Below are 54,626 nucleotides of genomic sequence, written 5' to 3'. Positions count from 1 at the left end.
GTCGCCGTGACGTCGCTGCTGTTCTCGCTGACCAGCGCCATCGCCCTGACCGACCCGGACGCCCTCAACCGCTACCGCTTCTGGAACGCGGGCTCCCTCGCCAACCAGAACGAGGAGGTCCTGCTGCGCGTCCTGCCGTTCCTCGCGGTCGGCGCCGTCCTCGCCCTGGCCTGCGCGCCCGCGCTCAACGGCCTGGCGCTCGGCGACGACGTCGCGAAGTCGCTCGGACTCCGGCTCGGCCTGGTGCGCGTGCAGGGCGTCGTCGCCATCACCCTGCTCACCGGGGGAGCGGTCGCCGTCATCGGGCCCGTCGTCTTCGTCGGCCTCGTCGTCCCGCACATCGCCCGCGTCCTCGCCGAACGCGCCGGCATCGGCCCGGACCACCGCTGGCTGCTGCCCCTGTCGGCCGTCCTCGCCCCCTGCCTCCTGCTCACCGCCGACATCGCCGGCCGCCTCGTCGCCCGCCCCGCGGAGGTCCAGGCGGGCATCCTCGTCGCGTTCCTCGGCGGCCCCTTCTTCATCGCCCTCGTCCGCCGCCGACGCCTCGCGGAGCTGTGAGCGGATGACGCCGGGGGAGCGGATGTGTGACGCACGGCGTCCGGTACGGGGAAGCGGGGGGCGCCACCACGAGAGGGACGCGGGGAACCGCGCGAACGACCACGAACGACCCGCCGTCACCGAGGACAGCGACGCGCCCGAGCCGACAGGCGGGGGCCGCCTCGCCTCGGGCCACCGCGCGAGCGCGCGGACCGGCGGAGCGGCGATCCCGCAGGAGCGTGGAGAAGTGATCCCAGGAGCAGTGAGCCGATGACCACCGACCTCGCCCCCGTCCCGGGCCCCGGCGGCACCCCGGCCCCGGCCCCGCCGACCCGAACCGCCCGGCGGATCACCTTCCGGCTCCCCGCGCCGCAGGTGTCCGGCGTCGTCCGGCCCCGTCTGCTCGCCGTCTGCCTGGGCCTCGCCGCCACCGCGTTCCTCGCCTTCGCCGTGGAGACCTCCGTCGGCGACATCCCGCTCCCGCTCACCGACGTGCTGAAGGCGCTGGCCGGCGGCGGAGACCCGGCCACCGCACTCATCGTCCACGAGCTGCGGCTGCCCCGCGCCCTGGCCGGACTCCTCGTCGGGATCGCGTTCGGCGTCGCCGGGGCCCTCCTCCAGACGGTGACCCTCAATCCGCTGGCCAGCCCCGACACGATGGGCATCACCCAGGGTGCCGGCACGGCCGTCGTCGCCGGGATCGTCCTCGGCTGGGACGGGGGCCTCGGCACCCAGGCCCTCGGCCTCCTCGGTGCGCTGACCGCCGGTCTGCTCGTGTACCTCCTCGCCTGGAAACGTGGCACGACCGGCTACCGCATCGTCCTCGTCGGTATCGGCGTCGCCTGGATCTGCACCAGCGCCACCGACTACCTCATGGCCCGCGGCCAGCGCTTCCAGGCCCAGGCCGCCCTCGGCTGGCTCGTCGGCAACCTCAACGGCCGCACCTGGGACCAGATCGGCTCCCTCGCCGCGACGACGGCCGTCCTGGTCCCGGCCGCCCTGCTGCTCGGCCGCCAGATCCGCACCCTGCAACTGGGGGACGACGTCGCCCGCGGCCTCGGCACGCGTGTGCAGGCCGTCCGCGTGGCGGTCCTCCTCGTCGCCGTCGGACTCGTGGCCTTCGGCACGGCGACGGCGGGCCCGGTCGCGTTCGTCGCCCTCGCCGCGCCCCAGGTCGCCCAGCGCCTGGCCGGAACCGCCTTCCCACCGCCCGCGACGGCGGGACTGACGGGCGCCGTGATGGTGCTCGTGTCCGACCTCGCCGCCCGGAAGATCGTCCCGGACACCGAACTTCCCGTCGGGGTCGTCACCGGAGTGCTCGGCGCCCCCGTACTGCTGTGGCTGCTCATCCGCGCCAACCGCGCCGGTTCAGGAGGCTGAAGACGTGACACCGAAGTACGAACGGGCACCGAAGTGCGAACCGGCCTCGAAGAACGAACGGGCACCGAAGAACGAACCGGCAACGCGGAGCGAAGCCGCAAGCCGCCACGAACCCGCAACCTGCCACGAACCGCGAACGCGCCACCAACCGGCAACGCCCCATCAACCGGCAACGCTCCACCACTCCCGCCCCGCCGTCCCCGGCGGCGGCCCCGACCTGCGCGCCCACGGCCTGCGCCTGGCCTACGACGACCGTGTCGTCGTCGAGGACCTCGATCTGGTGATCCCCACCGGCCGGGTCACCGCGATCGTCGGCGCCAACGCCTGCGGCAAGTCCACCCTGCTGCGCGCCCTCGCCCGGCTGCTCACCCCCAGGGCGGGCGCCGTCCACCTCGACGGCCGCTCGGTGCACTCCATTCCGACCCGCACCCTCGCGCAGAAGCTCGGCATCCTGCCGCAGTCACCCGTGGCTCCCGAAGGGCTTACGGTTGTCGACCTGGTGGGGCGCGGCCGGTCTCCGCACCAGACGTGGTGGCGGCAGTGGTCGCAGAGCGACGAGGAGGCCGTGCACGAGGCGCTCCGCGCCACCGCCATGACCGACCTCGCGCACCGGCCCGTCGACGAACTCTCCGGCGGGCAGCGCCAGCGCGCCTGGATCGCCATGGCCGTGGCCCAGGGCACCCCCGTACTGCTGCTGGACGAGCCGACCACGTATCTGGACCTCGCCCACCAGATCGACGTCCTCGACCTCGTCACCGACCTCAACCGGCACCAGGGCCGCACCGTCGTGATGGTGCTGCACGACCTCAACCAGGCCTGCCGCTACGCCGACCACGTCATCGCCATGAAGGCGGGCCGTGTCGCGGGCGAGGGCGCCCCCGCCGACGTCATCACCGCCGTGATGGTCGAGGAGGTCTTCGGGCTGCGCTGCGTCGTCGGCGAGGACCCCGTCAGCGGCACCCCCCTGGTGGTCCCGATGGGCCGCCACCACGAGAACACCCCGGACCCCGCCGCCGTGCCGGTGCCGGGCGCCACCACCGGCTGACGCACGGCACCGGCAGGTGCCGGAGGCCGTCGAGGTGCTCGGGCCCGGCGTGCGCCGGGAGCACCGCGACGGCCCGGTCGATCAGGGGTGCGCCGTCAGGTACCCGCCCATCGTGCGGAAGTACTCCGTCGCCGCGTACTCCGAACCGTCCTCCGTCCGCACCCGCTCGACCACGAGCCCCGGCAGCCGTCCCGAGCGGGCCCCGGCCCCGGCGACGACGACGACACCGTCGCCCTCGCGGATGAAGATCCGGCCGGGCGTGCCGCCGTAGCGGCCCTCGGACACCGCGGCGGAGACGATCCGCAGGCGCTCGCCGCGGTGATGGGTGAACGCGTTCGGATACGGGTCCGACTGGGCCCGCACGAACCGCTCCAACTCCTCGGCGGTCCACGTCCAGTCGATGCGGCTGTCCTCCTCGGACCGCTTGTGGAAGAAACTCGACCGGGAGCGGTCCTGGGGTGTCCACACGGCCTTGCCGGAGGCGATGAGTTCGAGCGAGTCGGCGACGATCGGACCGATCAGATCGACCGTCCGGTGGAACAGGTCCGTCGCCGTGTCGCGGGGCCCGACCGGCACCGCGCGCTGCACCAGCACGTCCCCCATGTCGAGTTCGGCGTCCATGCGGTGCGCGGTGACCCCGACCTCCCGCTCGCCGTTGATGAGGGCCCAGATGAGCGGCGAGAAACCGGCGTACGAGGGCAGCAGCGAGTCATGGATGTTGAGCGTGCCGTGCGTCGGCAGGTCGAAGATCTCCGGCGGCAGCCACGTACGCCAGTTGTTCGCCACGATGAGGTCCGGCTCCGCCTCCTTCAGCCTGCCCAGCAGTTCCTCGTCGCCCGGCCGGTTGCGCAACAGGACCGGGACACCGTGCTGTTCGGCGAGATCGGCGACGGAGTCGTTCCAGATCTTCTCGTACGCGTGGTCGCTCCTGGGGTGGGTGACGGCCAGGACCACCTCGTGCCTGGATTCCAGCAGAGCTTGCAGCGTCCGGTGTCCCCAGGTCTGGTAACCGAACATGACGACCCGCATATGAGCCCTCCTCAGCCGTTGCTAGGTAAGGCTAACCTTATCTAACATGGCTCTGCTTGGGGGAGGTCGATGTTCCCGCCAGGGGAACTCCGTGCCCCACCTATGGGAGGCGATGAAGCGGTGACGACGCTGCAAACCGGGCCCGACCCCATCTACGACGTACTGGGCATCGGATTCGGCCCATCGAACCTCGCACTCGCCATCGCCCTGCACGAACACTCCGTCAGGTCCGGCGGGCGGGACGGGCTCCGGGTAGGATTCCTGGAACGGCAGCCCCGGTTCGGCTGGCACCGCGGCATGCTCATCGACGACGCCACCATGCAGGTGTCCTTCCTGAAGGACCTCGTGACGATGCGGGACCCGACGAGCGACTTCAGCTTCCTGTGCTATCTGCGCGACCGGGGCAGACTCGTCGACTTCCTCAACCTCAAGACCCTCTTCCCGCTGCGCATCGAGTTCCACGACTACTTCGAATGGGCCGCCGCCCGCGTCGCCCACCTCGTCGAGTACTCCGCCGAGGTCGTCGCCGTCCGCCCCGTCACCGAGGACGGCGAGATCCGCTTCTACGACGTCATCACCCGCACCCCCGGCGACCCCGGCCGGCCGACGGTCCGCCGCGCTCGCAGCATCTGCATCGCCACGGGCCTCGAACCCCACCTCCCGCCCGGCGCGGTGTTGTCCGAACGGGTCTGGCACAACAGCCAGTTACTGCCACGGGTCGACGAGGTCCGCCGCTCCGGGACACCCGTGCGCCGAGCCGTCGTCCTCGGCGCCGGCCAGAGCGCGGCGGAAGCAGTCGACTACCTCCACCGCAGTTTCCCCGACGCCGAGATCTGCTCCGTCTTCGCCAAGTACGGCTACACACCGGCCGACGACAGCCCCTTCGCCAACAAGATCTTCGACCCCGAGGCCGTCGACCTGTACTACGGGGCGCCCCGCGAGGTGAAGCGGTCCCTGTTCGACTACCACCGCAGCACCAACTACTCCGTCGTCGACATGGACCTGATCGAATCGCTGTCCCGGTCGATGTACCAGGAGAAGGTCCAGGGGCACGAGCGGCTGCGGATGATGAACGTCTCCCGCATTCGTGACGTCGCGGCCACCGCGGACGACGTACGGGTGACCGTCGAGTTCCTGCCGACGGGGGAGCGCGAGATCCTCGCCTCCGACCTCCTCGTCTACGCCACCGGCTACCAGCCGCAGGGCCTCGCCGACCACCTCGGCGAGGTCGGCAAGCTGTGCCTCCGCGACGACGAGGACGCCCTGCGGGTCGGCCGCGACCACCGCGTGGCCACCGCCCCCAACGTCACCGCCGACATCTACCTCCAGGGCGGCACCGAACACACCCACGGGCTCACCTCCACCCTCCTGTCCACCACCGCGGTCCGCGCCGGAGAGATCTGCGCGTCCCTCCTGGCCCGCCGCTCCCTCGACCCGGCGAACGAGGCGCCGGCCCCCACCGTCGACGCCTGACCTCCGGGGACGTGGCCCCTCCCGGGTGCGGTGTCCCCCCGAGCGACCACCCGCACCCGCCCGTCGACCGACACCCGCCTCCCCACCGACGGCACCCGGCCCTCACCCGACGACACGCCCGCCGAAGCAAACCGGTCATTCGCCTGGCGAGTTGGCACTCTCGCCCGGCGGAACCGGACGATCGGCGTCCGCGACGCGTTAGCATCACGGCGTGATCACGGCCTGGTCCACCCGACGCACGCGTCGGGCCCGCGTCCCAGCGGGCCCGCTGCCACGTGTGCTCGGCCTCGCCGTGCTGCTCTTCGCCGTCGTCCTCCTGCACGGCGCCATCGCCGAAAGCGCAGCCGGACACCTGGTGGCCGGCTCCACCGCGCGGGCCACCCCACCGCCCGCGCACCCGGCCGCAGCCGACGCCCCCACGGCCGCCCCCGGCACGCACCTGGTCGTCCGAGCCACCGCACCCTGCGGTACGCACGAAGGACGCGGCGACCACGGACCGGGCCACCCGGCCGACCACTGCGCCTCCGGCCAGCCGAACCAGGGGCCTGCCCTCGCCCAGCCCCGCTGCGCGGTGTCGATCGGCGAGGCGACGGCTCCGGAACAGGTGCCGAGCGCCCACCGCACAGGGGACGCGTCGCCGACCGCCCTGTCCGGCGGCACCGTGAGATCGCTGGTGGTCCGCCAGATCTAGGCCCCGGGTCGCCTCCGCCCGACCGGCTCACCCCCTACGCGCCCGCGCCCGCATCCACGTCCGCCGCTCGCTCCCACGTGCCCTGAACACAGGCCACACACCGCCGAGCCGACGCGCGCCCGGAGGACCCCCGTGCCCCCACGCACCCGCATGCCCTCGCACGTCCGGCCCCCACGCACCCGCATGCCCTCGCACGTCCGGCCCCCACGCACCCGCATGCCCTCGTACGTCCACCGGGCGTGGGTCCACTCGTCCTGGCTGAGGCTGCTCGCCGCCCTCGTCCGCGGCTGCCTGCTGATCACGATCGTCCTGTGCGCGTTCGTGCACGGGCCGGTCGACCAGTCCCACCGGACGCCGGCGCCGTCCTCCACCGTCCAGACGAAGGTGGAACCGTCCTCCAGCCACGAGACACCGCACGGGCCCCACGACCACCACACGGCCGAGGAGTGCGTGCCCCCCGGCGTCCTGCGCGCCTCCGCCACGCAGTCCGACCTTCCGCCCGCGACCGATCACGCGCCGCAGCTCAGCGCGGTCGCCGTGACCGCGGTGCGTCCGCCGTGGCGGGGGCGCCGTCGCCCGCACGGCCAGCGGCGCGCCCGTACCGGCCGGATCGCCCTCGCCCGCAGCTCCCGGTGGCGCATCTAGACCTCTCGCCCGCAGCCGGACCCGTACCGGCTGCCGCGCCCCGCTCCCGCCGGGCGGACCGGCCGGCCCACCGGCCGCATCCGTCCGTCCGCCCGAGGCCCGGCGCGAGAAGACCGTCCATCCGTCGCATCGTCCAGCGAGAGCGAACGACATGAAGTCGATCACCAAGACGACCACTGGCACGGCCACCACCGGCACGGCCACCACACCCCCCACAGGCGGCCCCGCGCACGGTCCCGCGACCGACGAGGCCACGCACGGCACGGTGGCCCGCGTACCCGCCGGCCTGCCCGACACGCCCGGCTTCCCCGCCGACTCACGCACCGCGTCCGGCGGTTCGGCGCTGCCCGCCCTCGTCGGCAACACGCCCCTCCTGCGCGTGTCCGAACCGCTGACCCCGGCGGGGCGTGGCTTCTGGGCCAAGCTGGAGGGCTTCAACCCCGGCGGCATCAAGGACCGGCCCGGCCTCTACATGGTCGAACGGGCCCGCGCCCGAGGCGAGTTGCTCCCCGGCGCGCGGATCATCGAATCCACCAGTGGCACCCTCGGCCTCGGGCTGGCGCTCGCCGGAATGGTCCACGGCCATCCCGTCACCCTGGTCACCGACCCGGGACTCGAACCGTCCATGACCCGCCTGCTCGGCGTCTACGGCGCAGAGGTCGACATCGTCACCGACTCCCATCCCACGGGCGGCTGGCAGCAGGCACGGCGCGACCGGGTCACCGAACTGCTGCTCCGCCACCCCGGCTCCTGGTGCCCCGACCAGTACAACAACCCCGACAACACCACCGCGTACACCCCGCTCGCCCTCGAACTCGCCACCGCACTCGGGCACATCGACGTCCTCGTGTGCAGCGTCGGCACCGGAGGGCACTCCGCGGGTATCGGCCGGGTGCTGCGCCAGTTGTACCCGGACATCCGGATCGTCGGCGTCGACACCATCGGCTCGACCATCTTCGGCCAGCCCGCCCGCCCCCGGCTGATGCGCGGACTCGGCTCCAGCATCTACCCCCGCAACGTCGCCTACGCCACCTTCGACGAGGTGCACTGGGTCGCCCCGAGCGAGGCGGTGCACACCTGCCGCCGTCTCGCCGCCTCGCACTACGCCACCGGCGGCTGGAGCGTCGGCGCCGTGGCGCTGGTCGCCGGCTGGCTGGCCCGCACCGAGGCCCCCGACACGCGGATCGCGGCGGTCTTCCCCGACGGACCGCAGCGCTACCTCGACACCGTCTACGACGACGCGTACTGCGCCCGGCACGGCCTCCTCGACGGGCCGCCGCCACCGGCCCCCGACGTCATCGGTCGCGCCGACGAGAGGGAGGTCGACCGCTGGACCCGCTGCGCCCACGTCGTCGACCCCCTCACCCTGCCCTCCGCGGTCCGTGAGGAGGCCGCCGAGTGAAGGGCACGCTCGCCCAGGTGCGCTCCCACGACCGCGCCGTCCAGTTGCTGATGGTCAACCAGTTCACCATCAACCTCGGGTTCTACATGCTGATGCCCTATCTGGCCGCCCATCTGTCCGGCTCGCTCGGCCTCGCCGGCTGGGTCGTCGGGCTCGTGCTGGGCGTACGGAACTTCAGCCAGCAGGGCATGTTCGTGGTGGGCGGCACCCTCGCCGACCGCCTCGGCTACAAGCCCCTGATCGTCGCCGGATGCCTACTGCGCACCGTCGGCTTCGCCGCGCTCGGCTTCGTCGACTCGCTGCCCGCGCTGCTGGCCGCTTCGGCGGCCACCGGTCTCGCCGGCGCGCTCTTCAACCCGGCCGTCCGCGCCTACCTCGCGGCGGAGGCGGGGGAGCGCAGGGTCGAGGCGTTCGCCCTGTTCAACGTCTTCTACCAGGCCGGAATCCTGCTCGGCCCGCTCGTCGGCATGGTCCTCACCGGCGTCGACTTCCGCGTCACCTGCCTGACGGCGGCCGGGGTCTTCGCCGTGCTCTCCGTCGTGCAGATCCGGGCCCTGCCGGCGCGCGGCCGGGAGGATGACGGTCGACAGCCCGACGGACACCGGGAGAGCGTGCTCACCCAGTGGCGCGGCATCCTGGCCAACCGGGCCTTCCTGCTGTTCTCCACGGCGATGATCGGCTCGTACGTCCTCACCTTCCAGGTCTATCTGGCCCTGCCCCTGGAGGTACGGCGGATCGGCGGGGACGGTGCGTTCGGCACGGCCGCGGTGGCGGTGCTCTTCGCGGTCTCCGGGCTCAGCACCATCCTCGGGCAGACCCGGGTCACCGCCTGGTGCAGGGCCCGCTACGAGCCGGGCCAGGCCCTGATCCGCGGTCTGGCCGTCATGGGCGTCGCCTTCCTGCCCCTGCTGGTGACCGCCGCTCTGCCGGTGCCAGGGCCCGGCGTCGCCCGGTGGCTCGCGGCAGCCGTCCCGCCCGCGCTGGCCGCGCTGCTCCTCGCCGTCGGCACGATGATCGCGTACCCCTTCGAGATGGACACCATCGTCCGCCTCTCCGGGGACCGGCTCGTCGCCACGCACTACGGTCTCTACAACACGGTCTGCGGGCTCGGCATCACCGTCGGCAACCTCCTCACCGGGGCCGCCCTGGACGCCGCCCAGGAGGCGGGCCTGCCCGCGCTGCCGTGGATCTCGCTGTGCGCGCTCGGCCTCGCCTGCGCGGCCGCCGTGCACGGACTGCACCGCACGGGCCGCCTGGCCGCACCGGCCGCGTCCCGGCCGGTGACGGTCTGACCGGCACCGGCACCGGCACAGTCACCGACGGCTGACGTCAAGGGGCGGGCGCTGCACGGCGCCCGCCCCTTCACCGTCCGCCTCGTGCGACGTCGTCGACCGCACCGCGCCGCCGGACCCGCCTGGCCAGCAGCCCGCCCGCGCAACCCGTCACCAGCCCCCACAGCGCGGCGAACCCCAGCGCCGACCACAGCCGGGGCCGCAGATACAGCTCCCCGCCCAGATCGCCGCCGAGATCGCCGATACCGATGATCGACAGGCCGTAGTGGGCGGAGATCCTGGCGACGAGGCAGATCATCAGCACGGTGAGGACGAGGGCGACCGCCATGTGCACCGCGTGCTGCCACAGCCGCACCCGCGCCGGGGAGCGGGCCGCCATCACGAACGCGGCGGCCAGCAGCAGTACGGCGTCGACCACCACCAGCCACCACACCCGTCCGTCGTACTCGGCCAGGGAGCCGAGATTCAGCTCGGAGACGTCGGGACCGCGCAGCACCTGGTCCAGCAGGTGAGGCATCGGCAGCCCGAAGGGCCCCTCGACCTGCCCGTCCCAGGTGGCGCCCAGCCCGACCGTGAACGTCAGCCACACGACGTTCGGCAGACCCAGCAGCATGACCGCGGCCGTCTCCGCGGCGTGCCCCCGTGTCGCGGCCACCACGATCCCGATGACGACGCCGAGTGCCACGTAGGCCAGCAGCAGCGCCACCATGGCGTACGCCGCCGGACGCACCGACTCCTGGAACCGCAGCAGCCGTGGCGGGAGCGGAGCCGCGCGGGAGACGAGCAGAGCGAGGACGAGGATCCCGGCGAGCCACAGCAGCCCGAACAGGACGGTGGACGCGATGTCCGTCTCGAAGCCCACGTCGGCCGACATGCCGAGGAAGTCCCCCACGTCTCCGAGGGGGATGTCGAACGTCTGCCGCGCGCCGAGCGAGACCCCGATGAGCGCCGCGAGCCACAGCACGGCGATGCGTACGGCCCAGCCCGCGAGCTCGGTCGCCCCCGCCACCGCGCGGTGCCGCAGCGGGCGCAGGAACCCGGCGGCGATCACCAGCGCCCCCGCGAGGGTCACCGACAGCGGGATCACGGTCAGTCCGGCCTGGGTCTCGGCGATGGCCCCGGCGCCGCCGGAGAGCTCGACGGTGCCGCCGACCGCCGTCACGACGGCGGCCGCGACCACCCGCGGGAAGGCGTTGTCCGGCAGGTCCGCCGCACCCGCCGCCCACAGACCGAGCGCGGCCACCACCACCATCACGACCAGCCCGGCGAGGACCGTGCCGAGGGCCTGGAGCCAGCCGTGCCGGGCGGCCTCCCGCTCGGGCGCCGTCCGCGGGGAACGCAGGGTCTGAGGACTCACCCTTGCCACGCTAAGCACGGCGAGGTCACTCCGCGCGCCGGACGGACGGGTGCCGCCCGGCTTGCGGGCGGAGCGGGACCAGGACACACAATGGCCCTGTCGCGTGGCAGAACCGCACCAAGAGTGAGAAAAGCTGCGAAATCCCTACGGTGGGAGACGACCCGTGAGCGCCGACCAACCCTCCTCCGGCCGCCCGACCGGACCCCCCTCCGGCCCCCTGTCCGGGCCGTCGCGGCCCGGCCCGCCGCCCTCCACCGGGCCGACGAGGCCCGGCGACGCCGCCGGTCCCGGAGGCACCGACGGCGGGACCGGCGGTACCGGCGGAGGTCCGGGCTCCGGCGGGACCGGCGGAGGTCCGGGCGACACCGGTGGCGGACCGGGCGGACCGGGTGGTCCCGGTGGTCCGGGCGAGGGCTCCGGCGACTCCGTGCCGGGCCCCGGCTGGCCGGGGCGCCCCTGGTGGCGGTCCGCACCCCGGGTCGCCCTCATCGCCACCGCGGCCGTCGTCGCCGTGGTGCTGGCCGTCGTCCTCACCCGCACCGGCGGGTCCGGCGACAACGGCGGCGGAGAGGTCTTCCTCCAGGCGGCCGGGAAGTCCGGCCCCGACCCGTTCACCAGGTCGACGGCGGTCGACAGCTCCGTCCCGCAGAGCCCCTCCGCCTCACCGACCCCGTCGGAGCCCGCCAACGTCACCCGCGCCGTGGACGGTTCGGCCCCCGGCCTCTACGGCGGCACCCGCAACACCGCCAGCTGCGACGTCGAGAAGCAGATCAGGTACCTTCAGGCGGTGCCCGCCAAGAACGAGGCGTTCGCGGACGTCGTCGGCGTCAGGGCGTCCGGCGTGCCCGGCTATCTGCGCGCGCTCACCCCGGTGCAGCTGCGCATGGACACCCGGGTCACCAACCACGGCTACCGCGACGGCGCCGCCACCGCCTACCAGGCCGTCCTCCAGGCCGGCACCGCCGTCCTCGTCGACGACCGGGGCGTGCCCCGCGTGCGCTGCGCCTGCGGCAACCCGCTGCGCCCGCCGGTCGCGCTGAAGTCCACCCCCCAGCCCAAGGGCGACGCGTGGCCGTCGTACCGGCCGCAGAACGTCGTGGTCGTCGAGCGCTCGACCGTGGTCGTCGACGTCTTCGTCCTGTACGACCCCGCCCGCGACGACTGGTTCAGCCGCCGGGCCGGCGACACCGGTGGCCAGGACAGGAAGACCACCCCGCCGGTCGACCGGCCGTCCCCGTCGGTCTCGACCCCGTCCTCCGAGACACCCCCCACCAAGTCGCCGGAACCGTGCCCGTCCACCTCGAAGGGCGGCGCACGGGACGGGACCGGCAGCCCCTGCCCGTCGTCGTCCCCGGCGAACCCGTCCTCGTCGAACCCGCCGGCACCGGAGAGCTCGACCTCCGCGCCCCCGCAGCCCCAGCCGCAGGCCCCCGAGACGAGCGGCACCCCACAAAACGGCGGTACGACGAGCGAGTCCGCGCCCCTCTCCAGCGCGCCCGCGTCGAACGGCACCTGACCGGAACGGGCCTCCCGCGGCCGTGCGGGAGGCCCACCGGGGGCTGCGGGGCCCCTCCGGCTCACTCGTCGATCGCGGCCATGCCCGGCACCCCGGCGTACGCCGACGGAGCGGCGACGATCGCGGCGCCGGAGACGAGAAGGAATGTCGCCGCCGCGAGAGCGGCGGAACGGTTCTTGCGCATGTACGGCTCCCAAGAGAAAGAGACGGCCGGGCAGCGCGGGGGTGTCCGGAAAAGGGCCCGTTCCTCGTCCGGCGTCCTGTTTGACGGCCCGTGGGGCGCGAGGGTCGTACGGCACCGACGGACGCGTCCGGGACGGGGCGTGGAGGGCCGGGCGTCCGCGCGTCGTGACCCCGTCCGGGTGGGGGACCGGAATTTCCCTGAGGGCGGAACTCCGCGGCCCTCCCGTCCCGTTCAGGACTCCTAGTGCCGCGACAGGCAACGTTCGCCCCGTCGCGACGCCCGGCACGCACTCTCGCCGCACCGGGCACAGGCCCGAGTACATCCAGCACGAGGACGTGCGCCCGGCATGCCGAGAGCACGCACCAAACGCCGCTCCTCGACGGGTAACCGTTGCCTGCTGCGGCACTAGGCTGGACGGGTGAGCCAACCAGCGTCGAACGAAGCCCGCGTCATCCCGCTGCGCCCGGCGACCGCCCGCACGGCCCGCCCGCCCCTGCAGCAGCAGCCCCGCCCGGCACCCGGCCCCGCCACGGGACCGGGCCCCGCCCCCGCCGCCCCGCCCGTGCGGGAACCCCTCTGGCGGGACCTCGTCGGCGACGTGCTCCGGCGTGAGCGGCTCGCCCAGGAACGCACCCTGAAGGACGTGGCCGACGCGGCACGGATCTCCATGCCGTACCTCTCCGAGGTGGAGCGCGGCCGCAAGGAGGCGTCCTCCGAGGTCCTCGCGGCCGCCGCCCGGGCCCTCGGGCTGAACCTCGGCGACCTGCTGGCCCTGGCCGGGGACGAACTGACCCGCCGTACGACCACGTCCCTGACGCGCCGGACGCCCCCGTCGGTGTCGGGCCGCCGCACCGTCCCGTCCGCGGCGCGCCGCGCGACCACCCCCGGCACCCCGCACAACGGCCTCTGCCTGGTGGCCTGAACGGCGTACCCCTGCCGTCCCGCGCCCCCGGTGTTCCCCGGGGGCGCGGGACGGCACGGCGACGGGCCCGTCAGCCCCTCACACCTCCCGTCGACGCAGCACGTCGTCGGCCAGCCCGTACGCCACCGCCTCCGCCGCGGTGAACACCTTGTCGCGGTCCATGTCGGCCCGCAGGACCGCCACGTCGTGGTGGGTGTGCCGGCCCAGCACCTCCTCGACCTGGGCCCGGATCCGCGCCATCTCCTTGGCCTGCAGGGCGAGGTCCGACACCGTCCCGCGGCTGCCCCCGCTGGCCGGCTGTCCCAGCAGCACGCGTGCGTGTTCCAGCACGTACCGCCGCCCCGGGTCCCCGCCCGCGAGCAGCACCGCCGCCGTGGACGCCGCCTGCCCCACGCAGACCGTCGAGATCGGCGCCCGCACGAACGACATCGTGTCGTAGATCGCCATCAGCGAAGTGAACGATCCGCCCGGCGAGTTGATGTAGATCGCGATCTCGCTGTCCGGCGCCGACGACTCCAGGTGCAGCAGCTGCGCGATGACGACGTTCGCCACCCCGTCGTCGATCTCCGTGCCGAGGAAGATGATCCGCTCGGACAGCAGTCGGCTGTACACGTCGTAGGACCGCTCGCCCTGCGGGGTCCGCTCCACCACGTTCGGAATCGTGTACGTTCCCATCACTGCAGTCCCATCCGTCGGCGGGACGTGGCCGGGCGGACGTCGTCGAGCGACTCGACGACCCGGTCGACCATCCCGTACTCCCTGGCCTGCTCGGCGGTGAACCAGCGGTCCCGGTCGCCGTCCCTGGCGATCGTCTCCGGGGCCTGGCCGGTGTGCTCGGCGGTGATCCGCTCGACGGCCCGCTTGGTGAACTCCAGGTTCTCCGCCTGGATCGCGATGTCGGCGGCGGTGCCGCCGATGCCCGCCGACGGCTGGTGCATCATGATCCTCGCGTTGGGCAGCGCGTACCGCTTGCCCCGCGCGCCCACGGTCAGCAGGAACTGGCCCATGCTCGCCGCGAAGCCCATGACGAGGGTCGACACGTCGTTCGGGATCAGCCGCATCGTGTCGTAGATGGCGAGCCCCGCCGTCACCGAACCGCCGGGGCTGTTGATGTACAGGCTGATGTCGGTGCGCGGGTCCTCCGCCGACAACAGCAGCAACTGCGCGCAGACCCGGTTGGCGGAGACCTCGTCTACCTGGGTGCCGAGGAACACGATCCGCTGCCCGAGCAGTTGTGCGGCGAGATGGTCGTCGAAGCGGGAGGTCGGAGTGTCGCCCTCCTCGGCGCGCGGGGCGAGCGACCGGTCCCGGCCGGTGATCAGGGGAGTCATGCATCCTCCAGGTCAGTGACGCGGCCACCGTGGCCGCCTGCCTCCACACTTCCCGGAGATCGCCTCCCACCTGGACTTTCTCTGCCCGCGGCAGATTCGCCGACAGCAGAGCCGCACCGGTTTCGCAGCGGTCCGCGTGATGCGTGAGCCCTTTGCGTGACGCCTGTCCGGGCCGCCGATGAGTTTCCGCGTCGGGACCGGTCCACACAGACGACATCCCATCCCGCCCGAGGAGGCGCACATGTCCAGTGACGGATTCACCACCTGCCTGTGGTTCGACGGCCAGGCCGAGGAAGCGGCCGCCCACTACGTCTCGATCTTCAAGAACTCCCGGCTGGGCCGGGTCACCCACTACCCCGAGGGCGGCCCGGGCCCGGCCGGCACCGTCCTCACCGTGGAGTTCGAGGCCAACGGCCAGCGGTTCGTCGCCCTCAACGGCGGCCCGCAGTTCACGTTCACCGAGGCCATCTCCTTCCAGGTCTTCTGCGCGGACCAGGACGAGGTGGACCACTACTGGAGCAGGCTGACCGAGGGCGGCGGCGAGCCGGGCCCCTGCGGGTGGCTCAAGGACAGGTTCGGCGTGTCCTGGCAGGTCGTCCCCACCCGGCTCATGGAGATGATCAGCGACCCCGACCCACAGCGGGTGTCGCGGGCGAACGCGGCGATGATGTCGATGGGCAAGCTGGACATCGCCGCCCTGGAGAAGGCGTACGCGGGCGAGTAGCGACCGGCGCCAGGCGCTCGCACCCTGGTGGGCGCTTCCCCCGAAAGGGCGCCCACCCAGGCACGCACCGCATCTTCGCCGTTTCTTCACCTGTTTCGGGTGGCGGTGGTCAAGTGGCCGGATGACGCTTTCCCGTGCACCACCCGTCACCGGAGGAACCGTGAACGTCTCCCTCAGCACCTGGCTGCTCACCGTCGTGGCCCTGTGCGTGCTGGTCGCAGTGGACTTCTTCGTCGGCCGCAAACCCCACGACGTGTCGATCAAGGAAGCCGGCATCTGGTCGGGCGTCTGGGTCGCCCTCGCCGTCGCGTTCGGCCTCGGTCTGCTGGCCTTCGGCGGAGGGAAACCCGCAGGGGAGTTCTTCGCGGGGTTCATCACCGAGAAGTCGCTGAGCGTCGACAACCTCTTCGTCTTCGTGCTGATCATGGCGAAGTTCGCGGTGCCCTCGCAGTACCAGCAGCGCGTCCTGATGATCGGCGTCCTCATGGCGCTGGTGCTGCGCGCCGTGTTCATCGCGGCCGGTGCGGCGATCATCTCCAGCTTCTCGTGGGTCTTCTACCTCTTCGGCGCCTTCCTCGTCTGGACCGCCTGGAAGCTCGTCCAGGACGCCCGCAAGGACAGCCAGGACGAGGAGTACGAGGAGAACAAGCTGCTCAAGGCCGTCGAGAAACGTTTCGGCGTGGCCGATCGCTACCACGGCACCAAGCTGTGGATCGAGCAGAACGGCAAGCGCGTCATGACGCCGATGCTGGTCGTCATGCTGGCGATCGGCTCCACCGACGTCCTCTTCGCCCTCGACTCGATCCCCGCGATCTACGGCCTCACCCAGGAGCCGTACATCGTCTTCACGGCCAACGCGTTCGCGCTGATGGGCCTGAGGCAGCTGTACTTCCTCATCGGTGGCCTGCTGAGGAAGCTGGTCCACCTCTCCTACGGCCTGTCGCTCATCCTCGGCTTCATCGGCGTCAAGCTGGTCCTGCACGCGCTGCACGAGTCCGGCGTCCACGTCCTCGAGATCTCCATCCCCTTCTCGCTCGGGTTCATCGTCCTGGTCCTCGGCGTGACGACCGCGACGAGCCTGTGGGCCACGCGCTACCAGCGGCAGGACCCCCCCTCCGACGAGCGCCCGGACCCGGAGGCCGAACCCGCCTCGCAGCGGGTCTGAACAGCGGACCCGGCCGGGCGTCGCGGGGCCGGCGGGCCGGAGTGTGACGACAGCCCTCAGGGGCGCGCTCCGGCGAGGGTCCGGCCACGAGGGCGCCCGGCCCGGCCGGACGCCCCCGCGCGCTCAGCTCACGGCGTCATGCCGCCCGAGCACGCGGCACCCGGCTCCGGCGTCTGCTCGCCCTGGACGTACTTGTCGAGGAACTTCCGCACCCGCGAGTCGGACGCCTCGTCCACCTTCAGCTGGTGCCCCCAGGCGCTCAGCACGATCGGCGACGACTGGTCCTCGTACGGGCTCATGAAGGTGTACGAGGTCTTCTTCACGAGGTCGGACAGCGACTCGACGTCCGCCTTCGCCGCCTTGTCGTTGTACGTCACCCACACCGCGCCGTGCTCCAGCCCGTGCACCGCGTTCTCGTTCGGCACGGCCTTGGTGTACACCTGCTTGTCGCAGTTCACCCACACCTGGTTGTGGTCACCGCCCACCGGCGGGCTCATCTTGTAGTCCACGGTCCCGGTGACGTGGTTCTGGGTGAGCTTCGACCAGCTCTTCACGCCCTCGACCGGCGCGGCCTTCGCCTCCTCCTTGTCCTGTGCGGCGTCCATCAGGAACCAGCCGCCGCCGACGAGTCCGGCGAGGATCACGGTGGTGACGCCGATCGTGAGCAGACGCATCCGCCGCTCACGGGCCTGCTCGGCCTTGCGTATCTCCTCGACGCGGGCGCGCCGCGCGGCCTCCCTGCTCTTCCCGCTCTCCTTGTTGCCCTTGGGGTTCTTGCCGGCCTTCGCCTTGGATGTAGCCACGGGATGTCCCTCTCCCCGCCGTGCCCTCCTCGGGCAGGCGGTGCTGCGAGTCGTCTTCGGTGTCTCGGGTGCGCGGCGGCGGCCTAGACCCGGAGCAACTGCAGAACGTGGAGATCGGGCGGGCGGGCCCGGCCGGGGGCGCGGCCCGGGCCGAGCGCCGACACGGCGGGCACGGCGCCGGGCTGCCAGGGCACGGTGCTGTGGTCGGCGCCCGGCAGCGGCGCGTGGCCGAGAACGGCCTGCGGGTCGGACGCGTGGCAGTCGTGTCCTGGGCCCTCCTCGCACGGGTCGTGGTCCGCGTGCTGGTTCCGCGCCGCCACGACGGACGCCTCCGCCGCCGTGGTGGTGAACACCGGGCCCGTGAACGGGGGACCGGTCCTCCGCGAGCCCTCGCCGGGAGGCGGGCTCACGCAGGAGAGCACGAACGCCGCCAGGGCCAACGAGACGACGACCACGGCGTGCGTCCAGCCGCGGGCGCACGGCATCGCCGTACGTCGGAACGGTCGGCCGGACATGGGGCGCACCTGATGAGTCGAGTGGACAGGAGTGCGAGCATCGCCGAAATTATCAGAAGACCCACAGCCGTGGCTCCGCCCCGGTCCTCTCACTCCACTGCGGGGTGCTTTCCTCCTCTTTGCCCTGTTCGGCGCGCGATCGGAGCGGCCCCTGGCTAGCGTGAGATCCGCGGATACCACCTGTCGAACCGAGGAGAGTGGCAGCCATGGCCGCACGTCCCGACGGAGTCCCCTGCTGGGCCGACGCGATGTTCAGCGACATCGAGGGGGCCAAGAGTTTCTACGGCGACGTACTGGGCTGGACGTTCGGCGAGTCGTCCTCCGAGTACGGCAACTACACCCAGGCGTACGCGGGCGGCAAGGCGGTGGCCGCGGTCGTCCCGCCGATGCCCGGCCAGGAGGGCCAGTCCGCCTGGTGCCTGTACTTCGCCACCTCCGACGTGCACGCCACCGGCGCCAGGATCCGCGAACACGGCGGCGAACTGCTGATGGACCCGATGCAGGTCGGCGACTTCGGCTCCATGCTCCTCGCCCGCTCCCCGGAGGGCGTCGTCTTCGGCGTCTGGCAGGCGGGCCTCCACGAGGGCTTCGAGGCGACGGGCGTGCCCGGCGCCTACGCCTGGGCGGAGATCTTCACCCGCGACGTGGAGAAGTCCGACGCCTTCTTCCCCGCGGTCTTCGGCTACCGGGCCCGGCAGATGGAGACCCCCGACGAACCCGGCATGGACTTCCGGGTCTTCGACCTGGGGGAGGAGTCGCTGATCGGCCGGATGAAGATGACCGACGACTTCCCGCCCGAGGTCCCGCCGTACATCAACGTCTACTTCGCCGTCGCCGACTGCGACGACGCGGTCGCCAAGGCCACCAAGCTGGGCGGCGTCCTCCGCTTCGGCCCGATGGACACGCCCTACGGCCGTTTCGCGGCGCTCAGCGATCCGCAGGGCGCCTCGTTCTCGGTGATCGACGTCACCAGCACCCGGGGCGAGACGCCGAAGCTGCATCCCGTGGACTGAGCGCACCGCCACCGCGCCGCACGGCGGGGGCGGGGAGCCGGGCCCGTGGACGGTACCGCACCCCCGCGCATGGCATGATCGACGCCATGCCGGAACGTGTTGTGGCCGCCTGTGACGGAGCGTCCAAGGGAAACCCCGGACCAGCGGGCTGGGCCTGGGTGGTGGCCGAGGACGACGAGATCCCCTCCCGATGGGAGGCCGGCCCGCTGGGCATGGCCACCAACAACATCGCCGAACTCACGGCGCTGGAGCGGCTGTTGGCCGCCACCGACCCGGACGTCCCGATCGAGATCCGGATGGACTCCCAGTACGCGATGAAGGCGGTCACCACCTGGCTGCCCGGCTGGAAGCGCAACGGCTGGCGAACGGCGGCGGGCAAGCCGGTGGCCAACCAGGAACTGGTCGTCCGGATCGACGAACTGCTCGCCGGCCGCACGGTCGAGTTCCGCTACGTCCCCGCCCACCAGGTCGACGGCGACCGTCTCAACGACTTCGCCGACCGTGCGGCGAGCCAGGCGGCGACCGTCCAGGAGCCCGCGGGCAGCGAACTGGGCTCCCCGGAGCCCCCGGCCGCGCCCGACGCCGTCCCCACCCGCCGGGCCCCGGCGCGGAAGAGGCCCGGCAAGGCGGGCGGCAGGGCGGGGACGTCCGCGTCCTCGTCCCGCACGATCAAGGCGAAGTTCCCCGGCCGTTGCGTGTGCGGCCGCTCCTACGCGGCGGGCGAGTCCATCGCCAAGAACGACCAGGGCTGGGGCCACCCCGAGTGCCGTACGCCGGAGCGGACCGACGCCGGTTAGCCGACCGTGTCGAACGTGTAGTGCGGGGTGTGGTCGAGCAGCGCGGCAGGCGTCGTGTCGTTCCACGGCTTCATGGTCTCGTCGAGATCCACCACGTTCGGGGTGCCGGCCGCCGGCAGGTACGTCGAGCCCGGGTGGCGGCGCTGCCACTGCGCCCACAGCTTGTCGATGTAGGCGTGGTGCAGCCAGAAGACCGGGTCGTTGGGGGAGACCCCGGTGCCCATCTGGCCGCCCACCCAGACGTGCACGCGGTTGTGGAGGTTGACGCCCCGCCAGCCCTCCAGATGGTTGCGGAACCCGTCCGACGCGCTGTTCCAGGGCGCCATGTCGTACGTCGGCATCGCGAGGACGGACTCCACCTCGGCCCGTGTCGGCAGATGCCGCACCGCACCGCCGAGGGCGCGACGCAGATAGGTGCGGCCGTCGACGCGCACGTTGATCGGCCAGTTCCCGGTGGACGCGGCGAACGGCCCGTCCATCACCTGCCCGTCACGGCTGCGTCCGGTGCCGCCGAGGAAGTCCGGCGCCCAGAGCGAGGAGCGGGCCGTCCGGTCGGTCGTCCAGTCCCAGTAGGGCAGGGCGACGGTGGGGTCCACGGACTGCAGGGCCCGTTCGAACTCCAGCAGGAATCTGCGGTGCCAGGGCAGGAAGGACGGCGAACGGTGGCCCGTCCGCTCGCCGTTGTCGGTGTCGCCGAGGATGAACGCGTTGTGCGTCGTGACGAAGGCGTCGTAGCGGCCGGAGCGCTTCAGCTCGATGAAGGCGGCGACGAGGCGTCGCTTCTCGTCGGCGGTCAGGGCGGCCTGGTTCTTGCGCAGGGTCATGGGTGTGCGGCTCCTCGTGGTGCTGGCGGTGCTGGCGGTGCTGGTGTTGCTCGTGGTGGTGCGGGAGCGGTCAGCCGAAGGGGACGAGGCTGGCGCCCTGGAGTTCCTCGACCGCGGCGCGCGCGGCGGCGCGCGGGGTCGGCACGGGGGAGTAGTGGCTGACGACGCTGATCCAGCTGCCGTCGGCGTTCCGCATCACGTGCAGCTCGACCCCGTCGACGAGAACGGCGTAGCCGGCGCCGTGGTGGCCGCCCGCGGTGGCTCTGCCCTGTATACGGCGCCCCCGGTAGACCTCGTCGAAGGACTCGGGCCCGCCATGGTGGTGGTCGTGATCGTCGGCGACCGCGGCCGGGGCGGCTGCGCCGGCCGTCACGGCCACCGCGACGGCGGCACCGGCTCCGGTTCCGAGGACGTGGCGACGGGTGATGTCAGGCATGCGGAGACCTCCTGGGAAGGGGGAGTGCGGTGACCCGTCATGCCTATCGACCGAGTCGATCACCGGGGAAATCCCAGGAGGGGGGTTGGCCGCGATCAGGACAATCAAGCAAATGCCGTACAAGCTTGAACGAAGATGATCTTGTTGTGACTGCTCCCCCGATGGGTGCGGAGGGGGATATTCCGCCCGGCGGGGCGGTCGTCGCCGATGATCTTGCGGCGGCGGTGTGATCGTCGTGGCCGGGGTCACGTACACAAAGTGACGCGAATCCGGACCGTGCCCCCGCGCTGCTACTCTTCGTGGTCAATTGATCGCTTTACGCAGCGAAATGGGAGTGTGCGTGAAGATCGCATGCGTCGGCGGCGGACCCGCAGGCCTGTACTTCTCGATCCTGATGAAGCGTCAGGACCCGTCCCACGACATCACCGTCCACGAACGGAACCCCGCCGGATCCACCTACGGCTGGGGTGTGACCTACTGGTCCGAGCTACTGGAGAAGCTCCGCGAAGGAGACCCCGAGACGGCCCACGCCATCAGCCAGAACTCCGTCAGCTGGACCAGTGGCGTGGCGCACGTCCGCGACCGCACGACGGTCCAGCCCGGCGACGAGGGCTTCGGTATCGGCCGGCACCGGCTGCTCGAACTGCTCGCCGAACGCGCCCGGTCCCTCGGGGTGCGCGTCGAGTACGAGTGCGAGGTCACCGCCGACGCATTGCCCGACGCCGACCTCGTGGTGGCGGGCGACGGCGTGCACAGCGCGGTGCGCGAGCGGTACGCCGACCGGTTCGGCAGCGACATCACCCTCGGCCGCAACGCCTACATCTGGCTCGGCACCACCAAGGTCTTCGACTCGTTCACGTTCTCGTTCCAGGAGACCGACCACGGCTGGATCTGGGCCTACGGCTACCCCTTCAGCGGCGAGCAGAGCACCTGCGTCATCGAGTGCTCCCCCCGGACCCTCGCCGGCCTCGGCCTGGACGGCATGGGGGAGGCGGACGGTCTGGCCCGGCTGGAGAAGATCTTCGCCGACATCCTCGACGGCCACCCGCTGATCGGCCGGGAGAAGGGCGACGGCGCCGCCCAGTGGCTCACCTTCCGCACCCTGACCAACCGCACCTGGCGCCACGGCGACATCGTGCTGCTCGGCGACGCCGCCCACACCACCCACTACTCCATCGGCGCCGGCACCACCCTCGCCCTGGAGGACGCCATCTGCCTGGCGCGGGAGCTCGGGGCGCAACCGGACAAGCAGGCCGCGCTGGCCGCGTACGAACGCCGGCGCAAGGCCGACCTCCTCCGCCTCCAGAGCGCGGCCCGCTACAGCGCCCAGTGGTACGAGAACCTCCCGCGCTACATCCACCTCCCCCCGGAGCAGATGTTCGCGCTGCTCGGCCAGCGGCACTCCCCGTTGCTGCCGTACGTGCCGCCGCAGCTCTACTACCGCCTCGACCGCGCCGCCGGCCGACTGGAGGCACTGCGCCGACTCAAGCGCTGGCTGGGCCCGAAGCTGGCCCGCACCTCCCAGTCCCGCGCGCTCGCGCCCCGCAAAGAGGCCGCCCGCCAGGGGGCCCCGCATCAGGGGGCGTGATCCTCATGCGACCCTGACCGGTCCGTCGCGCGGACCCCTGCCCGTGTGCCCCCGGGCGTGCCTGTCACGGCCGCGCCCGGGGCCCGCCGGACCGGGAGGCGGCGGTCGCCCGGATCCGACGGCGGGGTGGTGTCCGCCACGCCCCGCTCCCTACCGCACACCCCCCGGCCGGAACTGGACGCTGATGCGCGGTCCCACCGCCCGGGTCGACTTGGGGATCGCGTGGTCCCAGGTGCGCTGGCAGGAGCCGCCCATCACGATCAGGTCGCCGTGACCCAGCGGGAACCGCAGGGTCCGCCCACCGCCGTGCGGTCGCAGGGCCAGATCGCGGGGGTCGCCCACGGACAGGATGGCCACCATCGTGTCCTCGCGGGCGCCCCGCCCGATCCGGTCGCCGTGCCAGGCCACGCTGTCGCGACCGTCGCGGTAGTAGCACAGCCCCGCCGTGGCGAACGGCTCGCCCAGCTCCTCGGCGTAGTGCGCGGAGAGCGCGTCCCGGGCCTGCCGGAGGACGGGGTGCGGCAGCGGGTCGTCGGCGCCGTAGAAGGCGAGCAGCCGGGGTACGTCGACGACCTGCTCGTACATCTGCCGCCGCTCGGCCCGCCAGGGCACCTCCTCGGCGAGCCGCGGGAACAGCGCGTCGGCGCCGGTGAGCCAGCCGGGCAGCAGATCGACCCAGGCCCCGGCACCCAGCTCGCGTCGGCCCAGCCCGTCGAGGGGGCCGAGGCGGAGGTCGTCGGACTGGTCGAAGAGGGAGCCCTGGAGGTGCGTGGCCATGGCACCAGCCTACCCCTCACAATAGAAAGTCTGTTCGATCACGGGTGTGCCGCGACCGGACGACCCGGCTCCGGGGGCCCCGGCTCGGGGTGGCCCGGCCCCTCCTCGCCGCCGGTCAGTGCTGCTGGGCCTGCGCCGTCACCTCGCTCGGCCGCACGACCACGAACCCCTCGCCCTCCAGCTTCAGCTGCACCGCCTCCCCGGAGCCGCCGCGGATCATCGAGCCGAACGACTGGGACCGGTGCAGCGACGTGTGCAGGTGGGCCGTCCAGCCGACCACCGCGTCCGTGTCGACGAACACCGGGAGCTGCGGCGAGACCGGGATGACGAGCGGGGTGCCGTCGCAGACGAGCCCGAGCTTGCCCTGGCCGGTGAACACGCTGTTGAACAGACCGCCACCGGTCATGCCGGCACCCTTCACGGTCTTGATCTCGTACGACAGCGTGGCGTCGAAACACAGCACGTTGCGTCCGTTGACGGTGAACACGTCGCCCGGCTCGACGTCGACGATGAAGCAGTTCTGCGCCTCGTGCGCGAACCAGGCCTCACCCTGGCCCCGGACCGCCATCAGCGGCAGGCCCTCCCCGGTGACCGCGCGCTTGAGCATGCCGCCCACGCCCTGGCCCTTGCGTTCGAACTGCAGGTTCCCCCGGAAGGCGATCATCGCGCCCTGCCGCGCGAACATCTCACCGTTGACGGCGTACTTGATGGACTTGGCGTTCTGCACACTCATCCCCGGCGCGTACGCCGGCTGGACCAGGTGCTCGTTGGAGAAAAGATCGCTCTTCATACCGGCATGCTGGCCCGGAGCCCCGGGTTCCGCCAAGCGACGTGCGGAGCAGGGGGTTTGAGGCGCCTGGCACCGTCCGCGGCGGAATGGTACAAGCGGGCATGACCAACATGAACGTCGGCGTCGACATCCCCGACCGGCGGGGCCGCACCGGACTCGACCGCACGGGCCTCGGCCTCACCGGCAACCCGCGGGTCAGGGTGCGGGACGTGAAACTGCTGTCCTGCCACTGGTACGTGGAGCGCACCACCACCTTCGACTTCCAGCACGCCGACGGCACCTGGAGCACCCAGGAGCGCGAGACGCACGACCGGGGCAACGGCGCCACCGTCCTGCTCTACGACACCGCACGTGAAACCGTCCTCCTCACCCGCCAGTTCCGCTATCCCGTGTACGTCAACGGCCACACCGACGGCATGCTCGTCGAGACGCCGGGCGGTCTGCTCGACGACGAGGACGAGCACCCCGAGGTCGCCGTGCGGCGTGAGGTAGTCGAGGAGACGGGCCACACGATCGGCGACATCCAGCACGTCTTCGACGTCTACATGAGCCCCGGCTCCGTCACCGAGCGGATCAGCTTCTTCGCCGCCCCGTACAGCCCCTCGACCCGCACCCACGAAGGCGGCGGCCTGGACGAGGAGGGCGAGGACATCGAACTCGTCGAACTGCCCTTCCGGCGCGCCCTGGAGATGATCCGCAGCGGGGAGATCGCCGACGCCAAGACCATCATGCTGCTGCAATGGGCCGCGCTGGAGGGCCCGTTCAAGCCGTGATCTTCCGACGCCGCGGCCGTCAGGTGCCCTCCAGCGCCTCGGCGGCCTCGGCGGCGACCGCCTCGGCCACCGCGGTCAGCGCCGGGGAGTCCAGCTTCCACTGCTGCCAGAACAGTGGGGCGTCCATGGCCCGCTCCGGAGCCAGACCGACCAGCCGTCCCGCCGCGAGCAGCGGCTCCGCCTGGGTGGCGGGCACCATGCCCCAGCCCATGCCGCCGACCACCGCGTCGACGAAACCCTCCGACGTCGGCACGTAGTGCCGTCGGGCCGAGGCCGGGCGGCCCCCGGTCAGCCGCCGTACGAAGGCGTCCTGGAACTCGTCCCGCCGGTCGAAGAACACCACCGGCGCGTCGACGATCACCTCCTCCAGCGGCACCTCCGGTCCGACGCCGAACCACCGCCGGGCGAAGGCCGGAGCCGCGACCGGCAGATACCGCATCCGTCCGAGGGGACGCACGGAGCAGCTGGCCACGGCGTCCGGTGCCGAGGTGACCGCGGCCATCACCAGCCCCTCGCGCAGCAGCCGGGCCGTGTGCTGCTCGTCCTCGCGCAGCAGCTCGTAACAGGGCCGCAGCTCCTCCGGCACCCGGGTCAGCGCGGGCAGGAACCAGGTGGCCAGCGAGTCCGCGTTCACCGCGATCGACACCCGGGTCGCCTCCCCTGCGCCCGTCATGCCGAGCGCGGCGTGCGCGTCGTGCTCCAGACGGGACAACTGGCGCGCGAACCGCACGATCACCTCGCCCGACTCGGTGGGCCGCACCGGCTTCTCCCGGATCAGCAGAACCCGGCCCACCCGCTGCTCCAGGGCCTTGACCCGCTGGCTGACGGCCGACGGCGTCACATGCAGCGCGCCGGCCGCGGCGTCGAACGTGCCCTCGTCCACCACGGCCAGCAGGGTCCGGACGAGATCAAGGGGAAGCTGGGACATCACGAGAGCTCATGATACGTAAGAATCTTTAGCTGTACGAAAGGTGGCCTGGTTCCTTAGCGTCGACCTTGTGATCAGCCAAGTGACCGCCCTCAGCGCCGGATTCGGCACCGGCCTCTCCCTCATCGTCGCCATCGGCGCCCAGAACGCCTTCGTCCTGCGCCAAGGGCTGCACCGGGCGGCCGTGCTCCCGGTCGTGGCGATCTGCGCCCTGTCCGACGCGGCGCTGATCGCGCTCGGCGTCGCCGGGGCCGGCGCCGTGGTCGTCGCCTGGCCGGCCGTCCTCACCGCGGTCGCCCTCATCGGCGGCGGCTTCCTCGTCGTCTACGGCATCCTGGCCGCGCGGCGCGCGCTCCGGCCCGCAGGCGACGCGCTGCGGGCCGGGAGCGGAACGGCCGGCTCGGTGCGCCGGGCCGTCCTCACCTGCCTGGCGCTGACCTGGCTGAACCCCCACGTCTACCTCGACACCGTCTTCCTGGTCGGCTCCATCGCCGCCGACCGCGGCCCCCTGCGCTGGACCTTCGGCATCGGCGCGGCGCTGGCGAGCCTGTGCTGGTTCGCCGCCCTCGGCTTCGGCGCCCGGCTGCTCAGCCGCTTCCTGGCCCGCCCCGAGGCGTGGCGCGCGCTCGACGGTCTGGTCGCCGTCACCATGCTCTTCCTCGGCGGCATGCTGATCGTCGGGGCGTGATCGGGGGAGCGGCGCCCGGTCGGCAGCAGCGGCAGCGGGGGGCGTGGCGGCGCCGACAGTATGTGAGACGGCGGTGAAACCGACTGTCCCGGCGGTGGTGATCTCCGCGATAGTGGTGCCCGATCGAAAGATGTAACGAGCAACGGGATGTGCGTGGACACCACCAGGAGCATCGACGACGACACCGCCCCGGAGAGCGACCCGGGGACCGTGCCCCGCCGCGGCTGGCGCCGCTTCGCGATGGACACCCGCCCGCTGCGCCGCCCGGCCTACCGGCGTCTGTGGTCCTCCACCATCGTCACGGCGGTCGGCAGCCAGCTGACCGCCGTCGCCGTGCCCAAGCAGATCTACGACCTCACCGGCTCCTCGGCGTGGGTCGGCTACGCGAGCCTCGCCGGACTCCTGCCCATGGTGCTCTTCGCGCTGTGGGGAGGAGCCGTCGCCGACAGCGTGGACCGCCGCACCCTGCTCCTGGTCACCAACACCGGGATCGCCGTCACGTCCGTGCTGTTCTGGGTCCAGGCCGTCACCGGCCTCGGGTCGGTGTGGGTGCTGATGGTGCTGCTCGCCGTCCAGCAGGCGTTCTTCGGCCTCAACTCACCCGCCCGCAACGCCTCCATCGCCCGGCTCGTCCCCGCCGGTGAACTGGCCGCCGCGGCCGCGCTCGGCTCGACCGTGATGCAACTCGGCCTGGTGGCGGGCCCGTTGCTGGCCGGCGCCCTCATCCCGGTGATCGGCCTGGCCGAGCTGTACCTGATCGACGCCCTCGCCCTGTGCGTCACCCTGTGGGCGGTCCACAAGCTGCCCGCCCTGCCGCCCCTGGACTCCGCCACGACACGGCGCGCCGGCTGGCGGGAGGTCGCCGCCGGGTTCCGCTACATCGCCCTGCACAAGGTGCTGCTGCTGTCCTTCCTCGCCGACATCATCGCGATGGTCCTCGGCATGCCCCGCGCCCTGTTCCCGCAGCTCGCCGACACCACGTTCGCCCCCTACGGCGAAGGTCTGGCCCTCGGCCTGCTGTTCGCCGCCATCCCGATCGGGGCCGTCCTCGGCGGGCTGGCCTCCGGCACCTTCTCCCGTTCCTCCCGGCACGGCCTGATGGTCCTCCTCGCCGTCCTGGCCTGGGGCGCGGCCATCACCGGGTTCGGGCTGAGCACCAGCCTGTGGGTCGCCGTGGCGTTCCTCGTCGCCGCCGGTGTCGCGGACATGGTCTCCATGGTGTTCCGCGGCGCCATCCTGCTGTCCGCCGCCACCGACGAGATGCGCGGCCGCATGCAGGGCGTCTTCACCGTGGTCGTCGCCGGCGGCCCCCGCCTCGCCGACGTCCTGCACGGCACCGCCGGTTCGGCCTTCGGCGCCCGCACGGCCGTGGCGGGCGGCGGGCTGCTGGTCATCGCCGCCGTCCTGCTCCTCGCGACGGTCACGCCGGCCCTGCGGCGTTACCGGATACCGGGGGAGGAACGCCCTTGATCCTGCGTACGCTGCCGACCAGGCGCACACCCCACAGTCAGGAGTACGGACGATGGAGTACGTGAAGCTCGGTTCGACGGGTCTGGACGTGTCCCGGATCTGCGTGGGATGCATGAGTTTCGGGCTGCCCGAGCGCGGCACGCACCCGTGGACGCTGGACGAGGCGGAGTCACGCCCGCTGATCCGCCGGGCGCTGGACGCCGGGCTCAACTTCTTCGACACGGCGAACGTCTACTCCGACGGCACCAGCGAGGAGATCGTCGGCAGCGCCCTCGCCGAGTTCGCGCGGCGCGACGAGATCGTGATCGCCACCAAGGTCAACGGCGCCATGCACCAGGGTCCCAACGCCCTCGGCCTGTCCCGCAAGGCGATCATGACGGAGATCGACAACAGCCTGCGCCGCCTCGGCACCGACTACGTGGACCTCTACCAGATCCACCGCTTCGACCCGCACACCCCGGTCGAGGAGACGATGGAGGCCCTGCACGACGTGGTGAAGGCGGGCAAGGCCCGCTACATCGGCGCGAGTTCGATGTACGCGTGGCAGTTCTCGAAGATGCAGTACACGGCCCGTACGAACGGCTGGACGCGGTTCGTGTCCATGCAGAACCACTACAACCTCCTCTACCGGGAGGAGGAGCGGGAGATGCTGCCGCTGTGCGCGGACCAGAGCGTGGCCACGCTGCCCTGGAGCCCGCTCGCCCGCGGCCGTCTCACCCGCGACTGGGGCACCGTCACCGCACGCACCGGGACCGACGGCTTCGGCAGCACCCTCTACCAGGACGGCGACCGCGAGATCGTCGACGCGGTCACCCGGATCGCCGGCGAGCGCGGCGTCCCCCGTGCCCGGATCGCCCTCGCCTGGCTGCTGGGCCGGCCCACCGTCACCGCCCCGATCGTCGGCGCCACCAAGCCCCACCACCTCGACGACGCGGTGGCCGCCCTCGACATCACCCTCACCGAGAAGGAGATCGATGAGCTGGAGCGGCCCTACACGCCCCGCGCGATCAGCGGGCACTGAGCCCCGTCCACCCCTGGGCCAGACGCCGGGTGAGGGCGTCCGCGCGCCGGACCGGCCGCCAACGGTGCCCGGCCGCCAACCCGGTCGGGCGGGTCAGGGCCGGGTGTACTCCTGCCGCACGGTCGTGGCGAGCCGGGTCAGCGCCTCCTCGGCGCCCTCCCGGTCGGTCCTGTCCAACAGGGCGAGGGCGTCCGCCGCCGCCAGCCGCACCCGCTGCGGCACCTCGTCCAGGGCGGCCATCCGGTAGGCGATCGTGCGCCGGGCCTCACGCTCCTCGGCGGTGACCCCGAGCGGGCCGGTCCGGGGGAAGACCGCGGCCTCGTACGCGGTCACATGGAGGAGCACCCCGTGCGCGATCCCCTCGGCGTACCCCCGCTGCCCCGCCTGACGTTGCGCCACGAGGAAGTGCGCCATCGCCCGCCGCCGCACGATGAGCGACCCCACCATCCCCACCAGCCCCGCGCACACCGCCGCGCCCAGCGCGACGAGGCCACCGCCGAGCAGCGCGCCGATGAGGGCGCCGCCCGCCATGAGCAGACAGGTCAGCCCGGTGGTCAGCATCAGCAGGGCGCGTGCGGGAGTGAGCGAGGCCATGGCGTGCAGTCTCTCAGCTCCCCGACCGGCGCCCCAAGCCGATCCCGCCGTGCGCCGACCGCGGAACACGCCCGCCGCGGTGGGGCGCGTGGGCTGACTGCGGGTCACACCGGCCGGTCGCGGTCACCGGTCCCGGGGCGGACCGCCCGTGCCGATCGCCCGTGAACGACCCGGCTCTCGTCCTCAACCACCCACCGTCGAACGAAGATCCAGCATCGGCATAGGGTGTCGTCCGTGACAGCCCGCGAGTCCGACGAGGCGGTCGCCGACCAGTGTGAGGCCGAGGGGGAGACCGCCGACCCATGAACCAGATCCTGTACGCCGGGGCCATAGGCCTGTTCCTGACCCTCATCGGCACACCCCTGCTGATCAAGCTGCTGGCCCGCAAGGGATACGGCCAGTACATCCGCGACGACGGCCCCCGCGAGCACGCCAGCAAGCGCGGCACCCCGACCATGGGCGGCATCGCCTTCATCCTGGCCACCCTGGTCGCCTACGCCCTGACCAAGATCCTCACCGGTGAGAGCCCCACCTACCCCGGTGTCCTGGTGCTGTTCCTGATGGCGGGCATGGGTGTCGTCGGCTTCCTCGACGACTACATCAAGATCGTCAAACGGCGTTCGCTGGGGCTGCGGGCCGGGGCCAAGATGGCCGGCCAGCTGGTCGTCGGCATCGTCTTCGCCGTGCTGGCCATCCGGTTCGCGGACGAGCGGGGTCAGACGCCCGCCTCGCTCAAGCTGTCCTTCGTCACGGACTTCGGCTGGACCATCGGACCGGTCCTGTTCGTCGTCTGGGCCCTGTTCATGATCCTCGCCATGTCGAACGGCGTGAACCTCACCGACGGTCTGGACGGACTGGCGACCGGCGCGTCCGTGATGGTCTTCGGCGGCTACACCTTCATCGGTCTGTGGCAGTTCCAGAACTCCTGCGCCAACGCCATGGAACTCACCGATCCCGCTTCCTGTATCGAGGTCCGCGATCCGCTCGACCTCGCCGTCGTCGCCGCCGCGCTGATGGGCGCCTGCTTCGGGTTCCTGTGGTGGAACACCTCACCGGCCAAGATCTTCATGGGCGACACCGGTTCCCTCGCCCTCGGCGGCGCGCTCGCGGGCCTCGCCATCTGCTCCCGCACCGAGCTGCTGCTCGTGGTGCTCGGCGGACTGTTCGTCCTGATCACCCTGTCCGTGATCATCCAGGTCGGCTCGTTCAAGCTGACCGGCCGACGGGTCTTCCGGATGGCCCCGCTGCAACACCACTTCGAACTCAAGGGCTGGTCGGAAGTCCTGGTCGTCGTCCGCTTCTGGACCATCCAGGGCATCTGCGTCATCGTCGGCCTCGGCCTCTTCTACACGGGCTGGGCGGCCGGCTGACCGGCCGGGGCGCGGCCCCGTCGCCGCCCAGCGGTGGCCGCGCCACCCCGCGGCGGTTCAGTCGAGGCAGAACTCGTTGCCCTCGATGTCCCGCATGACGATGCACGACTCGTAGACCCCGTCGGCCCGCAGCAGCCGCTCGCGGACGGCGCCGAGCGCCACCAGCCGCGCGCACTCGGCCTCCAGGGCGGCCAGGCGTTCGTCGCCCACGAGCCCGGTGCCGATCCGCACGTCCAGATGCACCCGGTTCTTGACGACCTTGCCCTCGGGGACCCGCTGGAAGTACAGGCGGGGACCCACCCCCGAGGGGTCGCCGCACGCGAACCCCTGGCCCTGCCGCTCGGGCGGCAGCGAGCGGTCGTAGGCGTCCCACGACGCGAATCCCTCCGGCGGCGGCGGTACGACGTACCCCAGCACCTCGCACCAGAAGCGGGCGAGGCGTTCGGGGTCGGCGCAGTCGAAGGTGACTTGGAAGGTCTTGATCGAGGACATCGGCGCACCCTAACGCCTGCCGTGCGGACCCGCGAAGGAAATTTCGGGACGGCGGGCCGCTCCGCGGCGGGAACGGGGCCGGCGGGGAGCGCGCCGCGACCGCCCTCCCCGCCCGCCACCGCTACATCGCCCCGCTCGCCTCCAACCGCACCGCCCGCAGATGGTCCGCCAAGGGGCCGAGGCCCACGTCGTGGCGGCGTTCGTCGACCGTCTCGGGGTGGCGGATCGGGTACGGGAACAGTGTGCCGGGATCGACGCGGGTGCCGTAGAACTGCGGCTGGCTCAGCTCGACCGCGCAGTGGTCGGCTATGTAGGCGTGGTGCACGGCGGGGCAGCGGCCGTCCGCGACAGCCTCGGCGATCAGATCGCGGCAGGTCAGCTGGAACCCCAGGTCGGGGGAGTGCAGCAGGATCATGAGGGCGGCCGTCGAGGCCGGCTCGCCGACGAGGGCGGCGCTGGGCCAGCCGTGGCGGGCGACGATCGCGTGCAGGGCGTCCGCGTTCCCGGCCCGGCACTCGATGATACGGGCGCCGGCCAGGGCGGTCGGTGCGGACCGGGCCTCGTGGGCCAGTCGCCGCTCGTCCTGCGCCCTGCGGAGCAACTCGGCGGCCAGGACCTGCTGCGGGGGGACGGCGAGGAGGGGGATGCCTTCCCTGGCCGGGGCGGCGTCTCTCACGTCGGCTCCCGTGCGGCGAGCGAGAACCACACGCGTTTGCCCACGTCGTCCGAGTCCGGCGGATCGGTGCCCCAGTCGTCGGCCAGCGCGGCGACGATGGCGAGCCCGCGCCCCGACTCGGCGGTGCCGTCCACCGTCCGGGGCCGGGGCCGCGCGGGCGAGGAGTCGGCGAGCGTCACGCGTAGCACGCGGTCGGCGCATTCGAGGGTGACGGCGATGGTGTCCGCGGGACCGGCGCTCGCGTGCCGCACCGCGTTCGCGAACAGTTCGTCCGTGGCGAGCACGGCGTCGTCGGCGATCGAGGACAGGTCCCAGCGGGCGAGATACGCGGCCACCGTACGCCGCACCCCGGCGGCGCACGACGGGCGCGCGGGCACCGCCAGACGGACCAGCCGGGACCTCTGGAGCGAGATCAAGGCAGCATCACCGCGTCCGCCTCCGCAGGCGCTCCGCCGGACGGGACGTCACGGACGCTCCAGCCGGGGTCGCGTGCCGGTGCGGCAGGGGTCCGTCGGCGGTGTGCGCGGACACGGACGGCCGTCATCGCGGTCCTCCTCGATACTCGGGGCGGCCGCTGGCGGACCGCCGGTGCTGTTGTCGCAGACAACAGCACCGGGCACACGAAACGCCAGGTGGTGGAGGGGTTGTGCGGGTGCGGGCGGGTATTGACGAGGGCTGTGTGTCCTCGCCGCCCCGGGGCACGCCGACGTGGGAGCGCGCCACGTCGGGCGGTCCGGGCGTGCCGGGTGGTCCGGCACGTGCCGATGGTGAGCCCGGCGTGCAAGGGCGCGGGCGGTGTGCCGGTCGGCGCGGTCGGCGTGATGACGGGGTGACGGCCCGCGTCAGAGCAGGAGCCGAGCCATCTGGTGGGCGGCTTCGCGGGCGGGCCGCCCGACGCCGATGAGGGTGGCGGAGGCCGGCCCCGTCCAGTCGCCGTAGCCGAGCAGATGCAGGCGCGGCTCCTCCACGGACCGTGTCCCGTCCGTGGCGATGTGGCCGCGCGTGCGGCGGAGCCGGAGCGGTGCGAGATGCGAAAGGGCCGGGCGGAAGCCGGTGCACCAGATGATCGCGTCGGCCTCGCTCCGGCTGCCGTCCGCCCACTCGACCCCGCTCGGGGTGAGGCGGGTGAACATCGGGCTCGCTCGGAGCAGGCCGCGGTCGCGGGCCTCGCGGACGGGTGCGGCGGCGACGATGTCGCCGAGGGAGGCGACACCGCCGGTGTCGGTGTGGCCCCGGTCCAGGGCGCGGCGGCGGGCGGTGGCCGCGTCGAAGAGGGCGCGGCCGTCGATGTCGTCGGCGAGGTAGCGGGGCGGACGCCGGGTGGCCCAGGTCAGTTCGGTGTCGTGGGCGAGGTCGGCGGCGATCTGGGCGCCGGAGTTGCCGCCGCCGACCACGATCACCCGCCGGCCGGCGAAGTCCCGCGGGCCGCGGTACTCCACGGTGTGCAGGTGCCGGCCCCTGAAGTCCGCGCGGCCGGGGACCGCGGGCAGGAAGGGGCGCCACCAGGTGCCGGTCGCGCTGACGACGGCGCGGGCGCGCCAGGTTCCGGCGTCGGTGTCCACGCGCAGGAAGTGACCGTCGCGGTGGACTCCGGCGACGCGCACCGGCCGCTCGACGGGCAGCTCGTACCGCTTCTCGTAGTCGGCGAGGTACTCCACCACGTGCTGCGCCCCGGGGTACTCCTGACCGGCCTGCGGTGGCATGAGGCGGCCGGGCAGGGAGGAGTAGGCGGCCGGGGAGAACAGCCGCAGGGAGTCCCAGGTGTGCTGCCAGGCCCCGCCCGCAGTGGTTCCAGCGTCGAGGATGACGAAGTCGACGCCCAGGCGACGCAGGTGGTATCCGGCGGCGAGCCCGGACTGGCCGCCGCCGATCACCACCACCGACGGCGTCCGCGTCACTCGGCGGCGCCCCGCTCGGGCACGAAGACGAGCGCCACCAGCGCCAGCCCGACCACGCCACCGATCAGCTGCATGACGATGAAGCCCGCGAGTGAACCGGGCGCGATGCCCGCGAAGGTGTCGCTGAAGGCACGGCCGATGGTGACCGCGGGGTTCGCGAAGGACGTCGACGAGGTGAACCAGTACGCGGCGCCGATGTACGAGGCGACGGCCACGGGTGCGTACCGCAGCCGGTCGGTGCGGGCCAGCCCGAAGATCATCAGGATCAGGCCGGCGGTGGCGACGACCTCGCCGAGCAGCAGGTGCCCGGCGGACCGGTCGTGGGTGGACCACTCCACCAGCGGCCTGCCGAACATGGCGTCCGCGAGGATCGCGCCCGCGACCGCTCCCACGATCTGCGCGGGGACGTAGGCGGCCACCTCGCGGATCGTCACCCCTGTGCCGCCGCGCCTGCCCGTCCACCACTCGGCCAGCGTGACCACCGGGTTGAAGTGTGCGCCGGAGACCGGCCCGAGCAGCAGGATCAGCACGCCGAGCCCGAAGACGGTCGCCAGGGAGTTGGCCAGCAACTGCACCCCGACATCCTTCGTCAGCTCCGTGGCCTGGATGCCCGAGCCGATCACCACCGCCACCAGGGCCGCGGTGCCGACCAGTTCAGCGGTGGCGCGGGCGGCCAGCGGCCTGCGGGGCGGGGCGGCGCCCGGCGCGGCCTGCGGCGCGGCGGACGGCATGGCCGACACCGTGGCGGATTCGTGCGTGGCGGTCAACAAGAGCTCCTCGGTGCGGTCGCCGGACGGCGCGGGTCAGGGGCAGGACCGCTTGTTGCCGGCGGCGGTTCGGGCGGACTCGGCCAGGTCGGCGAACCGGTCCGCGAGGGAGGCGATGACGTCGGGCTTGAGCCGGTAGTAGGTGAACCGGCCGCACGGCTCCGTCTCCACGACCCCGGCCTCGCGCAGCACTCTCAGATGGTTGGAGAGGTTGGTCTGCTTGGCACCGGTCTCCTCCACGAGGTGGGTGGTGCACAGCGTCTCCCGGGCGAGCAGGGTCACGATCCGCAGCCTGAGCGGGTCGGCCAGAACCCGGATCAGGTCAGCGTCGACTGACGTCATCATGGGCTGATACTGTCACATCAGTGGTGACTGACACCACCGCGTGCCGACGTCATCCGTGCCTGATGCCGTGGTGAGACAAGAGAGAGCCTCCGATGTCCGACAAGCCCTCCGTGCTGTTCGTCTGCGTCCACAACGCCGGCCGTTCCCAGATGGCCGCCGCCTGGCTGACCCACCTGGCCGGGGACCGTGTCGAGGTTCGCTCCGCCGGCTCCGACCCGGGCACGGCCGTCAACCCGGCCGCCGTTCAGGCCATGGCCGAGGTCGGCATCGACATCTCCGCCGAGGTCCCGAAGACGCTCACCGTCGACGCGGTCAAGGAGTCGGACGTCTGCATCACCATGGGTTGCGGCGACACCTGCCCCGTCTTCCCCGGCAAGCGGTACCTGGACTGGCAGCTGGAGGACCCGGCCGGCCAGGGCGTCGAGGCCGTCCGCCCGATCCGCGACGAGATCAAGGTGCTGGTCGAGGGCCTGATCGAGGAGATCGCGCCGGAGCCCCGGGAACACCGGGCATGAGCGGCGGGGCGACGGACCTGCGCGACGTCATCGTCATCGGCTCCGGCCGCGCCGGACGCACCGCCGCCCCCTGTACCGCGCGCCTCGGCGCGCCACGTGGTTCATCCCGCCCGACGCCCCGCATGACCGACCGTGGTCCCTGTATCCACCGGGTCGGTTCGGTGGGGGGCGGTGCCCTGCGCCGTGACGGTGCCGGCAGCCTCCGACGTAGGGCTTCGACGTCCCGTCAGGCCGCCGCCCCCAGCACCACCCGCGACCTGCGTTCGAACTCCTGCACCACCGGCTCGTGCCGGCGCGACGCGAGCCGTCCCCGGAAGTCGCGCAGGGCCTGGATCGACCGCTCGCTGTGCACCCCGCTGAGCGCCTGAAGCGCGTCGGTGGCGGTGGCGACGGCCTCGTCGAGGCGGTTCTGCTGGAGGTGGGCCGTGGCCAGGACGGACCGGCTGATGGCCTGCCGGCGCCGCCGGTCGGCGTGGGCGCGCACCGACTCGTTCGCCGTGTGCTCGGCCTGCGCGGCCAGACCCAGATCACGGAAGCACAGGGCCGACTCGGCCTGCAGATAGTGGTGGTCGAGGAACCGCACCCACGGCGACTCCTGGGCGGCACCCCGGCTCGCGTCGAGCTGCTTCTCCGCCGCGCGCAGCGCCTCGGCGGTCTCACGCGGCCGCCCGAGCGCCGCGTGGCCCCGCGCGGACATGGCGTGCAGCCGCATCAGCCCGAGCGGACTGCCCGCGTCCTTCGCCGTGGCGACACCGGCCCGTGCCAGCGCCACCCCCTCGTCGGGGCGGCCGAGGCTCGTCGCCAGATGGGACAGCCCGGCCAGGATCTGCCCGCCGAGCACATGGTCGCTGCCCTCCGCGCACAACCGGAGCCCCTGCGTCATGTACCGCTGCGCCAGGCCGTACTCCCCGGCGTCGTACGAGCTCCAGCCCGCCATGGCGGCCAGCCGGGCCGCGGCGGCGAACAGCTCACGCCGCTGGTTCGCCGGTGTGCCGCGCTGCTGCAGCATCGGCACGACCTCGGTGGTGAGGTACTGCACGATGCTCGTACGGACTCCGCCGCCGCCGTAGTGGTTGTCCATCTCGTCGAACATGCGGATCATCGCGTGGACCTGCTCCACCGGCCCCGCGCCGGACGCGGACGCCGGACGGGGCGCGTCACGGCTCTCCACCAGCCACAGCAGCCAGGCGCGCTGAGGGTTCGTCAGCGCGCCCGGCACGAACGGCACGGAGCCCAGCAGGCTCCGCCGTGAGATGTCGGTCGACCCCAGCTCCGCCAGGGTGTGCAGGGTCTCCGCCACGTTCTCCCCGTACATCAGCGCCCGTCCCGTCACCGGCCGTCCCCGGTCGAGCGGGAAGCCGAGGTCCGCCGGAGTCAGGGCACGGCCCAGTCGTTCGCCGAGGACGGCGGCGATCAACTCCGGAGTGTTGCCACGTGGTTGCTGGCCCTGTAACCAGCGGGTCACCGAGGCCTTGTCGTAGTTGGTCTCCGAGCCCTGGCAGCGGCCCAGCTCATTGACCCGCAGAGCGAGGGAGGCGTACGAACAGCCGGCCTCCTTCAGGGCGGCCGCGAGCGGCTTGTTGGGCCCAGCGGGCGTCGTCGCCGGGGTCCTTGCTAATCCGTTGGTCACGGCGGCCATCCAGGAGTCGCATCGTGTCGGCGCGCGGCTGTGAACCCGTACCCACCCGTGCGCCAACTCAGGGGCGGGCCGCAGGAGTTCGAAGGACACTGCCCGCTGCGTGCGGCAGGTCGCTCGATCACTATGGTGGCCGAACAACTCAGCCCGCAACCGGCGTTCTGATAATTTCAGAATGAACTCCGAGGACCTGTCCTTGTCAATGGATCACGTGGCACACTGCACGCTGTGAATCCCGCCCCGGGAGGTTGCACGTGAGTGAGACCCGCGTCGGAGGGAGCGCCCCGGCGGCGCCCACGGTCCTGCGCATGGTTCTCGGAAAACGGCTCCGTCAGTTACGGGAGCAGGCCGGCGTCTCCTTCGACGACGCCGCCCGCGCCATCGAGGTCACCGCGCTGACGGTCCGCCGCATGGAGAAGGCCGAGGTCGGCCTCCGCATCCCCTACGTGAAGGAGCTGCTGCGCACCTACGGGGTGTCCGACACCGAGATCGACGACTTCCTCTCCCTCGCCCGGGAAGCCAACCGACCCGGCTGGTGGCACAAGTTCCGCGACGTGCTGCCCGACTGGTTCAGCGCGTACGTGAGCCTGGAGAGCGAGGCCCAGGTCATCCGCCTCTACGAACCCCAGTACGTCCCCGGCCTGTTGCAGACCCACGACTACGCCGCCGCGCTCCTGCGCGTCGGCTTCCCCAACGCGGGCCCCGAGGACGTCGAACGCCGGGTCGCGTTACGGCTCCGACGCCAGGACCTGCTGGTCAAACCCGAGGCGCCCGCCATCTGGGCCATCCTCGACGAGACCGTGCTGCGCCGCCCCGTCGGGGGCGCCGAGGTGATGCGGGCCCAGATCGACCGGCTCGTCGAGGCGACGGAGCGACCCAGGATCAGAATCCAGATCATGCGCTTCGCCGCCGGACCGCACCCCGGTGCGTACGGCCCCTTCCACTACTTCCGCTTCGGCTTCTCCGAACTCCCCGACATCGTCTACACCGAGGGCCTCGCCGGCGCCCAGTACGTCGACCAGCCCGCCGAGGTCGTCACCTACCTGGAGGTCCTGGACCGGATGTCCGTGCAGGCGGAACCGGTGGCTCGGACCAGGGACATCCTGGCGGCACTACGCAAGGAGTTGTGACACATGGCAAGCACACCCGACCGCCCCGTCCACAGCGGCATGCCCGCCCCCGAACTCGGCGCCGAGGGCTGGCACAAGCCCTGGAGCGGCACCAACGGCGGATCCTGCGTCGAGGCCAAGCGCCTGCCCGACGGCAGCGTCGCCTTCCGCCAGTCCAAGGACCCCGGCGGCCCCGCCCTGGTGTACTCCCGCGACGAGATCGTGGCGTTCCTCGAAGGGGCCAAGGCCGGTGAGGCGGACTTCCTGATCGCATGACCGGAGGAACCCCGGCTCCCGGACCACTACGCCCGCACAACCGGACAACGCCCGCACGCACTCCCCCCGGCCCCCGTCCCCGCGCACACTGGGGAACCCCGCCCACGCGGGGCGAGCACACCACCGCAGGCGCACCACCCGAAGGGAGCGGCATGCGCACGCCGCCTCGTGTCCCCGGTCGGGCCATGCCGACCGTCCGACACGCCGGCCGCCCCGGCCGGGCCGCTCCCGGGGGGCGGGGATGACCCCGCCCCCCACCCTGACCCGCTACCGGACCCTGATCGTCGAGGGCCACGAAGGACCCGGCCGGGGCGTCCTCATCGCCGCGCTGGCCCGGCTGGGCTTCCAGATCCGGCACATGCCGCCCGGCCTGCACCACCTCGACCCCGCGCTGCCCTACCGCGAACTTCTCGCCGGACCCGGGCGGCTGGCCGTCGACAGCGGACTGATCGCCGAACTGGTCCACGGACCGCTGCGGCGCGGCCGGTCCCGGGTCACCTGGATCCAGGCCCTCGACTTCGCCGAGGCCGTGGCCGAACGTGACGGCGCCATGCTCCACCTCACCGCGACCCGCCGCACCCCGTGCGAGGAGGGCCACCCGCCCGGCGACGAGCGGGCCACCGAGGCGGCGGAGGCCGCCACAGCCTACGCGCGCGCGTTCGACACCCTTGCCCAGCACGTGCCGGTCGTGACCGTCCACGTCGGCGAGGCGCGCCGTTCCACCCGGCCCACCGAGCCCTCTCGGCAACAACTCCTGGGCGACATTGAGCAGTTGACGATAGGTTAGCGACGACCACGCGATGTGAGGCAGGAGAGTCCCATGCCAGAAGGCCACCCCACCCCCGACCAGGAAGCACTGTCGAAGATCGACACCACGGTGCCGCACTCGGCCCGTATCTGGAACTACTGGATGGGCGGCAAGGACAACTACGAGGTCGACCGGATCGCCGGTGACGCCTACCGGGAGATCGCCCCCAACATCGAGACGATGGCCCGTGCCTCCCGCGTCTACCTCATCCGCACGGTCACCTTCGTGGCCCGCGAGTGCGGCATCCGCCAGTTCCTGGACATCGGCACCGGCCTGCCGACGTACGACAACACCCACCAGGTCGCCCAGAAGGTCGCCCCCGAGTCCCGCATCGTCTACGTCGACAACGACCCCCTGGTCCTGCGCCACGCCCAGGCACTGCTCACCAGCACCCCCGAGGGCGTCACCGACTACGTCGACGCCGACCTGCACGACCCCGAGGCGATACTCGAACACGCCGGGAAGATACTCGACTTCGACAAGCCGGTCGCCCTCATGCTCATGGGCATCCTCGGCCACGTCCAGGACTACGAGGAGGCCAAGGACATCGTCCGCCGCCTCCAGGCGGCGCTGCCCCCGGGCAGCTATTTCGTCCACTACGACAGCACCGACACCGACGCCGAACTCAAGCGCGCGCAGGACGGCTACGACGACACCGGCGCCGTCCCCTACGTGCTGCGCAGCCCCCGCCAGTTGACCGCCTACTACGAGGGCCTCGAACTGCTGGACCCCGGCATCGTCTCCTGCCCGCTGTGGCGCCCGGAGCCGGGCACCTCCCCGGAGCCGACCGACGTGTACGGGGGAGTGGCGTACAAGCCGTGACCCGCGCGGCCTGAACCCGCGCCGCCGCACGGGCCCGCCCCGCTCCGCCGGTTCACCGGAGCGGGGCCGTGACCTTCCCCGTGTCGCCGTGCACATGGCACAGCAGCAGGCAGACGTCGTCCTCGTGCTCGGAGTCGTCCAGCAGCGGGTGCAGCAGCAGGTCGGCGGAGCCCTCCAGATCCTCGGCGAGCGCCGTCGGCCGCAGCGCGCCGAGAGCCCCGGCCAGCCGGTCGATCCCCGGGTCTATGCCCTGGGCACGGCGCTCCACCAGACCGTCCGTGTACAGCGCGAGCGTCGATCCGGGCGGCAGCGGGACGGTGTGGTCGGCGATCTCCTGGCGCAGCGGGATCCCGAGCATCGCGCCCGGTTTGGCGTCCAGCACCCGCACCTCGCCGTCGGGCGAGCGCAGCACCGGCGGCGGATGCCCCGCCGCCGCCCAGGTCAGGGTCGGCTCGTGCGGATGGAAACGGGCGATCACCGCCGTGGCGTACAGATCGGGCTGCATGTGGTGCAGGAGCAGATGCAGCTGGGTGAGGAGCTGGCCGGGGCTCTTGCCGTCCACCGCGTAGGCGCGCAGCGCGGTCCGCAGCTGGCTCATCATCACGGCGGCGTGCAGACCGTGCCCCGTGACGTCGCCGATCACGGTGATCAGGCCGCCGTCGGGCTGACGGAAGGCGTCGTACCAGTCGCCGCCGATGTTCAGGCCCCGCGTCGCCGGCAGATAGCGCGCGGCGAGCCGCAGCCCCGGCGTGAGGGGCAGCTCGGTGAGCAGGGCGCGCTGCAACGTCTCGGCGATGTCCCGGTTGTGCTCGAAGCGCCGGGCGTTCTCCAGGGCGACCCCCGCCCGGCGGGCGAGTTCGATCAGCATGAACGCGTCGTCGGCGTCCCAGCGGTCGGCCGGCGGCGACAGGGTGAGCACGCCCAGCGGAGCACCGCGGGTCATCAGGGGCACGCACAGCAGCGGCCGCTCGGGGTCCAACGCCGAGGGCGGCTGGTCCTCGACGCCGGGCAGGCCACCGGGGTGGTCCGCGGCGTACTGGGGCCGTCCCCGGCGGGCGGCCACGACGGCTGCTCCCGGGCGCGGACCGCTCAGGCGCACGTCGTCGTCGCCGTCGAACAGCCAGATGTCGGCGGTGCGCGCGTACCGGGGCACCAGCAGCGTCGGCAGCAGCCGCACGATCTCGTCATGGTTCAAGGACGCCGTCAGCGCGGCGCTGGCGTCGGCGAGGAAGGTGAGCCGGCCCCGCGCGTTCTCCGCCTCCTCACGGGCCTTCTGCTCGGCGGCGAACAACTCCCGCTGCGCGCGTCCCGCCGCGTCCAGCTCCGCGTGCAGCGCGAGCACACCCTGGTTGGTCTGATGCAGTTCCTCGCGGTGGAAGGCGACCAGAGCCTCCTGCTCGTCGAGCTTCTCCAGCAGCAGCGCCGCGTCCTCGTCCGCGCCGAACAGGGCCTCCGCGAGCGTCACCGGATCGTCGCCCACATGCCCGGAGTCCGGCAGCCCTTCCTCCTGGGCACAGCCGACCGTCAGCCGCCACGGCTGCCGGAACTCGCCCGGCCGCTGCGTCGCCGACGTCACCTCCACGAGGAACCGGCTGCCCGCCGGCGGGGTCGCCGCGGCCCGCGCGCTCAGCAGCCAGGTGCCGCCCTTGGTCAGGCACTGTCGCAGCTGCGCGGTCAGGGCGGTCACCAGCCGGGCACGGTCGGTCGGGGACACCCCGTGCGCCGTGGCCAGCCGCGCGGCGGCGATACGGGCCCGCGCCGCGTCGGTGACGGAGCTGATGTGCCAGGTTCTGGTCATGGAAGGTGGTCCGGCGGGGACGGGCTCAGCACCGCGACGCTGGTGTCGTCACGGACCGGCCGGGCGGAGCTGCTCGCGTCACGCACGATCACGGCGGCCACGACAGCGGGGTCGAGAGCGGTGCTGTGGGCTGCCGGACCGGGGCTCCAACGGCTCGGCAACCCGTCGCTGTGCAGCACGAGCAGACAGTCGTCCCCCCAGGGCAGCTCATGCTGCGGCATGGTCGCCGGCCGGTGCGCGCCCACGATCCCGGGCCGCGACAGCAAGGGCTGCCACGTCGCGCCGGTCCGCAGCCTCGCCCCTATGTTGCCGACGCCGGTGAAAAGCAACCGCCCGGCCGAGGCGTCGAGTTGGGCGACGGCGACGGCTGCCCCCCGAGTGTCGCGCAGCGCCCCCTCCAGCCGGCGCATGACCTGCGCGGGCGGCAGATCGGGCACCCGGCGCAGCTCCTCCACCGCCGCCGTGGAGGCGCGTGCCGCCTCGGGGCCGTGCCCCAGCCCGTCGGCGAGGACCAGCGTCGTGAGGTGGTCCGCCCGCACCCACGCCCAGGCGTCGCCGGAGAACTCAGCGCCCGCCAGCGGGATGTTCACGCCCCCCGCCCGTACGCCGTGCCCGGCGGGACGCACGGTACCGCGCCGCCTGCGGGAGCCGAGCCGTGCCAGGGCGACGGTGCCCCGGCCGACCGTGCTGTGCAGATCGAAGTCGTCGGCGACCCGACGGCAGGTGCCGAGCCCCGCACCCAGGGAGGAGGTGGTGGAGTAACCGTCCCGCAACGCGCCCCTCACATCCCGCATCCCGGGCCCGTGGTCGATCGCCACGATCTGCACCATCGGGATCCGGTCCTCGCCCGCAGGCAGCCGGTCCACGACGTCCAGCAGTATCAGCCCGCCGTCGGCGTGCTTGAGCAGATTGGTCGCCAACTCGGTCGCCACGAGCGCCGCTTCGGCCGTCCGGTCCTCGTCCAGCCCGGCCCGTGCCGCCGTGTCCTGGGCGGCCACCCGGGCATCGCGCACCCGGGTCGAGTCGCGCACCGGCACCTCCCACACGCGGGACATCACTGCTCCTCGCGCGGCCGCGGCGGACTCGACAGCCATGTCGTCACCGTCACGGTGGTGCCCCTGCCGGGGCGGCTGTCGATGGTGAACTCGTGGACCAGCCGCCGCGCACCGCCGAGTCCCATGCCGAGGCCCTCACCGGAGGTGAAACCGTCCACGAGCGCCCGGTCGAGGTCCTGGATGCCCGGCCCCTCGTCGCTGAACGCCAGCCGCAGCCCCTGCACGCCGCCGCTGGTCACGGGCGTGCACTCCATCTGGCCCCCGCCGCCGTGGATGAGGGTGTTGCGGGCCAGCTCGCTGGCCGCCGTCACCAGCTTCGTCTGTTCGACCAGGCCGAAGCCGAGCTGGGCGGCCGCCTGCCGCACATGCTGCCGTACCCACACCAGATCGAGGTCCGAGTGAATCGGCAGGCAGGCGGAGACGCCGCCGGCGGTCTGCATCACACACGCTCCTGGCGGCTGTCCCCCGGGCGGGGGAGGGTCGGGCCCTGGTCGCCGAGCAGACGCATCGCGTCCTCGGTGGTGAGCGCGGTACGCAGCCCGGGCAGCGTCAGCCCCAGCTCCACCAGGGTGATCGCCACCGCCGGACGCATCCCGGCGACGACGGTCCGGGCTGCGAGCAGACTCGTCTGGGCGGCGATGTCGCCGAGCACCCGCCCGAGGAACGAGTCGACGATCTCGACGCCCGACAGGTCGATGACCACCCCCGTGGCCCCGCTGCGCGCGACCGTGTCGCTGATGTCCTGCTGGAGCTGCTCCGCCGTGCCGTCGTGCAGATCCCCCGGCAGCGTCACCAGCAGCACGTCACCCAGCCTCAGGACGGGGACGGGAGTCGCGTACGGGGAGGGCCCGCCGTACGGCGAGGGGAAGGCGCCGCTCACCTGTGCTCCGAACCGGCGCCCTCGCGCGCGACGATGTCCGCACCCTGCTGCCCCAGCGCGTAGGCAAGGGCGTCCGCGAGGCTCGCGCGGGTCAGGACCGAGCTGAGGTCGATGCCCAGGTGCACGATGGTCTGCGCGATGGCCGGCCGGATCCCGGAGACGATGCACTCGGCCCCCATCAGCCGTGCCGCCGCGACCGTCTTCATCAGATGCTGGGCCACCAGGGAGTCCACGGTCGGCACACCGGTGATGTCCAGGATGGCGAACCTCGCGTGCTGTTCGACGATGGAGTCCAGCAGCGTCTCCATCACGACCTGGCTGCGCGCGCTGTCCAGGGTGCCGATCAGGGGGACGGCGACGATGCCCTCCCACAGCTTGATCACCGGGGTGGCGACCTCCAGCAGCTGCAGTCGCTGCCGGTGGATGACGTCCTCGCCCTCGCTCAGTGCCGTCTCCAGCACGACCAGACGCAGGGTTCCCATGAGGACCGTCAGGGTCGTGGCGCATTCGCGGACGTGTTCCGCCGGCGCGTCGGGGAACTCGGCGAGCAGCAGCTCGGTGACGGGGGGCCGCAGCGCGTCGACCTCACGGGAGATGTCGGTGATGCTGGCGCCGGCCCGCGCCCGGGCGGCCGCCGTCCGCGCGAGCTGGTCGCGCACGATGTGGAAGCCGCCGGACTCCGCGTCCTCGACCGTGTCCGCGCCGGCCACCGCGGCGAGCGCGTCCACGACGGCCCGGCCCGCCTCCACCGCCTCGTCCCGGGAGTGCGTGAAGACGGTCCGGAACAGCGCGGCGTCGGCCCAGCGCTGCGCGATCTGTTCCTGCCGGCCGCGCAGGAAGTCCGCCACCTCCTGGGCCGGTGTCCTGCGGTGCGCTGCCGTGTCCTGTTCCGGCACGGGTCTCTCCTCACGTGCTGTGGTGACTTCCCGCTGCGGGGAACGAGTGGGGGGCGAAGTCGTGGGGCGGCGCACCCGGCCATGGCGTCGTGCGGTCCGCCAGCCATGAGGAGGAGCCGGTCGTCCGCCTCGCCTCCCGGGGCACGCACCGATCCGCAGGCCCTCGGCCCGGCACTCCCCGCGGACGGCCGACTCCGCGTCGGCCCGCGGGAGTTGGGTTACGACGAAGAAGGGCCCGGCGTCGTCGGCTGCCGCGCGCCGCGCCCGTGAACGGCCCGGCGCGGGCGGTCCGGCCGCGCGTCGCCCGGCGCCTCCGGGGCACGGACCCACGACTCCAGGGCATGGATCCACGAGTCCGGGGCATGGACCCATGAGGGGGGCGCCGCCGACGCCAGGAGCGTCCGACCGTCGACCCGGCCTCGGTCCGACAGGCATCCGAACCCTTCCCACGTGCTTGTCTCGCGCTCACTCTGTTGCTTCCGGCGACAGTTGTCAAACGACAACCATCGGGTCCCCTGTGCGACCCCGCCCACCCCTGGGCACCGCCCGTACCGCGCAGCCCGCCGCCCCCTTCGCCGCCACCGCCCCCTTCGACGCCTACGCCCCGGCCGACGGCTCGTCCGGCGGGCTCGGCAGCCGGCCCGAGTCCACCGACGCCAGCGCCTCGTCGACGCTGTCCACCGTCGCCACGGTGAGGCTGACCCCCGTGAGATCGAGGATCCGCCGCACCGCCGGCGTCGGGGCGATGACGTACACACCCCCCGGGATCTCCCGCACCTCCTGGTAGGTCCGCAGGATGATGTTCATCCCGGACGAGTCCATGAAGGGCACCGCCGAGACGTCGAGGAGGAAATGCCGTCGGCCGTGGCTCAGTTGGTTCGCCAGATGGTGCTGCAGCTCGGTCGCCGTATCGATGTCCAGTTCCCCTTCGATGGTGAGCAGAACGGCGTCCTCGCGTGGCAGATCCACCGTGATCGACAGGGGGTTCTGGGCAACGGACACAAGGGCCTCCCACAGGCGCTACCGACCGGGGCCGAGTGCCCCGATCGACGGATTCGATGCATCGCTCGGCGACGCGCCCGTGCGCATACCCGCGAATCATCCGTCCACACGGGGTGTGATCAGGCGACTCCCGGTTCCAGGAGCCCCGTGCGCAGCCGCTTGATGATGCGGCTGATCAACCGGGAGACATGCATCTGGGACACGCCGAGCTGCGCGGCGATCTGGGACTGGGTCAGCTCCTCCACGAACCGGAGATGGATGATCCGCCGCTCCCGCTCGTCGAGCCGGGCGATCAACGGTGCCAACGAATGGAAGTCCTCGACGAGTTCCATCGACGGATCCAGCTCGCCGATCCGGTCGCCCAGTACCGTCTCCCCGTCCTCGCCGCCGTCGAAGGTGAGCGCGGCGTCCAGCGAGGACGTGTGGTAGCCGTTGGCGGCCTTGCGGGCCTCGATGACCTCCTCCTCGGACAGGGACATCAACTCCGACAGCTCACGCGTGGTCGGCATCCGGCCCAGTCGGGACTGCAGCTCGTCCTTGGCCTTGGCCAGTTCCACCCGCGCCTCCTGGAGCCGCCGTGGCACATGGACGGCCCAACTGGTGTCACGGAAGAACCGCTTGATCTCGCCCACGATGTAGGGCACGGCGAACGTCGTGAACTCCACCTCGCGCGACAGCTCGAACCGGTCGATGGCCTTGATCAGCCCGATCGTCCCGACCTGGACGATGTCCTCCAGTGAGTCCTCTCTGCCGCGGAAGCGCGAGGCGGCGTACCGCACCAGCGACAGGTTCATCTCGATCAGCGTGTTGCGCACGTACTGGTGGTCGTGGGTCCCCTCGTCCAGCATGGCCAGCCGGTCGAAGAACTGCCGCGACAACGCCCGCGCGTCCTTCGGCTTGATCTGTGACGGGTCCTCGATGTACGGCAGCGCCGCCCCCGTGGTCAGGACCTTCTCCCGTGCCGTGCCCGTCGTCCGCGCTGCCGTCACGGCTGCCATGCCGTCCACCCCTCTCACCCGACTGCCTGTTGCCACCCCACGGTTGCCCCCGTCCGCCCGAGTCAGTCCCGCCGCGCCCCGAACGGGACGCTCAGGCTCCGCACTCTGGCCGGAAGTCGCCGCCGCGACGCCCTCCGACCGCTTCGGCCCTCCCACCGGCACCGACTCCCGCTCCGAGGACCCGTCACGAAGAACGCGCGCACAGTTGTTTGTCTCACGAATCGAGGGGCAATCGGTTCTCCACGCCTCCGTGACGGAGGCACGCCGGAGGAAACGGCGTTCCGCGTCCGGGCCCCCCTCTCACCCGCCCGCCGTCCTCCTCCACGAGTCCCTGACAGCGTCGTTCAGGAGCGATTCCGCATGCTGGTCAACGTGTCCGCAAACGGATCCGGTACGTCCGCCCGCCCCGGCACCACCGACAGAAGGTCACACGACGACGCCCCCGACACCGCCACCGCCTTCGCCCGACTGGCCGCGATGGACGAGGGGCCCGAGCGGGACGCCGTACGAGACGCTCTCGTCCAGGCGTGGCTGCCCATGGCGCACCGCATCGCGGGCCGGTTCCGCAACCGCGGCGAGTCGCTGGAGGACCTGCGCCAGGTCGCCGCCATGGGCCTGGTCAAGGCGGTGGACCGCTACGAACCCGAACGGGGGGCGTTCGAGAGCTACGCCGTACCCACCATCACCGGAGAGATCAAACGGCACTTCCGCGACCGGATGTGGACCCTCAGGGTCCCCCGCCGCGTGCAGGACCTGCGCAACAAGGTGCGGGTCGCCCGCCGTGAACTCAGCCAGACCTCCGGCGCCACCGAGCCGTCGATCGCCGACATCGCCGCCCACACCGGGCTCACCGAGGAAGAGGTCAACGCGGGGATGGAAGCGCTGGAGAGCTTCAGCGCCCTGTCCCTGGACGCCGAGATGTCCTCCGGGGACGACGGCTACAACCTCGCCGACACCCTCGGTTCGTGCGACGAGGCGTACGACGTCGTCGTCGACCGGGAGGCAGCCAAGGAAGGGCTGCGCCGGCTGCCCGAACGGGAGCGCGCCATCCTCTACATGCGCTTCTTCGAGGACATGACCCAGAACCGCATCGCCGACCGCCTCGGCATCTCCCAGATGCACGTCTCCCGCCTCATCAGCCGCAGCTGCGCACGGGTCCGCGAGGAGGCCCTCGGCCAGGCGGCCCAGGCCGGCCGCAGGAACGGCCGGCGCGCCCGGGACAGCTGAGCGACCGCCTCGGCCCCCTGCCCACCCGTCCGCCGCACCGCACCCGGTCCGGCCCGCCCCCGCATCGAGTCGTCCAGTCCATGAACCCTGCCGTCCAGATCACCCAGGAGCGAAACAGATGCTGATGCCCCATCCCGCGACCCTGCGCCGACTCGTCGAGGAGTACGAGTCGCTCACGTCGTACGAGGGCGAGCACAACGACCCGCAGGCCACACGCCGCGCACAGGACCTCGCGTACACGCTGTGCGTGTCCACGGGCACCCGCGACGTCCGGCAGGCCCTGGAGGCCGCGCGCCGGCAGCTCGCCGCGGCGCAGGCCACCACGACGGCCGAGCTGTGCGGGCACGGGATGGCAACGAGCGGTGATCTCGGCAGCCATGGTCCGGGCGGGAGCGGGTATGCGGCGCTTCATGAACACTGACGCACACCCCTGTCCCACCGCGCCGGCCCCGCCGCGCACCCCGTGACGGCGATGGAACGCCGGCCGGTCGGTGAGCGCGGCACCGCCCCCACCGAGGGCTCGTCCCCCGGGGCGGCGCGCCCGCCCGTCGCCGTCACCAGCGCCGCGGCGGCCCGCCGCCATGTGCGCGCGGTCGTGGTGGAGCGGTGGTGCTCGCCGTCGGGACCGCCGTCCGAGGCGGCCATGATCGACCTGCTGCTGGTCGTCTCCGAGCTGGTCACCAACGCGGTCCGGCACGGCGGCGGCCTGGCCGGCTTCGACGTGGCGGTCTCCGAGGCAGGCGTACGGCTGGACGTGAGGGACTACAGTCCCGCCGTCCCCACCGCCGCCCACGGCCCCGGCATGCCGCCCCGCTCCCACGAGGGCAGCGGATACGGCTGGCCGCTGATCAACCGGCTGTCCAGCCAGGTCGACGTCCGCCGCCCGGCGGAGGGCGGCAAGACGATCAGCGTCCTCGTGCCGCTGACCTGATCCCGGGCAACCGCGAACGCCCCGACCCACCGGGCCGGGGCGCTTCCGCGTGCCTCCCTCACCAGGGCAGGAAGACGTGGATGTCCTTGCCGCGCTCGCTGCCCTGCTCGTGCACCACCACGCTGACCTCGTCGCACAGGGTGTGGATCAGATACCACCCGATACCGCCGCCGCCCTTGCTCGGATGGAACGGGCGCGGTTCGGGCGAGGTGACGCTCGTGTCGTGCATCATCACGTGCACCCCGTCGTAGGTGCGGCGCATGGTGAGCTCGAAGGGCCCGGGGGCGTACTGCACGGCGTTCGCGGCCAACTCGGTCACCACCAGCAGGATGTCGTCCCAGTGCTCCTGTGCGGCGGGCAGCGACGTGCGCGCCAGCACGCCGAGGAACTCCTCCGCCGTCGCGCGGGCACCCGTCACGTCGCCGAGTTCTCCGTCGAAGGCGGCGTGGCGCTTGTGCATCTCCTCGTACGGCAGTTTGTCGTCCCAACGCGGCTCTGTTGCCATCTCGTCTTTCCCCGCTCGGCTCTTCGAGGCGGACGCGATGTCGCGTTCCTCTCCGAGGCACGTGCTTCCCCCGATGAGAGCGGCTACGCGTTCGAAATGGTAGGGATGGACGGGGCATTGGGGAAGACAGTGATCTCATGCCGCTCTCCCCGTACGAGTGCCCGCTACGGCGTGGCCGATTCACTCTCTTCGGCAGGTGTCCGCAGGACCAGCAGTGCCACGTCGTCGCCGTTCTCCGGGGGACGCGCCCGCTCCAGCAGCAGATCGCAGAACACGTGCAGGGGACGCTGGGCCAGCGCCGCGGCGTGCTGCCGCAGCCGGGCCATACCGCGGTCCAGGACGTGTCCGGGCGACTCGATCAGGCCGTCCGTGTACAGCACCAGTGTGGAGAGCGGCGGCAGCGGGGTCAGCACGTCGGTTCGACCGCGGGCGAGGCCGGTACCGAGCAGATGGTCGTGCTCCTCGTCGAGGAAGGCCGACCGCCCGTCGCGCGTGATCAGCAGCGGCGGCGGATGACCGGCGTTGGTCCACCACAGCGCCCACCCGGCGGCCCGCCGCTCCACCCTGCCGAAGATCATGGTCGCCATCGACGCGTCCGTCACGTTCACCACGGCCTGGTCCAGCCGCTCCACGATCACGCTCGGCGGCTCCTCCAGCGCCCAGGCGTAGGCCCGCAGCATGTTGCGGACCTGCGCCATCCCCGCGGCCGCGTCGATGTTGTGCCCCACCACGTCCCCGATGGCCACCGCCGTCGCCCCGTCGGCCAGCGGGAAAGCGTCGTACCAGTCGCCGCCGACCTGCGCCGACCGCGACGCCGGTACGTACCGCGCGGCCATGTCCAGCCCCGGCACGTCCGGCAGCTGCGGCAGCAGATGCCGTTGCATGGTCTCCGCGATGTACCGCTGCCGCTGGTACAGCCGGGCGTTCTCCAGCGCCAGCCCCGCCCGCCGGGCGATGTCGTCCAACAGCGACAGCTCGGCGTCCGTCATCACCCCCGACTGGGCGTCGCGGCCCAGCGTGAGGGCACCCAGGACCGCGCGCGGCCCCCGGATGGGCGCGATCGCCGCCGAGTGCATGCCCGTCACCTTGAACAGCCGCTGCTGCGCCACCGCGATCCCCGAGTCCGGCGGCCCCTGGTAGGTCTCAGGCCCGGCGAGGGTGGAGGCCGCGCCGCGCAGCGCCCGCGACAGCGGCATGAGCGACTCCTCGTGCACCGGGGGCAGCGGCCCCTCCAGTTCCTCGCACCGCACCACGGCACCGCCGTGGTGGGTGGCCACCGTGGTCCGCCACACGTCGTCGCTCTCGGTGATCAGGTCGACGACCGCCCAGTCCGCGAGCCGCGGCACCACCAGCCGCACCAGCCGTGCCACGGCCTCCTCGGCATCCAGGGTGGAGGTCAGCCGGGTCGTCGTCTCGGCGAGCAGCGCCAGCCGGTCCAGCTGCGACAGCGCCCGCGCGCCCCCCGTCGGGGGCACCTTCTCCGCGGAGTCCGTCTCGTAGAACAGGACCGCGGCGCCCAGCGCACCGCCCTCGTCGAGGCGGCACGGGGTGACCAGCCAGGACACCGCCAGCAGCGTGTCGTCGCCCCGGGCGAACCACTCGCGTGCCCCGCCCTGCGTGGTGCCGCCGAGGAACGCGTGCATCATGGGGCAGGCGGCCCGCGGCATGCTCTGACCGAGGCCGTCACGGTGCAGCAGCTCGTGGGCGTCCCGGCCGACGAGCGCGGCGGCCGTACGGCCCAGCAGGAACTCGGCCCGGGCGTTCACCGCGACAATGGAACCGTGGTCGTCCACCACGTACATGCCCGCGTGCACCAGGTCGGGCAGATCGCCCGGTGCCCGCACCGCGGGGCCGGACGGCCCTTGGGCGGTGTGGTCGGGACTCCACGCGTCCATGCTCGGGTTCCTCGCCTTCGAGACTTGACGAACGGGGCCGCCGGCCCCCCGCCGGGGGAAGGAGAGCCGACAGACGTTCGGAACGCACTACCCCGTCCGCGCCGACCTAGGCGCACGACATCTTCGCTCAGGCGGCCCCGCCCGGCCAGGGAGCCCTCACGCCTGGGTGTGCCGGACACAGGCGGCGACGACCTCGCGCAGACTTCCGGTCCGCTCCATCACCTCCCGCTGCACCCGGGCACCGTTGCCCCGCCCCGCGAGTGTGGCGAGGAAGTCGCGGACCAGATCGAGGTCGCCATTGTCGGCCAGGGCCTCCTCGACGTGGTCCACCAGGGAGCGGATCACCTCGTCGGCGGGGCGGGGCCGCATCGTCACCGGGTCCAGCAGGTTCCCCGTCATCCCGGACCGGGCGGCCCGCCACCGGGCCAGCCGCAGCATCGCGGCCGTGTGGCCGAGAGGGGCCCGGCCCGCCTGCCACTGCCGTGCCGCGGTGTCGGCGAGCCCTCGGGTCAGTGCCGCGACGAGCACCGCGGTGTCGGGGTGCAGAGACACGTCCGCGACCCGGATCTCCACGGTCGGGTACCGCTGGGCGAGCCTCGCCTCGAAGTACACCATCCCCTCGTCCCGCACGACCTCCGTGGCCATCAGCCCCGCCACGTACCGGTGGTACCGCTCGGCCGTGCCGAAGATCTCCGCCGGACCGGCCATCGGCCACATGTCCCACACCTGACTGCGGTAGCTGGCGTACCCGCTGTCGCGGCCCTGCCAGAACGGCGAGTTCGCGCTGAGCGCCGTCAGCACGGACAGCCACGGCCGGATGCGGTCCAGCACCGCCACACCCTCGTCCTCGGACCCCACCGACACATGGACGTGGCAGCCGCACACCAGCTGCGCCTGCGTGTCGAGCCCGAACTCCCTGGCCATCCACTGGTACCTGCTGTTCATGGTGATCGTCGGGTGGACGGGCAGCGGCGACGTGGCCAGCGCCACGACCGCCCCGCCGACCTCCTCGGCGTGCCGCGCCGCGTCCTTGCGACAGCGGACGATCTCCGACCCGAGGTCCGTCATCCTCGACTGCGGTCGCGTCGCGAACTCGACCTGCTCGTCGTGGAGCTCCTTCTCGAACACGTCCTGCCCCGTGCCGTCCCGTGAGGCACGCGCGAGCACCGCCGCGGCCCTGGCCCGGGGCTCACCGGTCTCCGGATCGACCAGGAGGAGTTCCTCTTCCACTCCGACGGTACGCACGTGATGTGGCCCCTCTCCCATGAGGTGATGGTGACGGCCGTGTGCTCTCGCACGGGGACGGGACACCTCGTCGTCGGGGGACCACGCTCCGTGCGCCTCGCCTCCACGGTCCGGGTACCCGAGCGGAGCTGCGGAAGCCGTGCGGGCCCGGCGCGGCACCGGACCCGGCCGCGGCGCCGGCCGCGGCGCCGGCCGCGCGACCGGCACGGCGGAGGAGGACCCGACCACGTCCGGGCCCCGCGGCACCCACCGGGCCGCGCCGCACGGCACGGCGGACGAGGACCGGACCACGTCCGGGCCCCGCGGCACCGACCGGGCCGCGCCTCACGGCACGGCCGCGGGCCCGAGAGCGGCGGTTGCCGGAACGGCCCCGGACCGCACAGGATGCTGCGGTGACCCGACCCGCAGCGCCCGCCGCCGTACGCCCCTACCGCCCCGAGGACGCCGAGGCGCTCCACGACATCTGCGTCCGCACCGCCCACGTCGGCCAGGACAGCCGCCCCCACTACGCCGACCCCGACATCTTCCCGGCGATCTTCGCGACGCCCTACGCCCGACTCGAACCGGACCTGACGTTCGTCCTGGACGACGGTGGGGGCCGCGCCGTCGGCTACATCCTCGGCACCGCCGACACCCCCGCCTTCGTGGAGTGGTTCCGTACGACGTGGCTCCCCCGTGTGGCGGACCGCTTCCCCGAGCCGCCGTCCCCGCCGCGCACGCCCGACGAGGCGATCACCGAACTGCTGTACCGCCCCGAGCGCATGCTCGTCCCCGAGGTGGCCGCCTACCCCGCCCACCTGCACATCGACCTGCTCCCCGCCTGGCAGGGGCAGGGCCACGGCCGAGCCCTGATGCACATCTTCCTGAGGGCTCTTCGCGAGCGAGAGGTGAACGCCGTCCACCTCTCCATGCTGACCGCCAACACACCGGCCCGCGCCTTCTACGACCGCCTCGGCTTCCACGAGATCAAGGTCCCGGACCCCGGCCCGGTGACCTACCTGGGCCGCACACCGTGACCCTCGTCCGACGGCCGGGCCGAGGCACCGCCGGCGAGGGAGGTGGTGAGGGGCGCCCGCCACGGCGTGGCCCACCAGGACCCCGATCCGATACGCGGGACGCCCCCGCGGTCGCCGCTCGTCTCGGTGGGCGCAACCCGGCACGGGCCGCCCGCACCTGATCGCCCACCAACTCGCGTACGCCGGCCGACTCACGCCCCGCCGCTAGATCCTCCACGGTGACGGAGAACCGCTTCAGTGTCTCCATCGGTACGCCGAGCCGCCCCTCCCGCAGGTCCTCCGCGAGGTCGCTGACGAAGTCGAGCCGCTGGCCCGCCTCGATGAACGTCCGGCACCCCGCCCGGAACGCCCCGTCGTCAAAGTCCGGCCGGGCGCGCCCACCGCGATCGACCCGGCGGTTGCTACGGGATGAAGACCTCCTCAAGGCGGTCGATGGCCCCGTCGTCGCCGAGGTGGTACGTGAAGACGAGCCCCGAGTCCGGGTGCGCGTCGAGCCAGTCGAGGAACTCCTGGACGCCGATCTTCTGGTTCGTGGTGCTCTCCACGATGGGGTTGGTCACGGTGACGTACGCGGCCTGGTCCATCGGGATGTACGTCTCCTTGCCGACCGTCTCGAACGGCGCCCCGTCCGAGTCGGGGGTGCCGCAGCCCCAGTTGCCGTGCTTCACGATCAGGCTCAGGGACCCTCCCTCCGGCGTGTAGCGGTAGACCGCGATCTCGTCGGGGGAGATGGGCATCTTGTGGTCGCAGTCGT

The 54,626-nt window shown here is 72.5% G+C and carries 61 protein-coding genes (2 of these 61 only partly in view); 29 read left to right on the top strand and 32 right to left on the bottom strand.

Annotated elements, in window-relative coordinates:
• From GSY65_RS01115 to GSY65_RS01105, 3 genes are all read left to right on the top strand, one after another.
• Positions 1-558 carry the 3' portion of a FecCD family ABC transporter permease gene (locus GSY65_RS01115; RefSeq protein ID WP_159765413.1) on the top strand. It extends 483 nt beyond the left edge of the window, so the window shows 558 of its 1,041 coding nt (coding positions 484-1,041); the start codon falls outside the window, past its left edge; it ends in the stop codon at positions 556-558.
• Positions 559-807: 249 nt separating this feature from the next.
• Positions 808-1,917: a FecCD family ABC transporter permease gene (locus tag GSY65_RS01110; RefSeq protein ID WP_159765411.1), complete on the top strand. Its 1,110-nt coding sequence runs from the start codon at positions 808-810 to the stop codon at positions 1,915-1,917.
• A 217-nt stretch (positions 1,918-2,134) separates the two neighbouring features.
• On the top strand, positions 2,135-2,962 hold the full coding sequence (locus GSY65_RS01105) for an ABC transporter ATP-binding protein (protein WP_159775499.1): 828 nt from the start codon (positions 2,135-2,137) through the stop codon (positions 2,960-2,962).
• 81 nt (positions 2,963-3,043) lie between these two features.
• Here the strand turns inward: GSY65_RS01105 and GSY65_RS01100 are convergent, their stop codons facing one another.
• Entirely contained in the window at positions 3,044-3,991 is a 948-nt protein-coding gene (locus GSY65_RS01100; RefSeq protein WP_159765409.1) for a methionyl-tRNA formyltransferase, read from the bottom strand.
• Positions 3,992-4,111: 120 nt separating this feature from the next.
• Here GSY65_RS01100 and GSY65_RS01095 point away from each other — a divergent pair, with 120 nt between their 5' ends.
• The 5 genes from GSY65_RS01095 (at position 4,112) to GSY65_RS01075 (ending at position 9,494) form a co-directional block, all read left to right on the top strand.
• Positions 4,112-5,464 carry a lysine N(6)-hydroxylase/L-ornithine N(5)-oxygenase family protein gene (locus GSY65_RS01095; RefSeq protein WP_236579647.1) on the top strand — a complete coding sequence of 451 codons (1,353 nt, stop codon included), beginning with the start codon at positions 4,112-4,114 and terminating at the stop codon, positions 5,462-5,464.
• Positions 5,465-5,741: 277 nt separating this feature from the next.
• A complete protein-coding gene (locus GSY65_RS01090) occupies positions 5,742-6,155 on the top strand; it encodes a hypothetical protein (protein ID WP_159765405.1) in 414 nt (137 codons plus the stop codon).
• A gap of 216 nt (positions 6,156-6,371) precedes the next feature.
• Positions 6,372-6,800, top strand: coding sequence for a hypothetical protein (locus GSY65_RS01085; protein ID WP_159765403.1), 429 nt, complete (start codon positions 6,372-6,374; stop codon positions 6,798-6,800).
• A 151-nt stretch (positions 6,801-6,951) separates the two neighbouring features.
• On the top strand, positions 6,952-8,202 hold the full coding sequence (locus GSY65_RS01080) for a PLP-dependent cysteine synthase family protein (RefSeq protein WP_159765401.1): 1,251 nt from the start codon (positions 6,952-6,954) through the stop codon (positions 8,200-8,202).
• Positions 8,199-9,494: an MFS transporter gene (locus tag GSY65_RS01075; protein WP_159765399.1), complete on the top strand. Its 1,296-nt coding sequence runs from the start codon at positions 8,199-8,201 to the stop codon at positions 9,492-9,494. The genes GSY65_RS01080 and GSY65_RS01075 overlap by 4 nt, the downstream gene beginning before the upstream one ends.
• Before the next feature lie 70 nt (positions 9,495-9,564).
• On the opposite strand, the gene GSY65_RS01070 is transcribed toward GSY65_RS01075, so the two are convergent.
• Complete coding sequence (locus GSY65_RS01070) at positions 9,565-10,851, bottom strand: streptophobe family protein (RefSeq protein ID WP_159765397.1); 1,287 nt, start codon at positions 10,849-10,851, stop codon at positions 9,565-9,567.
• 163 nt (positions 10,852-11,014) lie between these two features.
• Here GSY65_RS01070 and GSY65_RS01065 point away from each other — a divergent pair, with 163 nt between their 5' ends.
• A complete protein-coding gene (locus tag GSY65_RS01065) occupies positions 11,015-12,367 on the top strand; it encodes a DUF6777 domain-containing protein (RefSeq protein WP_201452425.1) in 1,353 nt (450 codons plus the stop codon).
• A gap of 61 nt (positions 12,368-12,428) precedes the next feature.
• Here the strand turns inward: GSY65_RS01065 and GSY65_RS34235 are convergent, their stop codons facing one another.
• Entirely contained in the window at positions 12,429-12,551 is a 123-nt protein-coding gene (locus GSY65_RS34235) for a hypothetical protein (protein ID WP_268978178.1), read from the bottom strand.
• Positions 12,552-12,969: 418 nt separating this feature from the next.
• Here GSY65_RS34235 and GSY65_RS01060 point away from each other — a divergent pair, with 418 nt between their 5' ends.
• Positions 12,970-13,473, top strand: a complete 504-nt coding sequence (locus GSY65_RS01060) for a helix-turn-helix domain-containing protein (protein ID WP_159765395.1) — start codon at positions 12,970-12,972, stop codon at positions 13,471-13,473.
• A 78-nt stretch (positions 13,474-13,551) separates the two neighbouring features.
• Here GSY65_RS01060 and GSY65_RS01055 read toward each other — a convergent pair whose 3' ends face one another.
• Both GSY65_RS01055 and GSY65_RS01050 read right to left on the bottom strand, forming a co-directional pair.
• On the bottom strand, positions 13,552-14,148 hold the full coding sequence (locus GSY65_RS01055) for a ClpP family protease (protein WP_159765393.1): 597 nt from the start codon (positions 14,146-14,148) through the stop codon (positions 13,552-13,554).
• The gene (locus GSY65_RS01050; RefSeq protein ID WP_159765390.1) at positions 14,148-14,804 is read right to left on the bottom strand and encodes a ClpP family protease; all 657 of its coding nucleotides are present in this window, start codon (positions 14,802-14,804) and stop codon (positions 14,148-14,150) included. Before GSY65_RS01050 ends, GSY65_RS01055 begins: the two co-directional genes overlap by 1 nt.
• Before the next feature lie 241 nt (positions 14,805-15,045).
• On the opposite strand from GSY65_RS01050, the gene GSY65_RS01045 reads away from it, so the two are divergent.
• Positions 15,046-15,528 (top strand): VOC family protein, encoded by a 483-nt coding sequence (locus GSY65_RS01045; protein ID WP_159765388.1) that lies wholly within the window; start codon positions 15,046-15,048, stop codon positions 15,526-15,528.
• 160 nt (positions 15,529-15,688) lie between these two features.
• Positions 15,689-16,693: a TerC family protein gene (locus GSY65_RS01040; protein WP_159765386.1), complete on the top strand. Its 1,005-nt coding sequence runs from the start codon at positions 15,689-15,691 to the stop codon at positions 16,691-16,693.
• 128 nt (positions 16,694-16,821) lie between these two features.
• Here the strand turns inward: GSY65_RS01040 and GSY65_RS01035 are convergent, their stop codons facing one another.
• Positions 16,822-17,496, bottom strand: coding sequence for a DUF3105 domain-containing protein (locus GSY65_RS01035; RefSeq protein ID WP_159765384.1), 675 nt, complete (start codon positions 17,494-17,496; stop codon positions 16,822-16,824).
• 83 nt (positions 17,497-17,579) lie between these two features.
• The gene (locus tag GSY65_RS01030) at positions 17,580-18,011 is read right to left on the bottom strand and encodes a hypothetical protein (protein WP_159765382.1); all 432 of its coding nucleotides are present in this window, start codon (positions 18,009-18,011) and stop codon (positions 17,580-17,582) included.
• A 206-nt stretch (positions 18,012-18,217) separates the two neighbouring features.
• On the opposite strand from GSY65_RS01030, the gene GSY65_RS01025 reads away from it, so the two are divergent.
• The gene (locus tag GSY65_RS01025) at positions 18,218-19,024 is read left to right on the top strand and encodes a VOC family protein (protein WP_159765380.1); all 807 of its coding nucleotides are present in this window, start codon (positions 18,218-18,220) and stop codon (positions 19,022-19,024) included.
• Positions 19,025-19,098: 74 nt separating this feature from the next.
• The gene (locus GSY65_RS01020; RefSeq protein ID WP_159765378.1) at positions 19,099-19,821 is read left to right on the top strand and encodes a ribonuclease H family protein; all 723 of its coding nucleotides are present in this window, start codon (positions 19,099-19,101) and stop codon (positions 19,819-19,821) included.
• Here the strand turns inward: GSY65_RS01020 and melC2 are convergent.
• Both melC2 and melC1 read right to left on the bottom strand, forming a co-directional pair.
• Entirely contained in the window at positions 19,818-20,645 is an 828-nt protein-coding gene (gene melC2 / locus GSY65_RS01015; protein WP_159765376.1) for a tyrosinase MelC2, read from the bottom strand. The genes GSY65_RS01020 and melC2 overlap by 4 nt on opposite strands.
• Positions 20,646-20,715: 70 nt before the next feature.
• Positions 20,716-21,081, bottom strand: coding sequence for an apotyrosinase chaperone MelC1 (melC1, locus tag GSY65_RS01010; protein ID WP_159765374.1), 366 nt, complete (start codon positions 21,079-21,081; stop codon positions 20,716-20,718).
• Positions 21,082-21,421: 340 nt separating this feature from the next.
• Here melC1 and GSY65_RS01005 point away from each other — a divergent pair, with 340 nt between their 5' ends.
• Positions 21,422-22,669, top strand: coding sequence for an FAD-dependent monooxygenase (locus GSY65_RS01005; protein WP_201452424.1), 1,248 nt, complete (start codon positions 21,422-21,424; stop codon positions 22,667-22,669).
• Between the two features lie 150 nt (positions 22,670-22,819).
• Here the strand turns inward: GSY65_RS01005 and GSY65_RS01000 are convergent, their stop codons facing one another.
• Both GSY65_RS01000 and GSY65_RS00995 read right to left on the bottom strand, forming a co-directional pair.
• On the bottom strand, positions 22,820-23,446 hold the full coding sequence (locus GSY65_RS01000; RefSeq protein WP_159765370.1) for an alpha-ketoglutarate-dependent dioxygenase AlkB: 627 nt from the start codon (positions 23,444-23,446) through the stop codon (positions 22,820-22,822).
• Positions 23,447-23,561: 115 nt separating this feature from the next.
• Entirely contained in the window at positions 23,562-24,236 is a 675-nt protein-coding gene (locus tag GSY65_RS00995) for an AIM24 family protein (RefSeq protein WP_159765368.1), read from the bottom strand.
• Positions 24,237-24,346: 110 nt separating this feature from the next.
• On the opposite strand from GSY65_RS00995, the gene GSY65_RS00990 reads away from it, so the two are divergent.
• On the top strand, positions 24,347-25,009 hold the full coding sequence (locus GSY65_RS00990) for an NUDIX domain-containing protein (protein ID WP_159775495.1): 663 nt from the start codon (positions 24,347-24,349) through the stop codon (positions 25,007-25,009).
• Between the two features lie 19 nt (positions 25,010-25,028).
• Here the strand turns inward: GSY65_RS00990 and GSY65_RS00985 are convergent, their stop codons facing one another.
• Positions 25,029-25,940, bottom strand: a complete 912-nt coding sequence (locus GSY65_RS00985; RefSeq protein ID WP_159765366.1) for a LysR family transcriptional regulator ArgP — start codon at positions 25,938-25,940, stop codon at positions 25,029-25,031.
• 67 nt (positions 25,941-26,007) lie between these two features.
• On the opposite strand from GSY65_RS00985, the gene GSY65_RS00980 reads away from it, so the two are divergent.
• From GSY65_RS00980 to GSY65_RS00970, 3 genes are all read left to right on the top strand, one after another.
• On the top strand, positions 26,008-26,625 hold the full coding sequence (locus GSY65_RS00980; RefSeq protein ID WP_159765364.1) for a LysE/ArgO family amino acid transporter: 618 nt from the start codon (positions 26,008-26,010) through the stop codon (positions 26,623-26,625).
• 147 nt (positions 26,626-26,772) lie between these two features.
• Positions 26,773-28,095, top strand: coding sequence for an MFS transporter (locus GSY65_RS00975; protein ID WP_443043188.1), 1,323 nt, complete (start codon positions 26,773-26,775; stop codon positions 28,093-28,095).
• A gap of 52 nt (positions 28,096-28,147) precedes the next feature.
• Positions 28,148-29,116 carry an aldo/keto reductase gene (locus tag GSY65_RS00970; protein WP_159765360.1) on the top strand — a complete coding sequence of 323 codons (969 nt, stop codon included), beginning with the start codon at positions 28,148-28,150 and terminating at the stop codon, positions 29,114-29,116.
• 93 nt (positions 29,117-29,209) lie between these two features.
• Here the strand turns inward: GSY65_RS00970 and GSY65_RS00965 are convergent, their stop codons facing one another.
• Positions 29,210-29,710: a hypothetical protein gene (locus GSY65_RS00965; protein WP_159765358.1), complete on the bottom strand. Its 501-nt coding sequence runs from the start codon at positions 29,708-29,710 to the stop codon at positions 29,210-29,212.
• Positions 29,711-30,012: 302 nt separating this feature from the next.
• Between GSY65_RS00965 and mraY the strand changes: the two genes are divergently transcribed.
• Positions 30,013-31,080: a phospho-N-acetylmuramoyl-pentapeptide-transferase gene (gene mraY / locus GSY65_RS00960; RefSeq protein WP_159765356.1), complete on the top strand. Its 1,068-nt coding sequence runs from the start codon at positions 30,013-30,015 to the stop codon at positions 31,078-31,080.
• A gap of 57 nt (positions 31,081-31,137) precedes the next feature.
• Here the strand turns inward: mraY and GSY65_RS00955 are convergent, their stop codons facing one another.
• The 6 genes from GSY65_RS00955 to GSY65_RS00930 all read right to left on the bottom strand — a co-directional run bounded on the left by GSY65_RS00955 (position 31,138) and on the right by GSY65_RS00930 (position 35,258).
• Positions 31,138-31,572, bottom strand: coding sequence for a VOC family protein (locus GSY65_RS00955; RefSeq protein WP_159765354.1), 435 nt, complete (start codon positions 31,570-31,572; stop codon positions 31,138-31,140).
• Between the two features lie 121 nt (positions 31,573-31,693).
• Positions 31,694-32,248 carry a DUF6624 domain-containing protein gene (locus GSY65_RS00950; protein WP_443043187.1) on the bottom strand — a complete coding sequence of 185 codons (555 nt, stop codon included), beginning with the start codon at positions 32,246-32,248 and terminating at the stop codon, positions 31,694-31,696.
• Positions 32,245-32,664, bottom strand: coding sequence for an ATP-binding protein (locus GSY65_RS00945; RefSeq protein WP_159765352.1), 420 nt, complete (start codon positions 32,662-32,664; stop codon positions 32,245-32,247). Before GSY65_RS00945 ends, GSY65_RS00950 begins: the two co-directional genes overlap by 4 nt.
• A gap of 426 nt (positions 32,665-33,090) precedes the next feature.
• Positions 33,091-34,146: an ArsO family NAD(P)H-dependent flavin-containing monooxygenase gene (locus tag GSY65_RS00940; RefSeq protein ID WP_159765350.1), complete on the bottom strand. Its 1,056-nt coding sequence runs from the start codon at positions 34,144-34,146 to the stop codon at positions 33,091-33,093.
• The gene (locus GSY65_RS00935) at positions 34,143-34,877 is read right to left on the bottom strand and encodes an aquaporin (RefSeq protein ID WP_159775491.1); all 735 of its coding nucleotides are present in this window, start codon (positions 34,875-34,877) and stop codon (positions 34,143-34,145) included. The genes GSY65_RS00940 and GSY65_RS00935 overlap by 4 nt, the downstream gene beginning before the upstream one ends.
• Positions 34,878-34,949: 72 nt before the next feature.
• Entirely contained in the window at positions 34,950-35,258 is a 309-nt protein-coding gene (locus GSY65_RS00930; protein ID WP_159765348.1) for an ArsR/SmtB family transcription factor, read from the bottom strand.
• A gap of 92 nt (positions 35,259-35,350) precedes the next feature.
• Here GSY65_RS00930 and GSY65_RS00925 point away from each other — a divergent pair, with 92 nt between their 5' ends.
• Positions 35,351-35,773 (top strand): arsenate reductase ArsC, encoded by a 423-nt coding sequence (locus tag GSY65_RS00925; protein ID WP_159765346.1) that lies wholly within the window; start codon positions 35,351-35,353, stop codon positions 35,771-35,773.
• A 226-nt stretch (positions 35,774-35,999) separates the two neighbouring features.
• Here the strand turns inward: GSY65_RS00925 and GSY65_RS00920 are convergent, their stop codons facing one another.
• A complete protein-coding gene (locus tag GSY65_RS00920; protein WP_159765344.1) occupies positions 36,000-37,412 on the bottom strand; it encodes a hypothetical protein in 1,413 nt (470 codons plus the stop codon).
• 305 nt (positions 37,413-37,717) lie between these two features.
• Here GSY65_RS00920 and GSY65_RS00915 point away from each other — a divergent pair, with 305 nt between their 5' ends.
• The 4 genes from GSY65_RS00915 to GSY65_RS00900 all read left to right on the top strand — a co-directional run bounded on the left by GSY65_RS00915 (position 37,718) and on the right by GSY65_RS00900 (position 40,424).
• A complete protein-coding gene (locus GSY65_RS00915) occupies positions 37,718-38,539 on the top strand; it encodes a helix-turn-helix domain-containing protein (protein ID WP_159775489.1) in 822 nt (273 codons plus the stop codon).
• A 3-nt stretch (positions 38,540-38,542) separates the two neighbouring features.
• On the top strand, positions 38,543-38,794 hold the full coding sequence (locus GSY65_RS00910) for a DUF397 domain-containing protein (protein ID WP_159765342.1): 252 nt from the start codon (positions 38,543-38,545) through the stop codon (positions 38,792-38,794).
• Between the two features lie 241 nt (positions 38,795-39,035).
• On the top strand, positions 39,036-39,581 hold the full coding sequence (locus GSY65_RS00905; protein ID WP_236579646.1) for a hypothetical protein: 546 nt from the start codon (positions 39,036-39,038) through the stop codon (positions 39,579-39,581).
• Between the two features lie 33 nt (positions 39,582-39,614).
• Positions 39,615-40,424, top strand: coding sequence for an SAM-dependent methyltransferase (locus tag GSY65_RS00900; protein ID WP_159765340.1), 810 nt, complete (start codon positions 39,615-39,617; stop codon positions 40,422-40,424).
• 52 nt (positions 40,425-40,476) lie between these two features.
• Here GSY65_RS00900 and GSY65_RS00895 read toward each other — a convergent pair whose 3' ends face one another.
• The 7 genes from GSY65_RS00895 to GSY65_RS00865 form a co-directional block, all read right to left on the bottom strand.
• Complete coding sequence (locus tag GSY65_RS00895) at positions 40,477-42,222, bottom strand: PP2C family protein-serine/threonine phosphatase (RefSeq protein ID WP_159765338.1); 1,746 nt, start codon at positions 42,220-42,222, stop codon at positions 40,477-40,479.
• A complete protein-coding gene (locus GSY65_RS00890) occupies positions 42,219-43,277 on the bottom strand; it encodes an ATP-binding SpoIIE family protein phosphatase (protein ID WP_159775487.1) in 1,059 nt (352 codons plus the stop codon). Before GSY65_RS00890 ends, GSY65_RS00895 begins: the two co-directional genes overlap by 4 nt.
• Positions 43,277-43,717: an anti-sigma regulatory factor gene (locus tag GSY65_RS00885; protein WP_159765336.1), complete on the bottom strand. Its 441-nt coding sequence runs from the start codon at positions 43,715-43,717 to the stop codon at positions 43,277-43,279. Before GSY65_RS00885 ends, GSY65_RS00890 begins: the two co-directional genes overlap by 1 nt.
• Positions 43,717-44,157, bottom strand: a complete 441-nt coding sequence (locus GSY65_RS00880) for an STAS domain-containing protein (RefSeq protein WP_159765334.1) — start codon at positions 44,155-44,157, stop codon at positions 43,717-43,719. Before GSY65_RS00880 ends, GSY65_RS00885 begins: the two co-directional genes overlap by 1 nt.
• Positions 44,154-45,053 carry an STAS domain-containing protein gene (locus GSY65_RS00875; RefSeq protein ID WP_159765332.1) on the bottom strand — a complete coding sequence of 300 codons (900 nt, stop codon included), beginning with the start codon at positions 45,051-45,053 and terminating at the stop codon, positions 44,154-44,156. The genes GSY65_RS00880 and GSY65_RS00875 overlap by 4 nt, the downstream gene beginning before the upstream one ends.
• A gap of 597 nt (positions 45,054-45,650) precedes the next feature.
• On the bottom strand, positions 45,651-46,055 hold the full coding sequence (locus GSY65_RS00870; RefSeq protein WP_159765330.1) for an STAS domain-containing protein: 405 nt from the start codon (positions 46,053-46,055) through the stop codon (positions 45,651-45,653).
• Positions 46,056-46,174: 119 nt separating this feature from the next.
• Positions 46,175-47,053 carry an RNA polymerase sigma factor SigF gene (locus tag GSY65_RS00865; RefSeq protein ID WP_236579645.1) on the bottom strand — a complete coding sequence of 293 codons (879 nt, stop codon included), beginning with the start codon at positions 47,051-47,053 and terminating at the stop codon, positions 46,175-46,177.
• A 360-nt stretch (positions 47,054-47,413) separates the two neighbouring features.
• Between GSY65_RS00865 and GSY65_RS00860 the strand changes: the two genes are divergently transcribed.
• From GSY65_RS00860 to GSY65_RS00850, 3 genes are all read left to right on the top strand, one after another.
• On the top strand, positions 47,414-48,280 hold the full coding sequence (locus GSY65_RS00860) for a SigB/SigF/SigG family RNA polymerase sigma factor (protein ID WP_159765328.1): 867 nt from the start codon (positions 47,414-47,416) through the stop codon (positions 48,278-48,280).
• Positions 48,281-48,398: 118 nt separating this feature from the next.
• Positions 48,399-48,701 (top strand): DUF5133 domain-containing protein, encoded by a 303-nt coding sequence (locus GSY65_RS00855; protein ID WP_159765326.1) that lies wholly within the window; start codon positions 48,399-48,401, stop codon positions 48,699-48,701.
• A 51-nt stretch (positions 48,702-48,752) separates the two neighbouring features.
• Positions 48,753-49,211 carry an ATP-binding protein gene (locus GSY65_RS00850; RefSeq protein ID WP_159765324.1) on the top strand — a complete coding sequence of 153 codons (459 nt, stop codon included), beginning with the start codon at positions 48,753-48,755 and terminating at the stop codon, positions 49,209-49,211.
• Between the two features lie 58 nt (positions 49,212-49,269).
• On the opposite strand, the gene GSY65_RS00845 is transcribed toward GSY65_RS00850, so the two are convergent.
• From GSY65_RS00845 to GSY65_RS00835, 3 genes are all read right to left on the bottom strand, one after another.
• On the bottom strand, positions 49,270-49,716 hold the full coding sequence (locus GSY65_RS00845; RefSeq protein WP_159765322.1) for an ATP-binding protein: 447 nt from the start codon (positions 49,714-49,716) through the stop codon (positions 49,270-49,272).
• A 164-nt stretch (positions 49,717-49,880) separates the two neighbouring features.
• Positions 49,881-51,611 carry a SpoIIE family protein phosphatase gene (locus GSY65_RS00840; RefSeq protein WP_159765320.1) on the bottom strand — a complete coding sequence of 577 codons (1,731 nt, stop codon included), beginning with the start codon at positions 51,609-51,611 and terminating at the stop codon, positions 49,881-49,883.
• 156 nt (positions 51,612-51,767) lie between these two features.
• On the bottom strand, positions 51,768-52,856 hold the full coding sequence (locus GSY65_RS00835) for a glutamate--cysteine ligase 2 (RefSeq protein ID WP_159765318.1): 1,089 nt from the start codon (positions 52,854-52,856) through the stop codon (positions 51,768-51,770).
• Between the two features lie 392 nt (positions 52,857-53,248).
• On the opposite strand from GSY65_RS00835, the gene GSY65_RS00830 reads away from it, so the two are divergent.
• Positions 53,249-53,872 carry a GNAT family N-acetyltransferase gene (locus GSY65_RS00830; RefSeq protein WP_159765316.1) on the top strand — a complete coding sequence of 208 codons (624 nt, stop codon included), beginning with the start codon at positions 53,249-53,251 and terminating at the stop codon, positions 53,870-53,872.
• On the opposite strand, the gene GSY65_RS34435 is transcribed toward GSY65_RS00830, so the two are convergent.
• Both GSY65_RS34435 and GSY65_RS00820 read right to left on the bottom strand, forming a co-directional pair.
• Positions 53,823-54,296, bottom strand: a complete 474-nt coding sequence (locus GSY65_RS34435) for a squalene/phytoene synthase family protein (RefSeq protein WP_159765314.1) — start codon at positions 54,294-54,296, stop codon at positions 53,823-53,825. The genes GSY65_RS00830 and GSY65_RS34435 overlap by 50 nt on opposite strands.
• Positions 54,274-54,626, bottom strand: partial view of a hypothetical protein gene (locus GSY65_RS00820; protein WP_159765312.1) — the 3' portion only. 376 nt of this gene lie beyond the right edge of the window; 353 of the gene's 729 nt are visible here — the last part of the coding sequence; the start codon falls outside the window, past its right edge; it ends in the stop codon at positions 54,274-54,276. The genes GSY65_RS34435 and GSY65_RS00820 overlap by 23 nt, the downstream gene beginning before the upstream one ends.

Origin of the sequence: Streptomyces sp. HM190 (genome assembly GCF_009857135.1) — a bacterium.
GTDB lineage: Bacteria > Actinomycetota > Actinomycetes > Streptomycetales > Streptomycetaceae > Streptomyces > Streptomyces heilongjiangensis.
This window is presented reverse-complemented; position numbering and strand designations above follow the sequence as displayed.

What these genes read in the sequence shown, in the direction of transcription:
- GSY65_RS01110 (WP_159765411.1), top strand. Translation starts at nt 808, where the DNA reads ATGACCACCGACCTCGCCCCCGTCCCGGGCCCCGGCGGCACCCCGGCC.
- GSY65_RS01100 (WP_159765409.1), bottom strand. Translation starts at nt 3,991, where the DNA reads ATGCGGGTCGTCATGTTCGGTTACCAGACCTGGGGACACCGGACGCTG.
- GSY65_RS01085 (WP_159765403.1), top strand. Translation starts at nt 6,372, where the DNA reads ATGCCCTCGTACGTCCACCGGGCGTGGGTCCACTCGTCCTGGCTGAGG.
- GSY65_RS01080 (WP_159765401.1), top strand. Translation starts at nt 6,952, where the DNA reads ATGAAGTCGATCACCAAGACGACCACTGGCACGGCCACCACCGGCACG.
- GSY65_RS34235 (WP_268978178.1), bottom strand. Translation starts at nt 12,551, where the DNA reads ATGCGCAAGAACCGTTCCGCCGCTCTCGCGGCGGCGACATTCCTTCTC.
- GSY65_RS01055 (WP_159765393.1), bottom strand. Translation starts at nt 14,148, where the DNA reads ATGGGAACGTACACGATTCCGAACGTGGTGGAGCGGACCCCGCAGGGC.
- GSY65_RS01050 (WP_159765390.1), bottom strand. Translation starts at nt 14,804, where the DNA reads ATGACTCCCCTGATCACCGGCCGGGACCGGTCGCTCGCCCCGCGCGCC.
- GSY65_RS01045 (WP_159765388.1), top strand. Translation starts at nt 15,046, where the DNA reads ATGTCCAGTGACGGATTCACCACCTGCCTGTGGTTCGACGGCCAGGCC.
- GSY65_RS01030 (WP_159765382.1), bottom strand. Translation starts at nt 18,011, where the DNA reads ATGTCCGGCCGACCGTTCCGACGTACGGCGATGCCGTGCGCCCGCGGC.
- GSY65_RS01025 (WP_159765380.1), top strand. Translation starts at nt 18,218, where the DNA reads ATGGCCGCACGTCCCGACGGAGTCCCCTGCTGGGCCGACGCGATGTTC.
- GSY65_RS01020 (WP_159765378.1), top strand. Translation starts at nt 19,099, where the DNA reads ATGATCGACGCCATGCCGGAACGTGTTGTGGCCGCCTGTGACGGAGCG.
- melC2 (WP_159765376.1), bottom strand. Translation starts at nt 20,645, where the DNA reads ATGACCCTGCGCAAGAACCAGGCCGCCCTGACCGCCGACGAGAAGCGA.
- melC1 (WP_159765374.1), bottom strand. Translation starts at nt 21,081, where the DNA reads ATGCCTGACATCACCCGTCGCCACGTCCTCGGAACCGGAGCCGGTGCC.
- GSY65_RS01000 (WP_159765370.1), bottom strand. Translation starts at nt 23,446, where the DNA reads ATGGCCACGCACCTCCAGGGCTCCCTCTTCGACCAGTCCGACGACCTC.
- GSY65_RS00995 (WP_159765368.1), bottom strand. Translation starts at nt 24,236, where the DNA reads ATGAAGAGCGATCTTTTCTCCAACGAGCACCTGGTCCAGCCGGCGTAC.
- GSY65_RS00990 (WP_159775495.1), top strand. Translation starts at nt 24,347, where the DNA reads ATGAACGTCGGCGTCGACATCCCCGACCGGCGGGGCCGCACCGGACTC.
- GSY65_RS00975 (WP_443043188.1), top strand. Translation starts at nt 26,773, where the DNA reads ATGTGCGTGGACACCACCAGGAGCATCGACGACGACACCGCCCCGGAG.
- GSY65_RS00970 (WP_159765360.1), top strand. Translation starts at nt 28,148, where the DNA reads ATGGAGTACGTGAAGCTCGGTTCGACGGGTCTGGACGTGTCCCGGATC.
- GSY65_RS00965 (WP_159765358.1), bottom strand. Translation starts at nt 29,710, where the DNA reads ATGGCCTCGCTCACTCCCGCACGCGCCCTGCTGATGCTGACCACCGGG.
- mraY (WP_159765356.1), top strand. Translation starts at nt 30,013, where the DNA reads ATGAACCAGATCCTGTACGCCGGGGCCATAGGCCTGTTCCTGACCCTC.
- GSY65_RS00955 (WP_159765354.1), bottom strand. Translation starts at nt 31,572, where the DNA reads ATGTCCTCGATCAAGACCTTCCAAGTCACCTTCGACTGCGCCGACCCC.
- GSY65_RS00935 (WP_159775491.1), bottom strand. Translation starts at nt 34,877, where the DNA reads ATGCCGTCCGCCGCGCCGCAGGCCGCGCCGGGCGCCGCCCCGCCCCGC.
- GSY65_RS00930 (WP_159765348.1), bottom strand. Translation starts at nt 35,258, where the DNA reads ATGATGACGTCAGTCGACGCTGACCTGATCCGGGTTCTGGCCGACCCG.
- GSY65_RS00925 (WP_159765346.1), top strand. Translation starts at nt 35,351, where the DNA reads ATGTCCGACAAGCCCTCCGTGCTGTTCGTCTGCGTCCACAACGCCGGC.
- GSY65_RS00920 (WP_159765344.1), bottom strand. Translation starts at nt 37,412, where the DNA reads ATGGCCGCCGTGACCAACGGATTAGCAAGGACCCCGGCGACGACGCCC.
- GSY65_RS00915 (WP_159775489.1), top strand. Translation starts at nt 37,718, where the DNA reads ATGGTTCTCGGAAAACGGCTCCGTCAGTTACGGGAGCAGGCCGGCGTC.
- GSY65_RS00910 (WP_159765342.1), top strand. Translation starts at nt 38,543, where the DNA reads ATGGCAAGCACACCCGACCGCCCCGTCCACAGCGGCATGCCCGCCCCC.
- GSY65_RS00905 (WP_236579646.1), top strand. Translation starts at nt 39,036, where the DNA reads ATGACCCCGCCCCCCACCCTGACCCGCTACCGGACCCTGATCGTCGAG.
- GSY65_RS00900 (WP_159765340.1), top strand. Translation starts at nt 39,615, where the DNA reads ATGCCAGAAGGCCACCCCACCCCCGACCAGGAAGCACTGTCGAAGATC.
- GSY65_RS00895 (WP_159765338.1), bottom strand. Translation starts at nt 42,222, where the DNA reads ATGACCAGAACCTGGCACATCAGCTCCGTCACCGACGCGGCGCGGGCC.
- GSY65_RS00890 (WP_159775487.1), bottom strand. Translation starts at nt 43,277, where the DNA reads ATGTCCCGCGTGTGGGAGGTGCCGGTGCGCGACTCGACCCGGGTGCGC.
- GSY65_RS00885 (WP_159765336.1), bottom strand. Translation starts at nt 43,717, where the DNA reads ATGCAGACCGCCGGCGGCGTCTCCGCCTGCCTGCCGATTCACTCGGAC.
- GSY65_RS00865 (WP_236579645.1), bottom strand. Translation starts at nt 47,053, where the DNA reads ATGGCAGCCGTGACGGCAGCGCGGACGACGGGCACGGCACGGGAGAAG.
- GSY65_RS00860 (WP_159765328.1), top strand. Translation starts at nt 47,414, where the DNA reads ATGCTGGTCAACGTGTCCGCAAACGGATCCGGTACGTCCGCCCGCCCC.
- GSY65_RS00855 (WP_159765326.1), top strand. Translation starts at nt 48,399, where the DNA reads ATGCTGATGCCCCATCCCGCGACCCTGCGCCGACTCGTCGAGGAGTAC.
- GSY65_RS00850 (WP_159765324.1), top strand. Translation starts at nt 48,753, where the DNA reads ATGGAACGCCGGCCGGTCGGTGAGCGCGGCACCGCCCCCACCGAGGGC.
- GSY65_RS00845 (WP_159765322.1), bottom strand. Translation starts at nt 49,716, where the DNA reads ATGGCAACAGAGCCGCGTTGGGACGACAAACTGCCGTACGAGGAGATG.
- GSY65_RS00840 (WP_159765320.1), bottom strand. Translation starts at nt 51,611, where the DNA reads ATGGACGCGTGGAGTCCCGACCACACCGCCCAAGGGCCGTCCGGCCCC.